The 53,571-nt window shown below is 72.3% G+C and carries 50 protein-coding genes (1 of these 50 only partly in view); 35 read left to right on the forward strand and 15 right to left on the reverse strand.

Annotation, left to right across the window (positions count from 1 at the left end; translation table 11 throughout):
- The 3 genes in view from ACFYP3_RS24870 to ACFYP3_RS24880 are tightly spaced (at most 55 nt apart) and all read right to left on the reverse strand, a layout consistent with a single transcriptional unit that may run on beyond the window.
- Positions 1-97: the 5' portion of a hypothetical protein gene (locus ACFYP3_RS24870; RefSeq protein WP_030706381.1), read on the reverse strand. Its footprint begins 413 nt before the window's first position; the window shows 97 of its 510 coding nt (coding positions 1-97); its start codon is at positions 95-97; the stop codon falls past the left edge of the window.
- A gap of 55 nt (positions 98-152) precedes the next feature.
- The gene (locus tag ACFYP3_RS24875; RefSeq protein WP_388836449.1) at positions 153-1,889 is read right to left on the reverse strand and encodes an FAD-dependent oxidoreductase; all 1,737 of its coding nucleotides are present in this window, start codon (positions 1,887-1,889) and stop codon (positions 153-155) included.
- The gene (locus ACFYP3_RS24880; protein ID WP_388836452.1) at positions 1,886-2,158 is read right to left on the reverse strand and encodes a UBP-type zinc finger domain-containing protein; all 273 of its coding nucleotides are present in this window, start codon (positions 2,156-2,158) and stop codon (positions 1,886-1,888) included. The genes ACFYP3_RS24875 and ACFYP3_RS24880 overlap by 4 nt, the downstream gene beginning before the upstream one ends.
- Positions 2,159-2,439: 281 nt before the next feature.
- Here ACFYP3_RS24880 and ACFYP3_RS24885 point away from each other — a divergent pair, with 281 nt between their 5' ends.
- From ACFYP3_RS24885 to ACFYP3_RS25025, 29 genes are all read left to right on the forward strand, one after another.
- A complete protein-coding gene (locus ACFYP3_RS24885; protein WP_388836455.1) occupies positions 2,440-3,264 on the forward strand; it encodes a type 1 glutamine amidotransferase domain-containing protein in 825 nt (274 codons plus the stop codon).
- A 53-nt stretch (positions 3,265-3,317) separates the two neighbouring features.
- A complete protein-coding gene (locus ACFYP3_RS24890; RefSeq protein ID WP_388836458.1) occupies positions 3,318-4,955 on the forward strand; it encodes a thiamine pyrophosphate-binding protein in 1,638 nt (545 codons plus the stop codon).
- Positions 4,956-5,005: 50 nt separating this feature from the next.
- Positions 5,006-5,440, forward strand: coding sequence for a nuclear transport factor 2 family protein (locus ACFYP3_RS24895; RefSeq protein WP_388836461.1), 435 nt, complete (start codon positions 5,006-5,008; stop codon positions 5,438-5,440).
- Positions 5,441-5,463: 23 nt separating this feature from the next.
- Positions 5,464-5,919 carry a nuclear transport factor 2 family protein gene (locus ACFYP3_RS24900; protein WP_351297091.1) on the forward strand — a complete coding sequence of 152 codons (456 nt, stop codon included), beginning with the start codon at positions 5,464-5,466 and terminating at the stop codon, positions 5,917-5,919.
- Between the two features lie 12 nt (positions 5,920-5,931).
- Positions 5,932-6,303 carry a nuclear transport factor 2 family protein gene (locus ACFYP3_RS24905; protein WP_388836464.1) on the forward strand — a complete coding sequence of 124 codons (372 nt, stop codon included), beginning with the start codon at positions 5,932-5,934 and terminating at the stop codon, positions 6,301-6,303.
- Between the two features lie 9 nt (positions 6,304-6,312).
- Positions 6,313-7,917 (forward strand): GMC family oxidoreductase, encoded by a 1,605-nt coding sequence (locus ACFYP3_RS24910; protein WP_388836467.1) that lies wholly within the window; start codon positions 6,313-6,315, stop codon positions 7,915-7,917.
- The gene (locus ACFYP3_RS24915) at positions 7,910-8,521 is read left to right on the forward strand and encodes a DJ-1/PfpI family protein (RefSeq protein WP_388836469.1); all 612 of its coding nucleotides are present in this window, start codon (positions 7,910-7,912) and stop codon (positions 8,519-8,521) included. Before ACFYP3_RS24910 ends, ACFYP3_RS24915 begins: the two co-directional genes overlap by 8 nt.
- The gene (locus ACFYP3_RS24920) at positions 8,521-8,976 is read left to right on the forward strand and encodes a VOC family protein (protein WP_388836472.1); all 456 of its coding nucleotides are present in this window, start codon (positions 8,521-8,523) and stop codon (positions 8,974-8,976) included. Before ACFYP3_RS24915 ends, ACFYP3_RS24920 begins: the two co-directional genes overlap by 1 nt.
- A 1-nt stretch (position 8,977) precedes the next feature.
- On the forward strand, positions 8,978-10,801 hold the full coding sequence (locus ACFYP3_RS24925) for an AGE family epimerase/isomerase (RefSeq protein WP_388836475.1): 1,824 nt from the start codon (positions 8,978-8,980) through the stop codon (positions 10,799-10,801).
- 37 nt (positions 10,802-10,838) lie between these two features.
- On the forward strand, positions 10,839-11,183 hold the full coding sequence (locus ACFYP3_RS24930; protein WP_319722283.1) for an STAS domain-containing protein: 345 nt from the start codon (positions 10,839-10,841) through the stop codon (positions 11,181-11,183).
- Positions 11,180-13,333 (forward strand): glycogen debranching protein GlgX, encoded by a 2,154-nt coding sequence (gene glgX / locus ACFYP3_RS24935; protein WP_388836478.1) that lies wholly within the window; start codon positions 11,180-11,182, stop codon positions 13,331-13,333. Before ACFYP3_RS24930 ends, glgX begins: the two co-directional genes overlap by 4 nt.
- A 16-nt stretch (positions 13,334-13,349) precedes the next feature.
- Entirely contained in the window at positions 13,350-13,661 is a 312-nt protein-coding gene (locus ACFYP3_RS24940) for an STAS domain-containing protein (RefSeq protein ID WP_351297106.1), read from the forward strand.
- Positions 13,658-14,131, forward strand: a complete 474-nt coding sequence (locus ACFYP3_RS24945) for an ATP-binding protein (RefSeq protein WP_388836481.1) — start codon at positions 13,658-13,660, stop codon at positions 14,129-14,131. The genes ACFYP3_RS24940 and ACFYP3_RS24945 overlap by 4 nt, the downstream gene beginning before the upstream one ends.
- Positions 14,113-15,372, forward strand: a complete 1,260-nt coding sequence (locus ACFYP3_RS24950; RefSeq protein WP_388836484.1) for a PP2C family protein-serine/threonine phosphatase — start codon at positions 14,113-14,115, stop codon at positions 15,370-15,372. The genes ACFYP3_RS24945 and ACFYP3_RS24950 overlap by 19 nt, the downstream gene beginning before the upstream one ends.
- The gene (locus tag ACFYP3_RS24955; RefSeq protein ID WP_388836487.1) at positions 15,373-16,116 is read left to right on the forward strand and encodes an AAA family ATPase; all 744 of its coding nucleotides are present in this window, start codon (positions 15,373-15,375) and stop codon (positions 16,114-16,116) included. It begins immediately after the preceding gene.
- Positions 16,117-16,185: 69 nt separating this feature from the next.
- Entirely contained in the window at positions 16,186-16,926 is a 741-nt protein-coding gene (locus ACFYP3_RS24960) for a type 1 glutamine amidotransferase domain-containing protein (protein ID WP_376618641.1), read from the forward strand.
- Between the two features lie 32 nt (positions 16,927-16,958).
- Positions 16,959-18,443, forward strand: coding sequence for an aldehyde dehydrogenase family protein (locus ACFYP3_RS24965; protein ID WP_388836490.1), 1,485 nt, complete (start codon positions 16,959-16,961; stop codon positions 18,441-18,443).
- 25 nt (positions 18,444-18,468) lie between these two features.
- Positions 18,469-19,083 (forward strand): NADPH-dependent F420 reductase, encoded by a 615-nt coding sequence (locus ACFYP3_RS24970; protein WP_388836493.1) that lies wholly within the window; start codon positions 18,469-18,471, stop codon positions 19,081-19,083.
- Entirely contained in the window at positions 19,080-19,610 is a 531-nt protein-coding gene (locus ACFYP3_RS24975; protein WP_388836560.1) for a (2Fe-2S)-binding protein, read from the forward strand. The genes ACFYP3_RS24970 and ACFYP3_RS24975 overlap by 4 nt, the downstream gene beginning before the upstream one ends.
- 5 nt (positions 19,611-19,615) lie before the next feature.
- Entirely contained in the window at positions 19,616-22,021 is a 2,406-nt protein-coding gene (locus tag ACFYP3_RS24980) for a xanthine dehydrogenase family protein molybdopterin-binding subunit (RefSeq protein ID WP_388836496.1), read from the forward strand.
- Positions 22,018-22,848 (forward strand): FAD binding domain-containing protein, encoded by an 831-nt coding sequence (locus ACFYP3_RS24985; protein ID WP_388836498.1) that lies wholly within the window; start codon positions 22,018-22,020, stop codon positions 22,846-22,848. The genes ACFYP3_RS24980 and ACFYP3_RS24985 overlap by 4 nt, the downstream gene beginning before the upstream one ends.
- Positions 22,849-22,902: 54 nt before the next feature.
- A complete protein-coding gene (locus tag ACFYP3_RS24990; protein ID WP_388836501.1) occupies positions 22,903-24,159 on the forward strand; it encodes an MFS transporter in 1,257 nt (418 codons plus the stop codon).
- A complete protein-coding gene (locus tag ACFYP3_RS24995) occupies positions 24,156-25,679 on the forward strand; it encodes an ATP-binding protein (RefSeq protein ID WP_388836504.1) in 1,524 nt (507 codons plus the stop codon). The genes ACFYP3_RS24990 and ACFYP3_RS24995 overlap by 4 nt, the downstream gene beginning before the upstream one ends.
- Positions 25,680-25,691: 12 nt before the next feature.
- Entirely contained in the window at positions 25,692-26,033 is a 342-nt protein-coding gene (locus ACFYP3_RS25000) for a nuclear transport factor 2 family protein (protein ID WP_030830361.1), read from the forward strand.
- A 113-nt stretch (positions 26,034-26,146) separates the two neighbouring features.
- Positions 26,147-26,794, forward strand: a complete 648-nt coding sequence (locus ACFYP3_RS25005; protein WP_388836507.1) for a TMEM175 family protein — start codon at positions 26,147-26,149, stop codon at positions 26,792-26,794.
- Between the two features lie 72 nt (positions 26,795-26,866).
- Entirely contained in the window at positions 26,867-28,189 is a 1,323-nt protein-coding gene (locus tag ACFYP3_RS25010; RefSeq protein ID WP_388836510.1) for an IS701 family transposase, read from the forward strand.
- Positions 28,189-29,346, forward strand: coding sequence for an XdhC family protein (locus ACFYP3_RS25015; RefSeq protein ID WP_388836513.1), 1,158 nt, complete (start codon positions 28,189-28,191; stop codon positions 29,344-29,346). Before ACFYP3_RS25010 ends, ACFYP3_RS25015 begins: the two co-directional genes overlap by 1 nt.
- A 115-nt stretch (positions 29,347-29,461) precedes the next feature.
- Positions 29,462-30,925, forward strand: coding sequence for a GuaB1 family IMP dehydrogenase-related protein (locus tag ACFYP3_RS25020; protein WP_388836563.1), 1,464 nt, complete (start codon positions 29,462-29,464; stop codon positions 30,923-30,925).
- 384 nt (positions 30,926-31,309) lie between these two features.
- Positions 31,310-31,846: a sigma-70 family RNA polymerase sigma factor gene (locus ACFYP3_RS25025; protein ID WP_388836516.1), complete on the forward strand. Its 537-nt coding sequence runs from the start codon at positions 31,310-31,312 to the stop codon at positions 31,844-31,846.
- Here the strand turns inward: ACFYP3_RS25025 and ACFYP3_RS25030 are convergent.
- From ACFYP3_RS25030 to ACFYP3_RS25060, 7 genes are all read right to left on the reverse strand, one after another.
- Positions 31,810-34,605, reverse strand: coding sequence for a LuxR C-terminal-related transcriptional regulator (locus tag ACFYP3_RS25030; RefSeq protein WP_388836519.1), 2,796 nt, complete (start codon positions 34,603-34,605; stop codon positions 31,810-31,812). The two genes, ACFYP3_RS25025 and ACFYP3_RS25030, sit on opposite strands and share 37 nt — an antisense overlap.
- An 85-nt stretch (positions 34,606-34,690) precedes the next feature.
- Entirely contained in the window at positions 34,691-35,926 is a 1,236-nt protein-coding gene (locus ACFYP3_RS25035) for a sensor histidine kinase (protein WP_388836566.1), read from the reverse strand.
- Between the two features lie 5 nt (positions 35,927-35,931).
- Positions 35,932-37,689, reverse strand: a complete 1,758-nt coding sequence (locus tag ACFYP3_RS25040) for a cation acetate symporter (protein WP_388836522.1) — start codon at positions 37,687-37,689, stop codon at positions 35,932-35,934.
- A gap of 189 nt (positions 37,690-37,878) precedes the next feature.
- A complete protein-coding gene (locus ACFYP3_RS25045) occupies positions 37,879-38,154 on the reverse strand; it encodes a hypothetical protein (protein WP_388836525.1) in 276 nt (91 codons plus the stop codon).
- Positions 38,155-38,350: 196 nt separating this feature from the next.
- On the reverse strand, positions 38,351-39,178 hold the full coding sequence (locus ACFYP3_RS25050; protein WP_388836528.1) for a LytR/AlgR family response regulator transcription factor: 828 nt from the start codon (positions 39,176-39,178) through the stop codon (positions 38,351-38,353).
- A gap of 166 nt (positions 39,179-39,344) precedes the next feature.
- Positions 39,345-40,298: an SCO0930 family lipoprotein gene (locus ACFYP3_RS25055; RefSeq protein ID WP_388836568.1), complete on the reverse strand. Its 954-nt coding sequence runs from the start codon at positions 40,296-40,298 to the stop codon at positions 39,345-39,347.
- A 118-nt stretch (positions 40,299-40,416) separates the two neighbouring features.
- Positions 40,417-41,436: a GDSL-type esterase/lipase family protein gene (locus ACFYP3_RS25060; protein ID WP_388836531.1), complete on the reverse strand. Its 1,020-nt coding sequence runs from the start codon at positions 41,434-41,436 to the stop codon at positions 40,417-40,419.
- 424 nt (positions 41,437-41,860) lie between these two features.
- Here ACFYP3_RS25060 and ACFYP3_RS25065 point away from each other — a divergent pair, with 424 nt between their 5' ends.
- Positions 41,861-43,342 (forward strand): amino acid permease, encoded by a 1,482-nt coding sequence (locus tag ACFYP3_RS25065; protein WP_388836534.1) that lies wholly within the window; start codon positions 41,861-41,863, stop codon positions 43,340-43,342.
- A 10-nt stretch (positions 43,343-43,352) separates the two neighbouring features.
- The gene (locus ACFYP3_RS25070; RefSeq protein WP_007262967.1) at positions 43,353-43,808 is read left to right on the forward strand and encodes an Lrp/AsnC family transcriptional regulator; all 456 of its coding nucleotides are present in this window, start codon (positions 43,353-43,355) and stop codon (positions 43,806-43,808) included.
- Between the two features lie 31 nt (positions 43,809-43,839).
- On the opposite strand, the gene ACFYP3_RS25075 is transcribed toward ACFYP3_RS25070, so the two are convergent.
- Together ACFYP3_RS25075 and ACFYP3_RS25080 are read right to left on the reverse strand one after the other, a co-directional pair.
- Positions 43,840-44,139 (reverse strand): WhiB family transcriptional regulator, encoded by a 300-nt coding sequence (locus ACFYP3_RS25075; protein ID WP_388836537.1) that lies wholly within the window; start codon positions 44,137-44,139, stop codon positions 43,840-43,842.
- Between the two features lie 80 nt (positions 44,140-44,219).
- Entirely contained in the window at positions 44,220-44,936 is a 717-nt protein-coding gene (locus tag ACFYP3_RS25080; RefSeq protein ID WP_388836540.1) for a GNAT family N-acetyltransferase, read from the reverse strand.
- 482 nt (positions 44,937-45,418) lie between these two features.
- Between ACFYP3_RS25080 and ACFYP3_RS25085 the strand changes: the two genes are divergently transcribed.
- The 3 genes from ACFYP3_RS25085 (at position 45,419) to ACFYP3_RS25095 (ending at position 48,575) form a co-directional block, all read left to right on the forward strand.
- Positions 45,419-45,838 (forward strand): hypothetical protein, encoded by a 420-nt coding sequence (locus ACFYP3_RS25085; protein WP_388836543.1) that lies wholly within the window; start codon positions 45,419-45,421, stop codon positions 45,836-45,838.
- Positions 45,839-46,036: 198 nt separating this feature from the next.
- A complete protein-coding gene (locus ACFYP3_RS25090) occupies positions 46,037-46,837 on the forward strand; it encodes a carbon-nitrogen hydrolase family protein (protein ID WP_388836546.1) in 801 nt (266 codons plus the stop codon).
- Between the two features lie 40 nt (positions 46,838-46,877).
- Positions 46,878-48,575: an NAD(P)/FAD-dependent oxidoreductase gene (locus ACFYP3_RS25095; RefSeq protein WP_030706416.1), complete on the forward strand. Its 1,698-nt coding sequence runs from the start codon at positions 46,878-46,880 to the stop codon at positions 48,573-48,575.
- A gap of 106 nt (positions 48,576-48,681) precedes the next feature.
- Here the strand turns inward: ACFYP3_RS25095 and ACFYP3_RS25100 are convergent, their stop codons facing one another.
- From ACFYP3_RS25100 to ACFYP3_RS25110, 3 genes are all read right to left on the reverse strand, one after another.
- Positions 48,682-49,356: a DUF5995 family protein gene (locus tag ACFYP3_RS25100; RefSeq protein WP_388836549.1), complete on the reverse strand. Its 675-nt coding sequence runs from the start codon at positions 49,354-49,356 to the stop codon at positions 48,682-48,684.
- A 76-nt stretch (positions 49,357-49,432) separates the two neighbouring features.
- On the reverse strand, positions 49,433-50,830 hold the full coding sequence (locus tag ACFYP3_RS25105; protein WP_388836552.1) for a uracil-xanthine permease family protein: 1,398 nt from the start codon (positions 50,828-50,830) through the stop codon (positions 49,433-49,435).
- Between the two features lie 94 nt (positions 50,831-50,924).
- The gene (locus ACFYP3_RS25110) at positions 50,925-52,163 is read right to left on the reverse strand and encodes an MFS transporter (RefSeq protein ID WP_388836554.1); all 1,239 of its coding nucleotides are present in this window, start codon (positions 52,161-52,163) and stop codon (positions 50,925-50,927) included.
- A 55-nt stretch (positions 52,164-52,218) separates the two neighbouring features.
- Between ACFYP3_RS25110 and ACFYP3_RS25115 the strand changes: the two genes are divergently transcribed.
- Entirely contained in the window at positions 52,219-53,370 is a 1,152-nt protein-coding gene (locus ACFYP3_RS25115; RefSeq protein ID WP_388836557.1) for an ROK family transcriptional regulator, read from the forward strand.
- The last annotated feature ends 201 nt before the right edge of the window (positions 53,371-53,571 follow it).

The raw sequence follows: 53,571 nt of genomic DNA on the forward strand, positions 1-53,571 counted from the left end.
GGTCGGCCGTGACCGAGAGGAGGGACTCGTAGACGTCCACCGGCAGGCGCTCGGCGAACCACGCGCGGAGCTGTTCGCTCTGTTCGGCTGTAATCATGTAATCAACGTTGCATCCGATACCTTCTTGATCGCAAGGACTCGGACGTTCGCTCTCAGCCCATAGAGCGGTAGCGGTGGATCAGGGAGACGGCCATCGCGCCCTCGCCCACGCCCGAGGCGACCCGCTTGACCGAGTGGGCGCGGACGTCGCCGGCCGCGAAGACGCCGGGGACGCTCGTCTCCAGCGGGTAGGGGGCCCGCTCCAGGCTCCACTCCGCCGGGAGTTCACCGCCGTTCGCGATCAGGTCCGAGCCGGTGAGGACGAAGCCGTACTCGTCCCGTTCGACGACGCCGGCGAGCCAGTCGGTGTGCGGGCGGGCGCCGATGAAGGTGAACATGAACCGGGCCGGGACCTCCTTGTCCTCGCCCGTGTCCGCGTCGTGGAGGGTCAGCCGCTCCAGGTGCTCGTCGCCGTCGAGGCGGACCACCGTCGTACGGACCCTCACCTCGATGTTCGGGGTGCGGTCGATCTCGTCGATGAGGTAGCGGGACATGCTCGCGTCCAGGGAGGCCGCGCGGACCAGGATGGTCACCCGGGCGGCGTACTTGGCGAAGTGCACCGCCGCCTGGCCCGCGGAGTTGGCCCCGCCCACGATGAACACGTGCTGCGAGATGCAGGCGGAGCTCTCGGTGGTGGCCGCGCCGTAGTACAGCCCGGCGCCCTCGAAGCGGTCCGCGCCCGGGGCCTCCAGGCGGTTGTACGAGACGCCGGTGGCCAGCAGCACCGTCTCCGCGCTGATCTCGGTGCCGTCCGCCAGGGTCAGGATCTTCGCCGGGTCGTCCCGGGTCAGCGAGACCACCTCCACCGGGTGCAGGATCTCGGCGCCGAACCGGGAGGCCTGGATCGTGGCCCGGCGGGTCAGGTCGCCGCCCGAGAGGCCCGACGGGAAGCCGAGGTAGTTCTCGATCAGGCTGGAGGTGCCGGCCTGCCCGCCCGGGGCGCGGGAGTCCAGCATCAGGGTGGAGAGGCCCTCGGAGGCCGAGTAGACCCCGGCCGCCAGGCCCGCCGGGCCCGCGCCGACGATGACGCACTCGTAGTGCGGGCGCGAGGCGGTCGTGGCCAGGCCCAGGCGCTGGGCGAGCTGGGTGTCGGTGGGGGCGGAGAGCACCGTGCCGTCCGGGAAGCGGACCAGGGGCAGCGCACCGTCGGGCTGGGCCGCGATCAGCGTCAGCGCCTCGGGATCCCGCTCGACGTTGAGGAAGCGGAACGGCTGGCCGTTGCGGGTGAAGAAGTCCCGGACGGCGTGGGTGCCGGGGGAGACCAGGTGGCCGGCGACGATGATGCCGTCGTACGCGGGGCGATAGGTGGCCAGCCAGTCGGACAGCAGGTCGTCCAGGACCGGGAAGAGCCGCTCGTGCGGCGGGTCCCACGGCTTGAGCAGGTAGTAGTCCAGCCGGACCCGGTTGATGGCGGTGATCGCCGCGTCGGTCTCCGCGTAGGCCGTCAGGAGCACGCGGCGGGCGTCCGGGAAGCGGCTGACCGCCTCCAGCAGGAACTCGACGCCGGTGACGTCGGGCATCCGCTGGTCCACGAGGAACAGCGCGGGGTCGTGGCCGCGCTCGTCGAGGGAATCCAGGATCTTCAGGGCGTCGGCCGCCGACGAGGCGCCGAGCACCCGGTAGCGGTCGCCGTAGGCGCTGCGCAGGTCGCGCCGGACGGCGCGCAGGACCTGCGGGTCGTCGTCCACGGCCAGGATGACCGGCTTCTTGTGCTCCGCGCGTTCGGCGGCGGCCGCCGAGGCCGCCGCGCTCACCGCCGGGGCGGCGGAGCTCTCCCGGGCCGCGCTCATGCCGGGTCCAGCATCAGCTTGTCGGCGTAGCACCAGGCCCAGGCCTCGCCGGGCTCGTGGGAGGCGGCTATGGCGTGCTCGGTGGTCCGGTAGTGCCGAGTGGCGTGACGGTTCTTCGACGAGTCGCAGCATCCGACGTGCCCGCAGCTGAGGCACATCCGCAGGTGCACCCAGGTGTCACCGGCGGCGAGGCACTCCTCGCAGCCGGCGGCAGTGGGTTCCACCGGACGTATCTGATCGATGTGTGTGCACAACAGGTCCATCGTCATCGTCCCCGTCCCTCTCTCGTGCTCGTTCACCAACACGGCCCGCGCGCCCGTGATTCACGGCGCGTCCAGACCATAGGGCGGGGACCCGGTAATGGTTCATCGAATCGGCCGAAGTCAGGTAGTCCTGAAGCTACTTCATGACGTCCGCGGATGACTTCCTGAGGTGCCGCCACGACCTGGCCCGCTACCTCACGAAGTCGCATACCAGCGCTTTGACGCACGCCCCGGGCGCGGCCAGTGTGGGGGACGCCAACGACAACAGGCGGCGCCTGGAGGAATTCGTGAGCAGAAAGATTCTGGTCATTGTCTCCGAACACGGTTACTGGGCCGAGGAACTGATAGGCCCCGTGTCGAAGTTCGACGAGCGGGGCTACGAGGTCGTATTCGCCACGCCGACCGGAAAGCGTGCACACGCTCTTCCGCCGAGCCTCGACGCGAACTACATCGACCCCCCGCTGGGACGCTCGGTCACCACCGAGGAGAACGCCCGGCTGGGGCGGGAGTTCGAGCAGTCGAGCCGACTGGACTCGCCGCTCGACATCGAGGCGTGGGTCCCCGAGCGCCCGTACACGAGCGACGAGGGCTACCTGCGCAAGCTGGAGCAGTACCACCGGGATCTGGACAAGCTCGACGCCGACATCGCGGACTACGACGCGATCCTCGTCGTCGGCGGCAGCGGCCCGATCGCGGACCTCGCCAACAACGAGCGCGTGCACGCCCTGATCCTGGCCTTCAAGAAGGCCGGCAAGGTCGTGGCCGCGGAGTGCTACGGGGTCGCCTGCCTGGCCTTCGCCCGCGACTGGAGCGACCGCAGGAGCATCATCTGGGGCAAGCACGTGACCGGCCACTGCAAGGAGTACGACTACAAGGACGGCACCGGATTCCTCGGTACCGATTTCAACATGGGGCCGCCGCCGTATCCGCTGGAGTACATCCTGCGCGACGCGACGGGACCGCGCGGCGCGTACCACGGGAACTTCGGCAAGCCGGTCTCGGTGATCGTCGACTTCCCCTTCGTCACCGGACGTTCCACCCCCGACTCCTATCTCACGGGGCAGAAGATCGTGGAAGTCCTGGAGGACGGTCTCACCCGATACGGCTGGTGATCCCGGAAGTCGCGGACCAGCCGCAGGGAAGTCGGAGAGCAGAGGGGGAATTCATGGAAGCCACTCCCGGACGGGAAAGGCTGATCGAGCAGTTCAAGGCCGACGGTCTGAATGTGATGTTCGGAAATCCGGGGACGGTGGAACAGGGATTCCTCGACGCGGTGGACGCGGCGGAGGACTTCACCTACATCCTCGCCCTCCAGGAAACCGTCGCCGCCGGCATCGCCGACGGGTACGCCCGGGCGACCGGCGGCGCGGCCCTGCTCCAACTGCACTCCGGAGTGGGGCTGGGCAACGGAATCGGGATGCTCTACCAGTCGCTGCGCGGCCACACCCCGCTCGTCGTGGTCGCCGGTGACGCCGGGGTGCGCTACGACGCCATGGACGCGCAGATGGCGTCCGACCTGGTGGCGATGGCCAAGCCGGTGACCAAGTACGCGACGCGGGTCACCGACCGGCACTCCGTGCTCCGCACCGTCCGGCGCGCCGTGAAGATCGCGCTCACCCCGCCCCGGGGGCCCGTGTTCGTGGCGCTGCCGATGGACGTGCTGGACGAGCTCAACTCCGAGCCGGTCCTGCCGGCCACGGTGCCCCTCACGGACGTGGCGCCCTCGCCGGCGTCGGTGGGACGGGCGGCCGAGCTGCTCGCCACGGCGCAGCGGCCGGTGGTCCTCGTCGGAGACGGGGTCTCGCTCTCCGGGGCGCAGAACGAGCTCGCCGCCGTCGCCGAGCTGCTGGGCGCCGACGTGTACGAGGTCGACTCGTCCGAGGTGAACATCGCGGCCTCGCACCCGCTGCGGCGCGGACAGACGGGTCACATGTTCGGTCCGCACAGCAAGGAGCTGGTCGGGGACGCGGACGGGGTGCTGATCGTCGGCACCTACGTCTTCCCGGAGGTGTTCCCCGAGCTGGAGAGCCCCTTCCGGGCCGGCGCCAAGGTCGTCCACATCGACCTCAACGCCTACGAGATCGCCAAGAACCATCCGGTGGACCTGGGCCTGGCCGCCGACCCCCGGCAGGCGCTGCGCGCGCTGGCCGGGGTACTGGACCGGTTGCTCACCCCGCAGCAGCGGGCGGCGGCGGCCTCCCGGCTCGACGTACGCACCCGGGAGCGGGCCCGCGAGGCGCAGGTGGCCACGGACGACGGATCGCCGATGGCCGTCTTCCTGAAGACCCTGGCCGAGCGCACCGGCGGGGACCTGATCGTCTTCGACGAGGCGCTGACGACCTCACCGCTGGTCACGCGGTTCCTGCCGGCGGAGCGCCCCGGCGACTACCACCTCACCCGGGGCGGTTCGCTCGGGGTGGGCTTCCCCGGAGCGGTCGGCGCCAAGCTGGCCCGCCCGGACCGGCTCGTCGTCGGCTTCGCGGGCGACGGCGGGTCGATGTACACCTACCAGGCGTTGTGGACGGCCGCCCGGCACGGCATCGACGCCAAGTTCGTGGTCTGCAACAACCGCAAGTACCGGCTGCTGGACGACAACATCGCCGAGTACTGGCGGGAGCGGGACATCCCGGCGCACGAGTACCCGGGCTCCTTCGACCTCTCGCACCCCGAGATCGACTTCGCCGGGCTGGCCCGGTCGCTCGGCGCCGGCGGGATGCGGGTGGAGAAGCCGGACGAGGCGGTCTCCGCCGTGGGCCGGATGCTGTCCCACCCCGGACCCTTCCTCGTCGACGTCCAGATCTGACAGCCGACAGCCATCCGACGCAAGTCCCAGCACGGACAGGAGGAGACCGCATGCCCGCCGAGCGGCAGCTGACCGAGGACGCGATCCGCAGTTTCGCCGAGAAGTGGTACGTGGCGCTGGACCGGCACGTGGGGGCGGCCGAGGTGCTCGCCCTGATCACCGAGGACCTGGAGTTCAAGGTCCCCGAGGACACCTTCCTCGGACACGAGGGCTTCGGACGCTGGTACGAGGCCGTCACCCACCGCTTCTTCGACGAGGTGCACACGGTCACGAAGGTGGAGCCCGTCATCGAGGGCGACCGGGCGGTCGTGCGGGTCCTCGTCAACTGGCAGGCCAAGATCTGGAACCCGCCGGCCGCCCGCAGCGAGTGGCTCGGCTTCGAAGCCGATCAGACGTGGACCGTGGTCGCCGGTCCGGACGGACCGCTGATCAAGCAGTACACCGTCAACGACCTGGCACCGATGCCCGGTTCCGGCTCGCTCTGACCGCCCGCGAAGGAGAAGCGACCATGACCGAAGTGACGCAGGAGCGGGTGCGGGCGGCCTACGCCGCCCTCGGCTCCGGCGACCGGGCGCGCATCCTGGAGTACTACTCCGAGGACCTGCGCTGGCTGGTGCCGGGCAACCACCCGCTGGCCGGCTGGTACGAGAGCCTGGACGCCTTCCTGGAGCTGATGGGGCAGACCCACAAGCTCACGGGCGGCACCTTCCGGATGGACCTGGAGGCGGTCCTCGTCGGCGAGGACTGTTCCGCGGACGTGTGCCGCAACGTCGCCCTGCGGGCCGGCGCGGCCGAGACGAGCGGGTCCCCGTACGAGCGGATGGACTACCCGGTCTTCCACTACATGCGCTGGCAGGACGGCCGGATCGTCGAGGGCCGCGACGGGCTCTTCGGGGACTCGGCAGCCGCCTTCAGCCAGTTCTGGGCGCCGTTCGCGCCGGACGGAACCCGCAGGGACCGATAGGGGATGAGCGCGATGGACGCACGACAGATCCTTCAGAAGTACTACGAGTACGCCAACGCCGGGGACTGGGACCGCTGGTGCGACCTGTTCGCCGACGACCAGGTCATGGACGAGCAGCTGGCCGGCCACATCGAGGGACTCGACGTCCTGCGCTCGATGATGAAGGGCATGGGCACGATGTACCGGGTCTTCCGCAACGAGCCCGTGCACTTCCTCGTCGACGGGGAGAAGGCCGCGGCCGTCTCGCACCTGACCGCGGTCAGCGCCTCGGGCGAGCCCATCGAGGCCGAGGTCATGAACTTCTTCCGGATCGTGGACGGAAAGATCGCCTACATGGCGAACTACCACGACACGGTTCCCTTCCAGGTGCTGAGCCAGGGCTGAGGGGGATCCGTGAGCGCGGAAGAGTACGACTACATCGTCGTGGGATCCGGCACCGCGGGCAGTGTCCTCGCGGCCCGGCTCTCCGAGGACCCGGACGTCTCCGTCCTCGTCCTGGAGGCGGGCGGCTCCAGGATCCCGCCCGAAGTGGACGACCCGTCCTCCTGGTACAAGCTCCTCGGCGGTCCCGTGGACTGGGGCTACACCAGCACTCCGCAGCCCGGCCTGGACGGCCGCCGCACGTACGAACCGCGCGGCAAGGCCCCGGGCGGCAGCAGCAACCTCTACATCATGATGCACATCCGGGGCCACGCCTCGGACTTCGACAACTGGGCCTACCAGGGCGCGGCCGGCTGGGCGTACGAGGACGTGCTCCCGTACTTCGCCCTGCTGGAGGGCCAGGAGGACGCCACCGCCGCCACCACCGGCACCCGGGGTCCGCAGCGGATCACCCACGCCGGGCGGCACGGCCCCAACCCGGTCTCCCGGGCCTTCATCGACGCCGCCGTCGAGCTGGGCCACGAGGAGATCGCCGACTTCAACACCGACGGGCCCCGGCGCGGCCTGTTCGGCACCGGATGGCACCACATCGACGTGGCCGACGGCCGCCGCCAGGGCGTGCTGGCCGCCTATCTGGAGCCCGCGCTCGGCCGGCCGAACCTGACCCTGCGCACCAACGCGCAGAGCACCCGGCTGCTCTTCGACGGGGACACCTGCACGGGCGTCGAGTACGCCCAGCTCCGGGCCCCCGCCGAGTTTCCCGGCCGGACCGTGGGCGACGGGCACAGCAGCGCCGCGGAACCCGGGCCGCACATCGTACGGGCCCGCCGCGAGGTGATCGTGGCGGCCGGGGCGATCGAGTCCCCGAAGCTGCTGCTGCTCTCCGGCATCGGCCACCCCGAGCAGCTGCGCGAGCACGGCATCGAGGTCACCGCGGCCCTGCCCGGGGTCGGCGAGAACTTCCACAACCACGTCCTGACCGGGCTGATGGCGGAGGTCACCCAGGAGCTCCCGCCGCCGGCGCAGAACCTCTCCGAGAGCGCTCTTTTCCTGTCCTCGCGCCCCGGACTGCCGGCCCCCGACCTGCAGATCGCCTTCGTCCACGTGCCCTTCGACGTGATCGTCGGCCAGGACCACCCGCACACGGTGTCCATCCTGCCCGGAGTCGTACGGCCGGTCTCGCGCGGCTGGATCAGGCTGGCGAGCGCCGACCCGCTGGCCCACCCGCTGATCAACCCCAACTACCTGGGTGACCGCTGGGACCTGGAGCGGATGGTCCAGGGGATCAAGCTGGCCCGGGAGATCTTCGCGACCTCGGCCTTCTCGCCCTGGTACAAGCAGGAGCTCCAGCCCGGCCCCGGCTACGCCTCCGACGAGGACCTGCGGACCTTCGCGAAGCAGAAGTCCGAGAGCTACCACCACCAGGCCGGCTCCTGCCGCATGGGCATCGACGACCTCTCCGTCGTCGACCCCGAGCTGCGGGTGCACGGCGTACGGAACCTGCGCGTCGTCGACGCCAGCGTGATGCCCGCGGTCCCGTCGGGCAACTGCCACACCGCCATCGCGATGATCGCCGAGCGCGCGGCGGACTTCCTGAGGGGGACCTCCCGTGCCTGATGCCGTCCTGCGCGAGGGCGCGCTGTCCGGGACCCGGATCGCGGTCCTGGTCGAGAGCGACTACTACGAGCCGGAGATCTTCTACTACCAGCACCGGTTCGCGGAGGAGGGCGCCGAGGTCGACTTCCTGACCCGGCTGTGGGGCAACGACTCCATCACCTTCTCCGGCCACGAGTACCGGGCGCCGTTCACCGCCGACAAGTCCCTGGAGGGGCTGAGCGACGAGGAGCTGCGCCGGTACGCGGCGATCATCGTGCCCTCGGGCATGGTGGCCGACCGGCTGCGCTACACCGAGGACGTGGACGTGCTGGCTCCGGCGACGGAGCTGCTGCGGCGGGCCTTCGAGGAGCCGACGGTCCTCAAGGGGATCATCTGCCACGGCATGTGGCTGGCCGCTTCGATCCCCGACAAGATCCAGGGCCGCAAGGTGGTCTGCCACAACAACCTCATCGGCGACGTCCGCAACATGGGCGCCGAGTACGTCAACGAGGACGTGGTGGTCGACGGGGACCTGGTCACCGGCCGCACCGGAGCCCACCACCACCTCTTCGCCCGCCGGATCATCGAGCTGATCGCGGCCGGGCGGGGCCGGGGGGCGGCCTGATGGCCGGCCCGGTCTGGTCGCACGTGGGCCTCAACTGCGTGGACCAGAAGACCACCGAGGAGTTCTACACCCGCTACTTCGGTTTCTCCCGGGCCCGGGTGGTCGACCTCGGGGAGTCGCAGATCGTGTTCCTGCGCAAGGGGGACGCGTACCTCGAACTCTTCGCGGCGGACACCGAGCCGGCCCGGCCCGCTCACGACGACGGGCCGCAGGCCCCGGGCCGGATGCGCCATCTGGCCTTCCAGACCGACAGCGTGGACGCGTTCCTGGCCGAGCTGGGCGACGCGGCCGAAGTGACCCTGGGGCCGCTGGACTTCGACGACTTCATCTGCGGCTGGCGGACCGTGTGGGTCCGCGATCCCGACGGGGTGATCGTCGAGGTCAGCCAGGGATATGAGGACGACCGCTCTCACGACCGCTCTCACGAGGGCTCTCACGACAAGGACGGTGCTTGACATGGCGGACGCCGTGAGCTTCTCCTTCTCCGACACCATCGCCGGCTACGTCGAACGCTTCGACTCCGGGTCGCGCGTGCTGCGTCTGAAGACCTCCGACGGGCGCGGGTTCGACGTCTCGCTCGCCGGCGACCCCAGCGCCGAGCTGGTCCGCAACCTGGACGAGCCCTACATCGACGCCTCCGGACACATCGACGAGATGCTCTCGCCGGGCCGGTTCCTCTTCGTCTACGGAATCCACTACCCGGAGCACGGCGGGCGGTTCGACGCCAAGCGGCTGGTCTTCCTGGGCCGCGGCGCCGAGGACTTCCGCTTCGAGGAGCCCAGCTGGTGGATCAAGCAGATCGAGTCGCTGGCCGACTTCTACAAGCGCGCCCAGTTCGGCGACGGGCCGGTGGACTTCACCGAGTACCGCACCGAGATCCGGCTCGGCGGCGACAAGACCGCCAGCCACGTGCAGGAGACGGACACGATCTCCCGCCTGGTCTACGGCATGGCCTCGGCCTACCTGCTGACCGGCAAGGACGAGTACCTGGAGGTCGCCGAGCGCGGCACCGAGTACCTGCGCAAGCACATGCGGGTCGTGGACAGCGAGGAGGACGTGGTCTTCTGGTACCACGGCATCAGCGTCGACGGGGACAGCGAGCGCAAGCTGTTCACCTCGGAGTTCTCCGACGACTACGACGCGATCCCGATGTACGAGCAGATCTACGCGCTGGCCGGCCCCATCCAGACGTACCGGGTCACCGGTGACGTCCGGATCAAGAACGACGCGGACGCCACCATCCGGCTGTTCGACAAGTTCTTCTTCGACCCGGAGCAGGGCGGCTACTACTCGCACATCGACCCGATCCTGTTCAGCGCCGACCACGAGTCCCTCGGCGAGAACGCCGAGCGCAAGAACTGGAACTCGGTCGGCGACCACGCGCCCGCCTACCTCATCAACCTGTACCTGGCGACGGGGGAGCAGAAGTACGCCGACTTCCTCGAGTACACCTTCGACACCATCGCGGACAAGTTCCCGGACTACAAGAACAGCCCCTTCGTCCAGGAGCGCTTCTTCCGCGACTGGTCGCACGACACCGCCCACAGCTGGCAGCAGAACCGCGCGGTGGTCGGCCACAACCTGAAGATCGCCTGGAACCTGATGCGGATGAACTCGCTGAAGGCCAAGCCGGCGTACGAGGACCTCGCCAAGAAGATCGGCGAGATCATGCCGGCGGTCGGCAGCGACCTGCAGCGCGGCGGCTGGTACGACGTCGTCGAGCGGATCAAGTCCGGGGACGAGGAGACGTATCGTTTCGCCTGGCACGACCGCAAGGCCTGGTGGCAGCAGGAGCAGGCGATCCTCGCCTACCTCATCCTGAACGGCACGGTCGGCGGCGAGGCGAACCTGCGCGAGGCCCGGCAGGCGCAGGCCTTCTACAACACCTTCTTCCTCGACCACGACGAGGGCGCCGTCTACTTCAACGTGCTCGCCAGCGGTACGCCGTACCTGCTCGGCACCGAGCGCCTCAAGGGCAGCCACTCGATGTCCATGTACCACTCGGCGGAGCTCTGCTACCTCTCCGCCGTCTACAACAACCTGCTCGTCAACGGCCGGGAGATGGACTTCCACTTCCAGCCCGACCCGACCAACCTACCCGACCGCGTCCTGCGGGTCTCGCCCGACCTGCTCCCGGCCGGCTCGGTGCGGATCGCGTCCGTGGAGATCGACGAGAAGCCGTACGAGGAGTTCGACGCGGACGAGCTGACCGTGCACCTCCCCGACGTCCAGGGCCGGGTGAAGGTCAAGGTCCGGCTGCGGCCGACGGCAAAGAAGTAGCGCTCAACGGGGGGCGCCCCAACCAGAGGGGAAGGCAATGACTCTCAACGTCAAGGAACGCCGGAACAAGACGGGCACCGTGCTCGTCGCCACCGGTGAGATCAACAGCGAGACGTCCGGTTCGCTGCTCCAGGCCCTGCTGCCGCTCGTCCGCGAGGGCAAGCCGCTGAAGATCGACCTCACGGCCGTCACCTACGTCTCCAGCGCGGGCCTGCGCACGCTGCTCGTCGTCTACCGCGAGGCGCAGCACGCCGGCGTCGCCGTCACCCTCTACGGGGTGAGTGAGGAAGTCCGGTTCGTCATGTCGGCCACCGGATTCCTCGACTTCTTCGAGACCGGCGAGGCCGTCGCGGCCGCCGCCAAGGCCAAGGCCGCGCGATGACCGAGACCCGGTCCGAGCAGGTCCTGCGCGTCGACGCGTACCCGACCCACGAGGTGGGCGGGTACCGCGTCCGCGCCGGCAAACCGTTCCCCTTCGGGGCCAACGTGGTCCCCGGCGGGGTCAGCTTCTCCGTCTTCTCCGACCAGGCCACCTCCATGACGCTGGTCATCTACAAGCGCGGAGAGCCCGAACCGATGGCCGAACTGGAGTTCCCGGAGGAATTCCGCACCGGCAGCGTGTTCGCCATGACCGTCTTCGGCCTCGACCACGAGAACATCGAGTACGGGTACCGGGCCGACGGCCCCTACGACCCGGTCACCGGCCACCGCTTCGACGCCCGGCAGGTCCTCTCCGACCCGTACGCCCGGCTGATCGCCGGCCGTGACGTGTGGGGCGTGGAGCCGGACTACAGCCGCGGCTACCAGTACCGCTCCCGCGTCTGCCTCCAGGACTTCGACTGGGGCGACGACACACCGCTGGGCATCCCCGCCGAGGACCTCGTCGTCTACGAGGCCCACGTGCGCGGCTTCACCCGGCACCCCAACTCGCAGGTCACCGCGCCCGGCACCTTCGCCGGGCTGCGCGAGAAGATCCCGTACCTCAAGGAACTCGGCGTCAACTGCATCGAGCTCCTGCCGGTGTTCGAGTTCGACGAGAGCGACAACCCGCGCACCAATCCCGAGACGGGCGAGCGGCTCTTCGACTACTGGGGCTACAACACCGTCTCCTTCTTCGCCCCCAAGGCCGGCTACGCGGCCACCGGGCGGTACGGGATGCAGGGCGACGAGTTCCGGACGCTGATCAAGGACCTGCACGCGGCCGGCATCGAGGTCATCCTCGACGTCGTCTTCAACCACACCGCCGAGGGCAACGAGCAGGGCCCGACGATCTCCTTCAAGGGGCTCGACAACGCCACGTACTACATGCTCACGCCCGAGGGGTACTACTTCAACTTCAGCGGCACCGGCAACACGGTCAACTGCAACCACCCCGTCGTGCGCAACTACGTGCTCGACTGCCTGCGCCACTGGGTCGCCGACTACCACGTCGACGGCTTCCGCTTCGACCTCGCGGCCATCCTCGGCCGGGCCCTGGACGGCACCCCGCTGCCCAACCCGCCGCTGCTGGAACTGCTCGCCTACGACCCCGTCCTGCGGCACACCAAGCTCATCGCCGAGGCCTGGGACGCCGGCGGCCTCTACGAGGTCGGCAACTTCCCGGCGTACGGCCGCTGGGCGGAGTGGAACGGGAAGTACCGCGACACCGTGCGCCGCTTCCTCAAGGGCGACGCCGGCGTCACCGGCGAACTGGCCACCCGCATCGCCGGCTCCCCGGACCTGTACTCCAGCCGCGGCACCGCGGCCTCGGTCAACTTCCTGACCGCGCACGACGGCTTCACCCTCGCCGACCTGGTGTCCTACAACGACAAGCACAACGACGCCAACGGCGAGAACAACAACGACGGCGCCAACGACAACAACAGCTGGAACTGCGGCGCCGAGGGGCCCACCGACGACCCCGGGATCAACGCGCTGCGGACGCGGCAGATGAAGAACGCCCTCGCCATCCTCTTCACCAGCCAGGGCATCCCGATGCTGCTGTCCGGCGACGAGGTCGCGCGCACCCAGCAGGGCAACAACAACACGTACTGCCAGGACAACGAACTCTCCTGGTTCGACTGGGACCAGGTCGACCAGAACGCCGAACTGCTCCGGTTCACGCGGGAGATGATCGCCTTCCGCAAGCACCACCGCGAGCTGCGTTCCACCGCGCACCCCACCGGACAGGTCCGCGAGCACCTGGGCCTGCCGGACATCAGCTGGCACGGGGAGCGGGCCTGGCAGCCCGACTGGTCGTCCGAGAGCCGGCTGATCGCCGTGGCCCGCTGCGGCACCGGGGACGACGACGTGGTGTACGTGGCCATGAACGCGCACTGGGAGTCGCACGACCTGGAACTGCCCGCCCTGCCGGGAGGCCGGAGCTGGCACCTGTTCGCCGACACCGGGGCCGAGGCACCGCACGACATCCGCACCCCCGGCGGCGAGCAGGAACTGGACAACGCCGGGAAGTACCTGATCGGCCCGCGCTCGGTCGTGATCCTGGTGGGCCGGACCAACACCCCGCTTTCCGAGACGACTGAGATGCTGTGACCGAAGGAGACCTGACATGCCGCTTTCCGTGTCCCTGAGCATCGAGGGCGACACCACCGTCATCGAGCTGACGGGCGAGCTGGACGCCAAGACCGCGCCGGACTTCCACCAGACCATCGAGAAGGCCGCCGGGCACGGCACCAGCACCGTCGAGATCAGGATGGCCGGCGTGGGCTACATGGCCAGCGCCGGACTGCGCTCCCTGGTCTTCGCCCAGCAGAAGGTCGCGAACGACGTCACCATCAAGGTGGTCGGTGCCATCGAGCCCGTGTCCCGGACCATCCGGACGGCCGGTCTCGACAGGAGCATCGTCCTCTCCGATGAGTGACCACCGTGACTGAGATGGCCGAACTGGCGCGGACGTCCTCCCTCCTGGAGGTGCCCGCGACGGTGGGGGCACTGGGCGAGATCGCCGCGTTCGTCCTGCGGCTGGCCGGCCGCGCGGGCCTGGACAAGAGGGCCACGTACCGGATCCGGCTGGCCGTGGACGAACTGGCCACGAACATCGTGATGCACGGGTACCGGGGCGGTGGCGGACGGATCACCGTCCGCGGCCGCTCCGGCCCGGGCCGGGTGCAGATCACCATCGAAGACGCCGCACCCGCCTTCGACCCCGTCGAAGGCCGTCTGCCGCCCGCCCCCGGGGTCCCCCCGGAGGACCGGCGGATCGGCGGCCTCGGCATCCACCTGGCGCTGACCAGTGTGGACGAGTTCAGCTACGCGCACCGGGACGGCCGCAACATCAGCACGCTGACTGTGAAGGCGGAGGAGACGGACCGATGCCCTCCACGACCGTGATCATCCTCGATGCGTACCCGTCACCGCCGCCCGAGCTCCTGCGGGCACTGCGGATCATGGACGCGGAACTCGTCCCCCGTACGCTGACGGAGCTGCTCGCAGGGCCGCTGGAACTGCTGCCCGTCGCGGACGTGCTGCTGGCTCCGGCCGAGTCCGACGGGGAGTCCGTCCGGACCGCCGTGCGCCGGCTGCGCCGCTGGGCCGGCGCGCCCATCGTGGTCGTCTGGACCGTGACGGAGTTCGCCGCCCTGGAGGCGCACGTCCGGATCGGGCACGACTACCTCGTACCACCCTTCCTGCCCGCCCTCGTCGGGGCCCGGCTGCACAGCTGCTCGGAGCGCGCCGGACTCGGCCGCACCCTGCGGGAGGCCGACGCCCGCGCCGAACTCATGGGCTACGAGAAGGAACTGGAGATCGGCCGGGAGATCCAGGCGGGCTTCCTGCCCGAATCGCTGCCCGTACCGGCGGGCTGGGAGATCGACGTGCGCTTCCGGCCCGCCCGCCAGGTCGCCGGTGACTTCTACGACGTCTTCGAGATATCCCGCGGCCGCCGGCTGGCGTTCGTCGTCGCCGACGTCTGCGACAAGGGGGTCGGCGCCGCGCTGTTCATGGCGCTCATCCGCTCCCTGCTCCGGCACACCGCGCAGAACAGCGGCCTCCAGCACCTGGTCGCCGCCGGACGCGCCGGAGGCAGCCGGCGCATCCCGGTCGTCGGCGCCACACCGCTGCTCAACGCGGTCACCGCCACCAACGGCTACCTCACCCGCAACCACCTGCGGCAGGGCTACTTCGCCACCCTGTTCTTCGGGGTGCTGGACCCGCTCACCGGCAGCCTCGTCTACATCAACGGCGGCCACAACCCGCCCCTGCTGCTGCCCGCAGACGGCAGCCCGCCCCGGGCCCTGGACGTCACCGGCCCGGCCGTCGGGGTCCTGCCCGAGGTCGTCTACACCCTCGGCTACGCCCAGCTGGACCCGGGCGACACCCTCTTCGCCTTCACCGACGGAGTGCCCGAGGCCCGCTGCCCGAACGGCAGTTTCCTCGGCGACGAACGCATGCTGGAACTGCTCGCGGGCCCGCCGGTGAGCGGCAAGGACGTGGTCGACAGGATGGACCTGGCGGTGCTGGAGCACACCGGCACCGCGGAACAGCACGACGACGTCACCATGCTGGCCCTGCACCGGCCACGCGCGGCGCGGGGGCCGCACGCGGACGGTACCGGTCACCGGGTGGTGGCCTAGATGGCCCGCACCATCGTGGTGCACTCGCACCGCGGTGGCACCGGGAAGTCCTCGGTACTGGCGAACCTCGCGCTGCTGATCGCGGCCGGGGGGCGCCGGGTGGGACTGGTGGACACCGACATCCAGTCACCCACCCTGGACCTGCTGTTCCGGCTCGGCCCCGGCGCCTCCCTGGCCGACTACCTCCTCGGCCGCTGCGAGATCGAGACCACCGCCCAGCAGGCGGGCGTGCCCGGGCTGTACGTCGTACCGGCCCGGACCGGGACGGCCGCCCTGCGCGAGATCATGACCAGCGGCTACGACGTGGGGCTGCTGCCGGAGGGCTTCGACAGGCTCGCCGAGCACTACGCGCTCGACGTGCTGCTGCTCGACACCCACGCCGGACTCAACAACGAGTCGGTGACCGCCATGGCGAGCGCCGACGTACTGATGATCATGGCCCGGGCGGACCGGATCGACCTGTCCGGGGTCGAGGAGACCATCGCCCTCGCCGGCCGGCTGACCTGCCGGCGGACCGTGGTGCTGAGCATGGCCCCCGAGGGCACGGACCGGGACCGGGCCCGGCGGCGCGCCGAGGAGGTCTACGGGGCGCCGCTGGCCGGAATCCTTCCGTACTCGCCGGAAATGGCGGCGCTGTACGGGGAACGCATATTCGCAGACGCCCACCCCGACCACCCCTTGGTCGGTGAATTCCGCACCATCATCTCGGCGTTGGACGCACGTGACGAAGTATCGCGTGCCTGACGTCACCCCCTTACGCCCCTTGCGGGGGGCGTGTTGAATCGGCAGCGAATCCAGAACAAGGAGAGAATCATGAAGATTCTCGTCGTCATGACGGCCAAGGCCACACTGCATCTGCTGGACGGCGAACAGCATCCCTCGGGATTCTGGGCCGAGGAATTCGTCGTGCCCTTCACGCTCTTCAAGGCGGCGGGCCACGACGTGGACGTGGCGACGATCGCGGGCCGCGCGCCCACGGTCGACCAGACGAGCATCGACCCGCAGTTCCTCCAGTGGGTCCGCCCCCAGGGTTCGCCGGACGAGGACGCGGCCAACGCCGCCGAGTACGTCCGCGTCATCGGGGAAACCCCCCAGCTGAGAGCGCCCCTCGCGCTGGAGGACCTCACCGAGAAGGACATCGCCGACTACGACGGCGTGTACGTCAGCGGCGGTCACGGAGCCATCGGCGACCTCCCCAAGTCCGACGAGCTCGCCCAGATCCTGCGCTGGGTCATCGCCCAGGACAAGCCGCTCGCCACCGTCTGCCACGGCCACACCTCGCTGCTCGCGCTGCGCGACGGCGAAGGCCGCTGGCCGTTCGAGGGCTACCGGATGACGGCCTTCTCGCACAGCGAGGAACTGGTCACCAACATGGCCGGCCGGCTCCCGCTGATCCTGGAGGTCGAGCTCACCCGGCTCGGCGCGCGCTACGAGAAGGCCGAAGCGATCTGGGACTCGCACGTGGTCGTGGACCGCAAGCTGACGACCGGCCAGAACCCCTACTCCTCCAAGGCCCTCGCCGAGACCTTCTTACGGCAGCTCGCGAAGGGCTAGAACCGCCCCGCACCCGACACCGGAAGGCAGCCATGACCAAGCGTGAGCTGAGCGGCCAGCCCCTCGCGAACCCCGGGAAACTGTTCATCGGCGGCAAATGGGTCCCGGCCCGGGACGACCGTACCGAACCGGACATCAGCCCCGTGGACGGGCAGGAGATCGTGCCGGTGGCCCAGGCCGCCGCCGCCGACGCGGACGCGGCCGTCGCCGCCGCCCGCACGGCGTACGAGGAAGGCCCGTGGAGCAGACTGTCCGCCCAGGAACGCGCGCTGCGCCTCAACCGGGTCGGTGAGCTCATCGAGCGCGACCTGGAGGAGATCGCCCTGCTGGAGACCGTGGACATGGGCAAGCCGTTCGCCTTCTCCAGCACGGTCGACGCCCCCATGGCCGCTCAGCTCATGCACTACTACGCCGGCGCCGTGACCCGGGTCGACGGCTCCTCCCGGGCCCCGGCCGGCGGCCAGCTCGCCTACACCCTGCGCGAACCGCTGGGCGTGGTCTGCGCCATCACCCCGTTCAACTTCCCGCTGCTGCTGTCCATGACGAAGATCGCGCCGGCCCTGGCGGCGGGCAACACGGTGGTCCACAAGCCCTCCCCGGCCACCCCGCTCACCGCCCTGAAGATCGCCGAGCTCTTCCAGGAGGCGGAGATCCCGGACGGCGTGCTGAACGTGATCACCGGTCCCGGCGTGGAACTGGGGGAGACCCTCACCGACCACCCGGACATCGACAAGATCGCCTTCACCGGCTCCACCGTGGTCGGCCAGTCGATCATCCGCAAGGCCGCCGGCACCCTGAAGAAGGTGACGATGGAGCTCGGCGGCAAGTCCGCCAACATCGTCTTCGCCGACGCCGACCTCGACGCCGCCGAGGAACTGGCCTTCTTCGGCATCTACTACAACAAGGGCGAGATCTGCACCGCCGGCTCCCGGCTGCTCCTGCACCGCCCCATCCACGACGAGATGGTCGAACGCCTCGTCCGCCGGGCCGCCGCCCTCAAGCCCGGCGACCCGCGCGACCCGGCCACCCTCTTCGGGCCGCTGGCCCACCGCGGCCAGTTCGACAAGGTCAGCTCCTACATCGAGGTGGGGGAGAAGGAAGGCGCCGTGCTGCGCACCGGCGGCACCGGCTGGACCCCCGAGGGCGCCTCCAGCCAGGGCCTGTACTTCCTGCCCACCGTCTTCACCGGCGTCGACAACGGCATGCGGATCGCCCAGGAGGAGATCTTCGGCCCGGTCCTGTCGATCATCCCCTTCGACACCGAGGAGGACGCCGTACGCATCGCCAACGACAGCGCGTACGGCCTCGCCGCCGGCGTCCACACCAAGGACCTCCGACGCGCCCACCGGGTCGCCTCGCAGATCAAGGCCGGCACGGTCTGGGTCAACTGCTACAACCAGTACGACCCCTCCGTGCCCTACGGCGGCTACAAGGCCTCCGGATACGGCCGCGAGTGCGGCCCCGAGTCCCTGGAGAGCTACACCCAGACCAAGTCGGTCTGGATCGGCATGGACTGAGACCCCCCTTCCCGAAGGAGCGGCAATGCGCACAGGCGTCATCGGCACCGGGCGGATCGGCTCCACCCTGGCCAGGATCCTGGTGGCGGCGGGCCACCAGGTCGTCCTCGCCAACGCCCGGGGCCCGCAGACCCTCGGCCCGCTCGTGGCCGAGCTGGGACGGGCGGCCTCGGCGGCGCACCCCGTCGAGGCCGCCGGCCAGGCCGAACTCCTGGTGCTGATGGTGCCCTTCGACAGCGTCCGGGGGCTGCTCCCGCCGCGCGTCGTGCAGGACAAGGTGCTGGTGGACGCCACCAACGCGTTCGGCGGCCCCGCCGCGCCCGCCGACCTCGGCGGGCGCGGCTCCAGCGACCTGGTCGCCGAGTGGTACCCCGGGGCCCAGGTCGTGAAATCCCTGAACACCATGCATTTCGAAACGCTCGCCGTCGCCGGGACCGCATCCGGAGAGCGCCTGGCGCATTACACGGCCGGCGACGACGTGAAAGCGAAGGAAATCGTCGCGGGAATCATCGCGGATCTGGGATTCGCGCCCGTGGACACCGGCCCGTTGCACTCCGGAGGAATTCTCCAGCAGCCCGGCGGGCCCCTCTTCAACCGGCCGCTCACGGAAGCGCAGGCGCTGGCATGGATATCACACTGAATGTGAACGGAAGACCGGAGCAGTTCTCGGCGGAGCCGAACGAACTGCTTGTGGAACGGCTCCGCGACGGCCTCGGACTGACCGGCACCAAAGTCGGCTGCGACACCGGGCAGTGCGGCTCGTGCGTCGTCCGGCTCGACGGCAGGTCCGTCAAGAGCTGCCTGGTCCTCACGGCCTCGGCCGCCGGCAGTGAGGTGGCCACCATCGAGGGCGTCACCACCCCCGGCGGTGAGCTGACCGGCCTCCAGGAGGCACTGCGCCAGGAGCACGGCACCCAGTGCGGCTTCTGCACCCCCGGCATGGTCATGGCGCTCGGCGAACTCGTCGACACCACCGCCGGCGGCGAGGCCCCCACCGAGCCCGAGATCCGCGAGTGGCTCACCGGGAACCTGTGCCGCTGCACCGGCTACCACAGCGTCGTACGGGGAGTGCAGCGCGCCTGCGCGGCCGCCCGCGCCGAAGAGCCCGGGGCCCTCTCCGCGGCCGGCGCCGCCGCCGCGCCCGCCGCTGCCGGACAGGAGGTGTGAGGGACATGACCGCAGTGACGGGGGACGCCCCTGCCGTGGGAGGCGGAGTGCTCGGGCAGCCGCTGGACAGCCGCGAGGACCCGCAGCTGCTGCGCGGCGAGGCGACGTACGTGGCGGACATCGACCTGCCGGGCACCGCCCACATGGCCATCCTGGGCAGCCCGGTCGCCCACGCGAGGATCCTCTCCATCGAGACGAAGGCCGCGGAACAGCTGCCCGGCGTGCTGAAGGTGGCCACCGCCGCCGACTTCACCGACGTGATGCCGCTGCCCTGCATCTGGATACCCGGCGGGGTGGAGAGCCACTTCCCGCCCCACCCCTACGGACTTCCCGGCGCCCGCCCGGTCCTCACCGGCGACGCCGTGCGGCACGTCGGCGACCCGATCGCCGTGGTCGTCGCCGAGACCCCGCGCCAGGCCGCCGCGGCGCTCGCCGCCATCGTCGTCGCGTACGAGCCGCTGCCCGTGGTCACCCGGGCCGACGAGGCGCTCGCCGAGGGCGCGCCCCAGCTGCACGAGGCGGTCCCCGGCAACCTGAACGCGTACTGGACCTGCGGCGACAAGGACCGCACCGACGCGGCCATCGCCGAGGCAGAGGTCACCGTCGAGCTCGACCTGGTCAACCAGCGCACCATCAACAGCCCCATCGAGCCCCGCGGCGCCGTCGGCGACTTCAACGCCGCCACCGGCGAGTACACGCTCTACGCCTCGACCCAGGGCCCGCACAACCACCGCTTCCTGCTCTCCGCGCTGGTCCTCGGCATCCCCTTCAACAAGCTCCGGGTGATCGCCCCGACCGTCGGCGGCAGCTTCGGCACCAAGGGCTACCTCTACCCCGACATGGCGCTGGTCCTGCTGCTCTCCAAGGCGCTGGGCCGCCCGGTGAAGTGGGTGGACACCCGCACCGGCCTGATGAACTCCACCGTCCAGGGCCGCGACCACCGCCAGCACGTCACCCTCGCTGGCACCCGTGACGGCCGCATCACCGCCGTGCGCGCCACCAGCTACGCCAACCTCGGCGCGTACCCCTCGACCATCGGCCCCGGTGTCGCCACCGCCCTGATGGGCCGCTCCATCAGCGGCATGTACGACATCGACGCCGCCTTCTGCGAGGTCTACGCCGCCTTCACCAACACCGTCCCGCTCGGCGCCCAGCGCGGCAGCGGGCGGGCCGAGGCCGCCTTCCTCATGGAGCGCCTGGTCGACCGGTACGCCGCCGAGATCGGCATGGACCCGGCGGCCGTACGGCGCAGGAACCTGGTGCCGAAGGAGAAGTTCCCGTACGACAACGGTCTGGGCTGGACCTACGACTCCGGGAACTACGAGCTGAACTTCGACCGGGCGATCGAGCTGTCCGGCTACGCCGACATGCCCGCCCGCAAGGCCGAGGCCCGCACCCGCGGCAAGCGCCTCGGCGTCGGCCTCGCCACCTACGTCGCGATCTGCGGGGTCGGCCCCTCCACCCGGATGTCCCAGGAGGGCATGCTCGGCGGCACCTGGGAGAGCGCGAACATCCGCGTCCACCCGACCGGCGAGGTCACCGTCACGGTGGGCTCCGCCTCCACCGGCCAGAGCCACGGCACCGTCTTCGCGATGGTCGCCGCCGACGAGCTCGGCATCGACCCGGACACGATCCAGGTCCTCGAGGGCGACACCCAGAAGGCCCCGTACGGGCAGGGCACCTACGGTTCGCGCTCCTACAGCATGGCCGCCCCCGCCGTCGCCCTCACCGCCCGCAAGATCAAGGCCAAGCTGGTGAAGGCCGGCGCCGTGTTCCTGAACGTCCCCGAGGAGAAGGTCGTCTACGAGGGCGGCAAGGTCCACGAGGAGGGCAACCCGGAGAACACCAAGACCTTCGCCGAGCTGGCCATGGCCATGTGGTACGGCTGGGGGCTGCCCCCGGAGATCGAGCCGGCCCTCGACGAGACCACCCACTTCGACCCGCCGGACTTCAACTACCCCTTCGGGACGCACGTCGCGGTCGTCGAGATCGACGAACTGACCGGCGAGACCGAGGTCGTGGCCTACACGGCCGTCGACGACGCCGGGAACATCGGCAACCCGAAGATCGTCCACGGGCAGATCGAGGGCAGCATCGTGCACGGCCTCGGCCAGGCCCTCATGGAGGCCGCCGAATACGACGAGAACGGGCTGCTCGTCAGCTCCGACCTCAACCACTACGCCCTGCCGCGCGCCGCCGACGTGCCGTTCTTCGCGCTCGACAAGACCGTCACGCCCAGCCCGCACAACCCGCTCGGCGCCAAGGGCGCCGGCGAGATCGCCACCGTCCCGCCCGCCGCGGCCGTCGTCAACGCCGTCGTCGACGCCCTCTCCGACCTGGGCGTCCGGCACATCGACATGCCGCTCACCCCCGAGAAGGTCTGGCGCCGCCTGAGAGGGGAATCCCAGTGATCCTCACCGATTTCGACTACGTCCGGCCCGCCGGCCTCGACGAGGCCCTGGCCCTGCTGACCGGGACGCGCGAAGCCCGGATCCTGGCCGGCGGACAGAGCCTCCTGCCCGACCTGCGCACGGGCGCCGACCACGCCCGCCTGCTGGTCGACATCAGGCGGCTCGCGGAACTGCGGGGCATCCGGCGCGAGCCCGAAGGGGGGCGGCTGCGGATCGGCGCCCTCACCACCCTCGCCGAACTCGCCGCGGACCCGCTGGTGCTCGCCGAGGCACCCGAACTGGCCGCCGCGGCCCGCGCCAACGGCGACCCCCAGGTCCGCAACCTCGGCACCGTCGGCGGCAACCTCGCCGCCTCCGGCCGGCCCACCGACCTGCCGGTCGCCGCGATCGCCGCGGACGCCGAGGTCGAACTGGCCGGTCCCGACGGGCGGTCGGTCCTGCCGGCTGAGGAGTTCGCGGCCGCCGGCGCACCCGCGTCCGCGGTGCTCACCGCCCTGCTGGTGCCCGCCGCCGGCCGGGCCGCCGCCTTCGAGAAGACCGCCGACCGGGCCACCCGCTACCCGGTGTGCGCCACGGCCGTACGAATCACTCCCGGCGGGCCGCGCGTCGCCGTCACCGGAGCCACCTCCCGCGCGCTGCGGCTGCGCGGGGTCGAAGACCGCCTGCGCGGGGGCCCGTACAGCACCGACGCCGTACTCGCGGCCTTCCGCGCCGAGCCCCGGGAGCTGTTCGTACCCGGGCGCGGCACCTCGGCCGAGTACCTCGGCCACATCGCGGGGGTACTGACGGCCCGAGCCTTGCAGAGGGCCGAGCAGGCACTCGCCTGATCGCCCATCACGGGGCCCGGGCAGGGCCCCATCACGGGGGAGTTGAGTGAAGCAGTGGCCGAATCATCGAAGACGACCACGGGGGTAACCGTGCACCCGGCCGCACCCGCGGCCGGTGCGCCCAGAGGCACCGGCTTCTGGGTGGTGGGAGCGGTCCTCGTCCTGCTGATGCTCTCCTCCTCCGTGCCCTCCGCCCTCTACGTGCTCTACCAGCAGGAGTGGGACCTGTCCTCCGGCACGATCACGGTGGTCTTCGCCCTGTACGCCGTCACCGTGCTCGCCGGGCTCCTGCTGTTCGGGTCCCTCTCCGACACCCTCGGCAGGCGCCCGGTCCTGGCCGCCGCGCTGGTCCTGGCGATCGTCTCCATGGTCCTGTTCGCCGGGGCCCGGGGGCTCGGGCTGCTCCTCGCCGCCCGCGCCGTCCAGGGCCTGGCCGTGGGCCTCGCCACCGGCGCGATGGGCGCGGCCCTGCTGGAACTGAGCCCCGCGTCGCGGCCCGCGCTCGGCGCCCAGGTCAACAGCGCGGGCCCGACCGTGGGCATCGGGCTCGGCGGGATCGGCGCCGGACTGCTCGTCCAGTACGCGCCCGCACCGACCGTGCTCAGCTACCTGCTGCTGGTCGGGGCCTTCGCCGTGACCCTGGTGGGGGTGTTCCGGATGCGCGAGAGCGCGCCGGGCGCCGGGGGCCGCTTCCGGGTGGTCCCGCACCGGATCCGCGTACCCGAGGGCGCCCGCGGCCGCTTCGCCGTCCTCGTGCTGACCATCGTCGCCGTCTGGTCGGTGGGCGGCTTCTACCTCTCGCTCGGCCCGCACCTGGCGCTGTCGCTGCTGGAGACCACCAACTACCTCGTCGGCGGCGCCACGGTGGCGCTGCTCGCCGGCGCCGCCACCGTCGCCCAGCTGATGCTCGGCGGTACCGCGGCGCTGCGCACCGCCGTACTGGGCCTGCTCGGCCTGCTCGCCGGGCTCGGCCTGGTGCTGCTCGCGCTGGGCCTCGGCTCGGCCGCGGTGTTCCTGGTGGCCACCGCGGTCCTCGGCAGCGGCTGGGGCGCCGCCTTCCTCGGCTCCTTCCGGGCGCTGAGCGCACTCGCCGAGCCGGCGCACCGCGGTGAACTGACCGCCGCCGTCTACGTCTTCGCGTACCTCGCGATGAGCGTCCCGGCCGTCCTCGCCGGGATGCTCACCAACATCCACGGCCTGCACCGCACCTCGGTCGGCTTCATGGCCGCCGTCGCCGGGGTGTGCGCGCTGGCCCTGCTGGCCACCCTGCGACTGGCCGCCCGCACCAGGGCAGAGGAGGGCACGGTATGAAACCGGCGGAACTGCGCTCCGCCCTGCGCTCGCTGGAGATCTTCGCAGGGCTGACCGAGGACCAGCTGGACTGGCTGGTCTCGGTGTCCGGACCCAGGATCCTCGGCGACGGGGAGGTGCTCTTCCGGGACGGCGAGGAGGCCGTCGGCTTCCACGTCCTGCTCTCGGGCGGGCTGGTCGTCACCAAGGTCGTCGACGGGCGGGAGGAGGTGCTCACCCGCCACTCCACGGAAGAAGAGAGCGCTTCCGCCGAGGAACACGACGGCAAACCGTCGGCCGCCCACCGGTTCACGGGGGAGCTGCCCCTGCTGACCGACGGTTCCTACGTGGCCACCGCGGCCGCGAGCGGGCCGTCGACCACCGTCGTGGCGTACCCCAAGGCGGTCTTCTTCGAGATGCTCACCCGCTGCCACGGGGTGGCCGCCGTCCTGATCCCGGTCCTCGCCTGGCGGATCAAGTCCTCCGAGGTGCAGGCCCGCAAGCGGGCCACCGTGGAGGCGCTCGGCACCCTCGCCGCCGGCCTCGCGCACGAGCTGAACAATCCGGCGGCCGCCGTGGCCCGGGCCGCGCAGGAACTGGCCCCGGCCCTGGACCGGCTCACCCGGACCGCCCAGGCCTGGGGCGCGGCCGCCACCGGCGCGGAGCGGGCCGTCTTCGACCGGCTCGCCGAGGAACTGGACAAGCTGCCGCCGCCCGTGACCACCGACCCCTTCGCCCAGGCCGACGCCGAGGAGGAGATCGCCGACTGGGCCGAGGAGGCGGGCACCGAACGGCCGGGCCTGCTCGGCTCCGGCATCTCCGACCTCGGACTGCAGCTGGGCTGGCTGCTGGAGCGGCTGGAAGGGGTCGGCGAGCAGGCCCTCGCCCGCGCCCTGGACCACCTGGCGGCGCTGCTGGAGATCCGCTCGCTCGCCGCGGAGCTGCGGGCGGCGGGCCCCAGGATCTCCCAACTCGTCTCCGCCACCCGGGATTACGCCAATCTCGACCGGGCGCCCGAACAGCGCTTCGCGGTGACCGAGGGCCTGGAGAACACGCTGGTCGTGCTGCGGGCCAAGCTCGGGGGCATCAGCATCGTGCGTGAGTACGAGCCCGGGCTGCCCGAACTGACGGGCTACCCGAGCGAGTTGAACCAGGTGTGGACCAACCTCGTCGACAACGCAGCCGAGGCCATGGAGGGCGCGGGCGTACTGACCCTGCGCGCCCGGGCCGAGGGCGACTGCATGGTCGTGGAGGTCTCCGACACCGGGCGCGGCATCCCCGCGCAATCCCTGCCGCGCATCTTCGAACCCTTCTACACCACCAAGGACGTGGGCAAGGGAACGGGCCTCGGGCTGCACCTGAGCTACCGCATCGTGACCCAGCGCCACCACGGCTCGCTCACGGCGCGCTCGCGCCCCGGCGAGACCCGGATGGTCGTCCGGCTGCCCTTCGCCGGCAGCGCCCAGTCCTGCGCCCCACCTGCTGCAACACCCGCTACGGCACCCGCTACGGCACCCATCGAGGGCGCCCCGCCCGGTTGAAACGGAGTCGACATGGCCACGTACGACATCTCCAAGCTGCACCCGGTGTTCGTCCGCCAGATGGAAGCGCTGGCGGCCCTGGACATCGAGGCGGTGATGAAGAACTACACCGACGACGCCGTACTGCTGCGCTTCGAGGGGGTCTCGGTCGGCATCGAAGCCGTTCGTGAGACGTTCACCGGCTATCTCACGGTGAAGCCCACCCTCGTCGAACTCCAGGAGTACATCGAGACCGAGGACACCATCTTCTACCGGGCGATCATGAACCTGAACGGCGAACCGGAGCACGCGTTCGGGACACTCGTCGTCCGCGATGGCCGGATCTGGCGGCAGACCGCCGGATTCGGCGGCTGACGGCCGAAATCTGGGTAGCGTGTGCGGGGAGGGCGGGAGAACGCCCTCCCCGTATGTATGCACCACGCGTTCGTGGACTGCGCATATATGCGAGTGGCGGCAAAGGGGAGGCAATGGAAAACGAAACCGGGCGGATCGAGGCGTTCAGTGACGGAGTATTCGCCGTCATCATCACCATCCTCGTTCTGGAATTGAAGGTTCCGGAGGAAACGGGATCCGAGTTCTGGCACGGCGTCCGGGAACAATGGCCCCATTACGCCGCCTACGTCGTGAGTTTCCTCATCATCGGCGTGATGTGGGTGAATCACCACACCATCTTCAGTCATCTGAAGAGGGTCGACCGCCCTTTGTTGTTCCTGAATCTCCTGGTGCTGATGGTGGTATCGGTGGTGCCCTACACCACCAACGTCCTCGCCGAGCACCTCATGGAGGAAGGCGGCTCCGCCAATGCCGCGGCCGTCCTCTACAGCGGCGTCACCGTGGCCTACGCCCTGGCGTTCCTGGCCTTCTGGTGGTACGTCACCCGGGTCGGCCACCTCTTCCACGAGAAGGTGGACCGCGAGGGTGCACGCGCCACACGAGTGCGTTTCGGCCTCGGCGCCATCGCCTACCCCCTCACCGTCGCCCTTGCCTTCTACTCGGCGACGCTCACACTCGTCGCACACTTCCTGATCGCGATCTACTATGCGGCGAACCAGATCCCCATCCCCCTCGTGGTAGAGGAAGAGCGGCTCGAAACTGCCAGCGACCTCAGGAAGTAGCCGCCGGGGCCTACGGCCGTTCTTCGCGGTCAAGTAGGGTATTGGATCTAGCTGGTCGCGGGGGAGGCCCAGATGGCTCGCGTAGTCCTGCCGGAGGATTCCACGAAGGAAATCTCCGAATTGATCGACGTCCTGATCTCTCTGCTCTTCGAGTCCTTACCCCGGCGGGACCAGCGAAACTGGGCCCGCGTTTATCTGAACGGATTGGTGCGGACCACCGGGAAGAAAACAATCCGTAACATAGCCGGAACAGGGGCCAGTTCCGTCGAGCAGAGCCTCCAGCAGTTCATCAGCAAGTCCCCCTGGGACTGGACCCCGGTCCGCCGCTCCCTCGCCCAGCACCTCGAACGCACCGCGCAGCGCCCCCTGGCCTGGGTGCTCCAGCCCATGGTCATAGAGAAGGCCGGCGACCGCTCGGTCGGCGTCGGCCGGCAGTTCGTCCCCCAGCTCGGCCGCACCGCCAACTGTCAGCAGGCCAGCGGGATCTGGCTCGCCTCCAGCGAAGCCAGCTTCCCGGTCGAGTGGACCCTCACCCTCCCCGGGCCCTGGACCAGCGAACTCCTGCGCCGCCGCCGGGCCGGCATCCCCGACACCGCCCGCTCCCTCACCCCCGCCCAGGACGCCGTACACGCCGTCCAGCGGATGGCCGCGACCTGGCAACTCCAGCGCCGGCCCGTGGTGATGGAGGTCGCCAACGGCGATCTGCCGCAGTGCATCGAGTCCTTCGCGCAGCAGGACATCCCCTTCGTCTTCAAGGTCGACGGCTCCCTGCCCGTCTCCTTCGGCGGCGCCGGCCGGCACAAACCCGGACCGCACACCGCCCCCGCCCGCGAACTCATCGACTCCCTGCGCTCCCAGCGCCGCGTCGTCGAATGGACCCGGCACGGCCGGGCCGAAGGCGCGGTGACCCTGCTGACCTCGGCCTCCATCCTCGCCACCCCCTGCGAGGACCGGCCCCTGCCCGCGCCGCCCACCCCGCTGCTGCTCGTCGGAGCCTGGACCGAAGCCGCCCTGCTGCCCTCCGAGTTCTGGATCACCAACATCGGCGACCGCCCGCTCGCCCAGCTCTTCCTGCTCGCCAAACTCACCGACCGGGTCTCCCTGGACTTCACCGAGACCTGCGAACCGGTGGGCATCCGCGACTTCGAGGGCCGCTCCTTCCGCGGCTGGCACCACCACGCCACCCTCGCGAGCGTGGCCCACGCGGCCAGACTGCTCGGCACCCGGCCCCAGCTGCCCGGCGGCTACCCCGCGCCCGCCCGACCCGTCGGCACCCGGCCGGCCGTCCCCACCCCCGCGGCCCGGCCCGCCCCGGCCCGGCCGGCGACCCCGGCCGTACTGCCGCCGCGCCCGTACGTCCCCGGCCAGACCCCGCGCCGCGAATACATCCGCTGATGCTCCACATAGCCGACGAGCTACGCGCGTGGTGTGCCGCGCGGCGGGAATTCGCGCTGGCCACCGTGGTGGCCGTCAGCGGGAGCGCCCCGCGCGGCCCCGGCGCCTCCCTCGCCGTCGACGACCGGGGCACCGCCCTCGGCTCGATCTCCGGGGGCTGCGTGGAATCCGCCGTGCACGAGCTGTGCCTCGACGCGATCACCTCCGGCGAAGGCGGCCTGCACCGCTTCGGCTACAGCGACGACGACGCCTTCGCAGTGGGCCTGACCTGCGGGGGAGTCCTGGACGTGCTGGTCACCCCGGTGCGCGGAGTCGACCCCGTGCGGTCCGTGCTCGGCTCCGTGCTCGACGCCGCCGCAGCGGGGGGCCGCGCCGCGCTCGCCCGGGTGGTCTCCGGTCCGCCCCGCCAGCTCGGCCGGGCGCTCGCCGTCCACGCCGACGGCACCTACGAGGGTGGGCTCGCCGGCGGCCCGGCCCTGGACCGGGCCGCCGCCGGACAGGTCCGGGCCCTGCTGCTGGCCGGGCGCACCGGCACCGCCGAACTCGGCACGGCCGGCGGACTCTGCGGGGAGCCGCTGACCCTGCTCGTCGAATCGGCCGCCGAACCGCCGCGGCTCCTCGTCTACGGCGCCATCGACTTCGCCGCCGCCCTCGCGCGGATCGGCGCCTTCCTCGGCCACCGGGTCACCGTGTGCGACGCCCGGCCCGTCTTCGCGACCCCGGAGCGCTTCCCCGCCGCAGACGAGGTCGTCGTCGACTGGCCACACCGGCACCTCGCCGCGGAATGGGAGGCCGGCCGCCTGGACTCCCGTACCGCCGTGTGCGTCCTCACCCACGACGCCAAGTTCGACGTACCGCTGCTGGAGCTCGCCCTGCGGCTGCCCGTGGGCTACGTGGGAGCCATGGGATCGCGGCGCACCCACGCCGAACGCGAGAGACGGCTGCGGGAGGAAGGGGTGAGCGACTGCGCGCTCACCCGGTTGCGCTCACCCATCGGGCTGGACCTCGGCGGCGCCACGCCCGAGGAGACGGCCCTGGCCATCGCCGCCGAGTTCACGGCGGTGCGGCACGGAGGATCGGTGCTCCCGCTGGCCCGGCGGCGGGGCCCGGTGCACCGCAGGGAGTCGGCCCGGCCCGCCGGGTCCAGGGTCCCGTAGGAAAGAACCAGGGAGCCCGGTATGTCCTGGACGATCGGCCCGGACCGTGTGAACGTCAGGTCGTGGGAGAATGAAGTACGTGCGTTTCCTCGGCTGACCCGTCGGGGTACCTCCGATCGACTGGGATGTTCAGCACGTGCGTTTCCTCAATGACTCGAAGCCGCCGTACGACCTGACGTACGACGATGTGTTCATGGTTCCGAGCCGCTCCGCGGTCGGTTCCCGCCAGGGCGTGGACCTCTCCTCGCCCGACGGCACCGGCACCACCATTCCGCTGGTCGTGGCGAACATGACCGCCATCGCGGGCCGCCGGATGGCCGAGACCGTCGCCCGCCGCGGCGGAATCGTCGTCATCCCGCAGGACATCCCGATCGAGATCGTCACCGACGTCATCTCCTGGGTGAAGACCCGCCACCACGTGCTCGACACCCCGATCACGCTGGCGCCCACCCAGACGGTCGCCGACGCGCTCTCCCTGCTGCCCAAGCGGGCCCACGGAGCCGGCGTCGTCGTCGACGGCGAGGGCCGCCCCGTCGGCGTCGTCACCGAGCACGACCTGAGCGGAGTCGACCGCTTCACCCAGCTCTCCGAGGTCATGTCCAAGGAGCTGCTGCTCCTCGACGCCGACATCGACCCCCGCGAGGCCTTCAACAAGCTCGACGCCGGCCACCGCAAGCTGGCCCCGGCCGTCGACAAGGACGGCAAGCTCGTCGGCATCCTCACCCGCAAGGGCGCCCTGCGCGCCACCCTGTACACCCCGGCGACCGACGCCGACGGCAAGCTGCGCATCGCCGCCGCCGTCGGCATCAACGGCGACTTCGTGCAGAAGGCCAAGCAGCTGCTCGACGCGGGCGTGGACACGCTCGTCATCGACACGGCGCACGGCCACCAGGAATCGATGATCAACGCGATCAAGGCCGTCCGCGCGCTGGACCCGCAGGTCCCGATCGTGGCCGGCAACATCGTCGCCGCCGAGGGCGTGCGCGACCTGATCGAGGCCGGCGCGGACATCATCAAGGTCGGTGTGGGCCCCGGCGCCATGTGCACCACCCGCATGATGACCGGCGTGGGCCGCCCGCAGTTCTCCGCGGTGCTGGAGTGCGCGGCCGAGGCGAAGAAGCACGGCAAGCACGTGTGGGCCGACGGCGGCGTCCGTCACCCGCGCGACGTGGCGATGGCGCTGGCCGCCGGTGCGTCCAACGTGATGATCGGCTCCTGGTTCGCCGGTACGTACGAGTCCCCGGGCGACCTCCAGCAGTCCGCCGACGGCCGCCTCTACAAGGAGTCGTTCGGCATGGCCTCGGCGCGTGCGGTGCAGAACCGCACGAGCGAGGAGTCGGCCTACGACCGTGCCCGCAAGGGCCTGTTCGAGGAGGGCATCTCCACCTCGCGGATGTTCCTCGACCCGGCGCGTCCGGGCGTCGAGGACCTGATCGACTCGATCATCGCCGGTGTCCGCTCCTCGTGCACGTACGCCGGCGCGGGCTCGCTGGCGGAGTTCGAGGAGAAGGCGGTCGTCGGCATCCAGTCCGCGGCCGGCTACGCCGAGGGCAAGCCGCTGCACGCCAGCTGGAGCTAGCCGACGCTTCCGTGGCCCCGGCCGTCCTTCCACGGACGCCGGGGCCACACCCGTTCCCGGGACCGGCCCGCGCCTCGAACGCCGGCGGGGCTGCAAGACCGGGGCTCGGCCCCGAACCCCGCGCCTCAATCGCCGGCGGGGCTGGATGGTCGGGGCTCGGCTCCGGTCCCCGCGTCTCGATCGCCGGCGGGGCTGGATGGTCGGGGCTCGGCCCCGGTCCCCGCGCCTCAAACGGCGGCTGGGCTGGATGGTCGGGGTGTGGGCGACCGTTCGGCGTGGGGGGTGACCGTTCGGCGCAGGGGGGCGGTGGATACGTCATGCGGCGGATAACTCCGGGGCGCCAGTCGGTCACGCTGAGGTGACCCGACCAGGAAGGGGCACCTCGTGGCCAGAACCGACCCGCACGCCCTCGCCCGGCTGCACAGCGAGCACGGCAAGGCGCTCCACGGCTTCCTCCTCGGCCTGACCCTCGGCGACCGGCACCGCGCCGAGGACCTCCTGCAAGAGACCCTCTTCCGGGCCTGGACGCACCCCGAGGCCCTGGAGAGCAGCCACGCCTCCATGCGGCCCTGGCTCTACACCGTCGCCCGGCGCCTCGCCATCGACGCCCGCCGGGCCCGCCTGGTGCGGCCCGCAGAGGTCGGCCCGGAGGCCCTCGCGCACGTCCCGGCCGCCGCCGACGACCGCACCGAGCAGGCCGTCGCCGCCCTCGACGTCCGCCGGGCCCTGCGCTTACTGAGCCCCGAGCACCGCGCCGTGCTCGTGCAGATCTACTACCGCGGGGCATCCGTCTGCGAGGCCGCCGAGGCGCTCGGCGTACCCGCGGGGACCGTCAAGTCCCGTACCCACTACGCCCTGCGGGCACTGCGCGCCGCCATGCCCGGCTACGGACCCGACACCCCCGTCGCCCCGGCCGCCTGAGCCGCCACCGCCGCCCGCGAGCGGACCTGCAGCTTGGCCAGGATGTGCGACACGTGCGTCTGCACGGTCCTCGGCGACAGGAACAGCACGCTCGCGATCTCCGGGTTCGAGCGGCCCTGCGCCACCAGCAGCGCCACCTTCAGCTCGGCCGGGGTCAGCGCCTCCCAGCCGTTCGCCGGCCTGCGCCGTGCCGATCGGCTGCCCCGGCGCACGCCCAGGCTGCGCAGCCGGGCGTCGGCCCGGGCGATGTCCCACCGGGCGCCCAGCTCCTCGTACGCCGCCGCCGCGCGCGTCAGCGCCGACCGCGCCCCGGCGAGATCGCCGTGCCAGGCCCGCGCCACCGCCAGGTCCTCCAGGGTGTGGCCCAGCACCAGCGGCCAGCCGCCGCGCTCGCCCCGCGCCACCGCCTGCGCCAGCAGCTCCGGATCCTGCGCGAACAGGCCCCGGCAGCGCAGCAGGGCCAGCGCCGGCCCCGGGTACTCGGCCAGGGTCCGCGCCGCCCGCCCGCAGCGCTCCACCGCCGCCCGGGCCGTGGCCGTCTCCCCGCATTCCAGGGCCAGCCGGACGATCTCCGACAGCACCCACGGGCGGTCGTACGCCACCGCCTCCTCGACCCCGTCCTCCAACGCCGGCGCCAGCGCCTCCAGGGCGTCCGCCGGGCGTCCGTCCCGCTCGGCCAGCAGCGCCCGGGCCAGCAGCACGTGGGAGGCGTAGCGGCGGGCCGTGGGCGTCGCGAAGGCATCGGCCGGCAGGGCCGCCAGCTCGGCGCCCGCCGCGTCCCGCTCGTCGCGGTGGCCCAGCACCAGCGCCCGCAGTCCGTGCACCACCACCGGCAGCCAGCCGTCCGACACGGGCAGCGCGCACGCGCGGGCCACCCCGGCGAGGGCCTCGTCCCAGTCGCCGAGCCGGTAGTGGAACTCGGCGAGCCGCGCCTCGGTCACCACCAGCCGTCCCGTCGAACGGGTCGCCGCCGCCAGCCCGCGCGCCTCCCGCAGCGCCGCCGCCACCGTCCCCGGCTCGTCGAACCGCATGTGGCCCTCCGCCTGGTTGGCCAGCAGCAGCAACCGCATGTCGTTGGCGTCGGGGCTGCGCCGGGCGCAGGTGATCCCCTCCGCGACGTGGCGCAGCGAGTCCCGGCCGCGGCCCAGGTGGAACAGCGCGTAGGAGGCGGCGTGGTGGGCCTCCGCTCCGCACAGCGGATCGCGCAGCCGGCGCGCCCGCGCCACCACCGCCTCGGCCAGCGCGTACGCCTCGGCGGCCCGGTGCAGATCGGCCAGGGCCAGCACCCGGCAGGCCTCCAGGCGCAACCGCAGGACGTCGGAGGGGAACTCCTCCGCCAGCGCCCGCTCGGTGACCGCCAGGGAGCGGGCCATGTCGCCCTGGATCATCAGCGCGGAGACCAGTTTGAAGTCCACGGAGGCCCGCCGGTCGGGGTCCGTGGTCCGGGCGCGCAGCGTGCCGATGAGGTCCACCGACTCGGGGCGGCGCAGCATCAGCGCCGCGTCCGCCAGCCGTTCCTCCAGCGCGTCGCGGGTCTCCCGCTCCCGCGGGTCGCCCTGTGCGATGGCCCGCTCCAGCAGTTCGGCCGCCGCGCCCGGCGCCCCGGCGATCAGCGCCGGCGCCGAGTCCGCCAGCCAGCGCACCGCCCAAGGGGCCAGCCGGCCGCCGCGCACCAGCTGTCCTGCGGTCCGGGCCGGGTCCAGGCCCGCGTCGGCGAAGGCCCGCGCGGCGTCCTGGTGCAGGGCGGCGCGCAGCGCCTCGGGGGTCTCGGCGTACAGCGCGAGCCGCAGCGCCGGCTGGCGAAAGCGCAGGGAGCCGCCGGTGTCCGTCAGCAGTCCGGCCGCCAGCGGCTCCGCCAGCTCCGCGAGCAGCTCGCGGGCCGGCCCGCCGCGTACGAGGGCCAGTTCGCGCGCGGTGAAGGCCGGGCCCAGCAGCGCCGCGTACCGCATGAGGGTGCGCGCCGGTGCGGAGAGCCGGTCCGGTTCGCGGGTCAGTGAGGCGGGCGGTGGCGGCAACTCGGCCTCCGGGACGCGGAGTTCCGCGCGGTCGGCGTCGACGTGCACGAGCCCGGACCAGTGCGCGAGCAGCTCCCGCAGCAGCCGCGGATTGCCGCCCGCCTGCGCGGCGGCCTCCCGCAGCCGGGGACCGGGCTCCGCGCCCAGCAGGTCCCGGACCAGCCCGGCGGCCTCGGTCCCGGACAGCGGTTCCAGCCGGAGCGCGCGGCCGCCCGGGGTCGCGCAGAGTTCCTCCAGCTCCGGCCGCGTGGGCAGCGGCCGCCGGGCCGCCGCCAGCAGCAGCGGCAGCCGGCCCGTCACCGCCCGGTCGGCCAGCCGCCGCCACAGCAGCAGGCTGGCCGCGTCCGCCCACTGGGCGTCGTCCAGTGCCAGCAGCAGCGGCCGCTGCGCGCACCACTCCTCGACCGCGGCCGTCAGCAGGTCCATGGCGGCCAGCAGGGCCCCGCCCGGCCGAGCCGCCTCCCGCGCCTCCCGCAGCAGGGCGACCACCGCCGCCCGGTCGGGGCCGCGGGGGTGCAGGCAGTCCAGTGCCGCCTGCAGCGGCAGTTCCGTCCCGGGGGCGGCTGCCGCCGCGTACCGCACGCGGCAGCCCAGGGCCGCCGCCCGCGTCAAAGCCTCCCGTACGAAGTCGGTCCGGCCCGCGCCGGGCTCGCCCTCCACGACCAGGAAGCCCCCTCCGCCCTCGGCGCCTCCCCGCACCCATTGCCACAACTCGTCACGAAGCCGCTCTCGCCCGACCCGCACGTCGGCGATCCCTTCCGCAGTCACCGCGGGGGATACCCCCGCCGGTCACGTCGCGCCCCTCCCAGGATGACACGCCATCGGTCGCTCAGGGGCGCGGTGGCTGGTGTCCCGACGGTGAACTGTGGACGCCCGCACGGTATTTGGGAATGCGGATGGTGACCTTCATGCCCGCCCCGACGCCCGTCTCGATCACCGGCCCGTACGCGTCCCCGTACACCTGCCGGATCCGCTCGTCGACATTGGGCAGCCCTATGCCGGAGGAGGAACCGCCGCGCTCCCCGGCCAGGATCCGGCGCAGCAGGGCCGGGTCCATCCCCACCCCGTTGTCCTCGACGGTGATCACCGCCTCCGCGCCCGCGTCCTGCGCGGTGATGGTGATCAGGCACTCCTCGGTGGAATCCTCCAGACCGTGCTTGACGGCGTTCTCCACCAGGGGCTGCAGGCACAGGAACGGCAGCGCCACCGGCAGCACCTCCGGCGCCACCTGCAACGTCACCTTCAGCCGGTCACCGAACCGGGCGCCCGCCAACGCCAGGTACTGCTGGATGGAGCGCAACTCCTCGGCCAGCGTGGTGAAGTCGCCGTGCCGCCGGAAGGAGTACCGGGTGAAGTCCGCGAACTCCAGCAGCAGCTCCCGGGCGTGCTCCGGATCGGTCCGTACGAACGAGGCGATCGCGGCGAGCGAGTTGAAGATGAAGTGCGGGGATATCTGCGCCCGCAGCGCCTTGATCTCCGCCTCCATCAGCCGGGTCCGCGAACGGTCCAGCTCGGACAGCTCCAGCTGTACGGACACCCACCGCGCGACCTCCGTGGCGGCCCGCACCAGCACCGCCGACTCCCGCGACCCGTACGCCACCAGCGCGCCCAGCATCCCGTCCTCACCGGTGAGCGGGGCCACCACCGCCCACTTCAGCGGACAGTCGGGCCGCTGGCACTCGGTGCGCACGCTCTGGCTGCGCCCCGACTCCAGCAGCACCGCCACCCGGGCCATCGCCCGCCGCTCGTGGTGGTCGGCGCCCGGCCCGTCCCAGGCCAGCACCGACTCCCGGTCCGTGAGGCACAGCGCCTCCGTGCCCAGCAGCGAGCGCAGCCGCCGGGCGGCCTTGCGGGCGGCGTCCTCGGTCAGCCCGGCGCGCAGCGGGGGAGCGGCCAGCGAAGCCGTGTGCAAGGTGTGGAAGGTGGCCCGCTCCACCGGCGTCCCGAGGTCCAGCCCGGCCGCCCGTTCGCCGCGCCGGGCCTGCCAGTGGCCGGCCGCCCAGCCCGCGCCCAGCAGCAGGGCCGCACCCGCCAGCGCCAGCACCGCCAGCAGGGCCGGAGACACCGCCGTCACCGCGGCCCCTTCCCCTCGCTCGACCGGGGGGAGGCCCACGCCCGGTCCACGGCCACGTTCTCCGGCAGGTGCAGCCGGGCCAGGGTGGCCGCCGTCCCGGCCGGGATCCGCGAGCGGGTGGCCAGCGACACCGCGACCATCGTCAGGAACCCGAGCGGCACCGACCACGCCGCCGGCCACGCCAGCAGCGTGTGCGTCCAGCCCGCCGGGGCCAGCCCCGTCCGGGTCGCCAGCACCGCGCTCAGGGCCGCCCCGCCGCCGGTGACCAGCCCGGCCACCGCCCCGGGCGGGGTCAGCCCGCGCCACCAGATGCCCAGCACCAGCAGCGGACAGAACGAGGAGGCCGACACGGCGAAGGCCAGCCCCACCGCGTCCGCCACCGGGACGTCGGTGGCCGCGACGCTCCCGCCCAGCGGCACCAGGATCGCCACGAGCACCGCCGAACGGAAGTGGCGCACCCCGCGCGCCGGCAGCACGTCCTGGTGCAGCACCCCGGCCACCGCCATCGTCAGCCCCGAAGCCGTCGACAGGAACGCCGCGAAGGCACCCCCGGCCAGCAGCGCCCCCAGCAGCTCGCCGAGCAGTCCGCCGAGCATCCGCTCGGGCAGCACCAGCACCGCAGCGTCCGCGTCACCGGTCAGGGCGAGTTCGGGGGCGTAGATCCGGCCCAGCGCCCCGTACACCGGCGGCAGCAGGTAGAAGGCGCCGACCAGCCCGAGCACGACCAGCGTGGTGCGCCGGGCGGCCCGCCCGTTGGGGCTGGTGTAGAAGCGCACCGCCACGTGGGGCAGGCCCATCGTGCCGAGGAAGGTGGCCAGGATCAGCCCGTAGGTGGCGTACAGCCGGTGCTCCGGACGGCCCCCGGACAGCGGCTCCGACCAGCTGGACCCCCGGAGGCCGGCGTCCGCGCGGGTGTCCGGGACGGGCGTGTGCGGGGCGAACTCCAGCCGCGCGTGCGCCCGTACGGAATGTCCGCCGGGGGCCAGGGTCAGCGGGACCGCCACGTATCCGCGTCCGTCCACCTGCCCGGTCACCGTGACCGTCAGCGGCTCGTCCAGGGACAGCCGCACGTCCTCCGCGAGGGTCACCGAGGTGTGCTCCCGGAAGACCGCCGGCGCGTCGAAGGTGGCCCGCGGCGCCCCGTCCCCGGCCCAGGCGGCCACCAGGAAGAAGGCCGGGACCAGCAGCGCGGTGAGCTTGAGCCAGTACTGGAAGGCCTGGACGAAGGTGATGCTGCGCATCCCGCCGGCGGCCACCGCCGCGCTCACCACGCAGGCCACGACCAGCCCGCCGACCCAGTGCGGCGCCCCCGTCAGGATCTCCAGCGTCAGCCCGGCGCCCTGCAACTGCGGCAGCAGGTACAGCCAGCCCACGCCGACGACGAACAGCACCGCGATCCGGCGCACCGCCTGCGACTCCAGCCGGCCCTCGGCGAAGTCGGGCAGCGTGTACGCGCCGGAGCGCCGCAGCGGGGCCGCGACCAGCGCGAGCAGCACCACGTATCCGGCCGTGTAGCCCACCGGGTACCAGAGCATCGCGGGCCCCTGGAGCAGCACCAGCCCGGCCACCCCGAGGAACGACGCGGCGGAGAGGTACTCCCCGCTGATGGCCGCCGCGTTGAGCCGGGGCCCCACCGTGCGCGAGGCCACGTAGAAGTCGGAGGTGGTCCGGGATATGCGCAGGCCCAGCGCGCCGACCAGGACGGTGACCACCACGACGACGGCGACCGCGGTCAGCGCGTACGTCTGGTTCACCGGGCGGTCCTTCGGCGCAGGGGGGTGGAGACCCGGAGTCTATGCACGAGCCCGGACCGGGCAACAGGCACGATCCGGCCCGCCGCGGCGCTGCCGCAGGCTCCGGTAGAAAGCCTGCCCGGCGCTCCGGCCGGGGCTCGGCCCGCTGCGGCGCCGGGGGCTCCGCCGGGATCCCGCGCCGCCGGTGGATCAGAGCGCCGGGTCGCGGTGCTCGGCGCAGTCCCGCAGGGCGATCTCCAGCTCCACGTACGACTCCTCCGCGCGCCGGAAGGCCAGCGTCAGGGCGGCCTCCGCCCGCGGCGGCACCTGCTCGCGGACGCCCTCGCGGGCCTCGTAGAGGACGTCGGCCCAGCGGGCGGCCGCACTGCGCAGCCGGGCCAGCAGCGCCTCCGCGTCGGCGGGCCCGGCGGGCGGGGTGCGGGGCAGTCCGCTCAGGGCGTCGACCAGCGCCTGGATCTCGGACATCTCGCTCCTCCCGCGCCGGAAGATCCACGATACGCAGGGGCGATGACGGTGGCGTGCCGTTCACGCCGGCGGTGCGGCCGACGGCTCCGGCGGATCGCCGTACGTCCTTCCCCGCGCGACGAACGGCGCCCGCGCGCGCCGGACGGTCGCCGGCCGGGGGACGGGCGCGCCGGACGGCCCGCGGCGCCGGCCGGTTTCAGCCAGTGGCGTGCCGCATCAGGAGGTCCCGCAGCTCCCGCGCGTGCCGGCGGCTGACCTGGAGCTCCGCCGAACCGACCCGGACGCTGGTCGTGCCCGCGTCCAGCCTGATCTCGTCGATCCGGGACAGCGCCACCAGATGGCGGCGGTGGATCCGGACGAACCCGCGCGCCGCCCAGCGCTCCTCCAGCGTGGACACGGGGATCCGGACCAGGTGACTGCCCTCGTCGGTGTGCAGGCGGGCGTAGTCGCCCTGCGCCTCGACGTAGGCGATGTCGGCGATCGCCACGAAGCGGGTGACCCCGCCCAGTTCGACCGCGATCTGCTCCGGTGCGCGGTCGGCGGGCGTGACCTCGGGGGCGGGGCGGTGCGGTGGCACCGGGGCCGACGGGCCCGCCGCCGGCTCGGCGGCGGCCGGCGGTGCCTCCTCGGCGCGGCCCAGCTGCGCGCAGGCCCGCCGGACGGCCTCGGCCAGCCGCTGCGGGCGCACCGGCTTGAGCACGTAGTCCACGGCCTTCAGGTCGAAGGCCTGTACGGCGAAACCCTCGTGGGCGGTGACGAACACGATCAACGGCGGCTGCGCGAACCCGGCCAGCAGCCGGGCGATGTCCAGACCGGTCAGCCCGGCCATGTGGATGTCGAGGAACACCACGTCGATGGCGTCGGCCCCGTCCGGTCCGGACTCCAGTGCCCGGGTGACCCGGCGCAGGGCCTCGGTGGCGTCCGAGGCGCCCTCCGCGCTGAGCACTCGGGGGTCCGAGCGCAGCAGGTAGAGGAGTTCCTCCAGGAGCGGCTTCTCGTCGTCGACGGCAAGTACGCGCAGCATGCCGCCGAGTCTAGGTACGGGCGCGCCGCGGCGGAACGGGGCGCGGCCCCCGCCCCGGGGGAGGGAGGCAGGGGCCGCGCGACCGTGGTGGGGGGCTGGAGGGGGCTCGGAGGTGTCGCCGGACCCGCCGGCCCGGAACCACCGTCCCCGGGCCGCTGTGCCGGGACTACTGGACGGTGATGAGCTTGCCGTCGGGGGCGACGGCGTACCAGGTGCCGCCCACGCCCTGGCCGTTGATGTCGCCGGGCTTCTTGTCGCCGGTGAAGGTGTAGACGGGCCAGCAGTTGACGGTCTGCTGCTTCTTGCCGTCCGGGCGGTCGAGGACCAGGTAGTTCTTCTCGATGATGCCCTTGGCGTTGCCCTGCGCCACCGGGGGGACGACCGGCCACTTGGCCAGGCAGTCGCCGACGCACTTGGAGACCATCGGCCACGCGGTGTCCGGCTTGAACCGGTAGACGGTCATGCCCTTGCCGTCGACGATGTGGTCGCCCAGCTTGGGGTCCTTCGCCACGGTGAGCGCCGCGTCCGCCTCGGCCGCACCGGCCTCGGCGCCGCCGCCGGCCGCGGGCGGCGCCGCCTTCGCGGCCTTCTTGCCGTCGGGGGCGAACGCGAACCACACCCCGCCGACGCCCTGGCCGTTGAAGTCGCCCGCCTTCGTGTCCTTGTTGAAGCGGTACGCGGGCCAGCCGGCCACCGTCAGCTGCTTGCTGCCGTCGCTGCGCACGACCTCGCCGAGGAGCGAGGGGTCCATGCCCGCCGTGGCGGTGGCGTCGCCCGCGGCGACCACCGGCCAGGTCTTCTCGCAGTCCCCGTCGCAGTTCGACTTCGGCGGCTTGGCGGTGTCCTTGTCGAAGCGGTAGAGGGTGAGGCCGGCGCTGTCGGTGAGGACCGCGCCCAGCTGGTCGCTGTTGGCGATCGCCAGCTGCCCGGCGGTCTTGGCGCCCGCTCCCGCGTCCGCGGCGGGGGCTCCGTACCCCCCGTCCGCGGCGGGGGCCTGGGCGGCGGCACCGGCCGGCTGCGCGTTGTCGGCCGCCTTGTCGTCCGACGGACCGCATGCGGTCGCCGCGAGGACGACCGCCAGCGCGACGGTTGCAAGGGTGGTTCCGCGCTTGATGCCCATCTTGATCTCTCCCACGTGTGGTGTCTGTCGTGCCGTCGCCCCCGGCGGCGGCAACTGTGCTCAGGACACGCCCTCGTGGCAGGGATCTGTTCAAGGGAGCCCGTGTGGGCTGTTTCACTCACTCCGGGTCGAACCCGGCGCGCCGCAGGGCCGTGGCCACAGCGAGGCCGAGGACCTGGTGTCCGCTGTCGTTGGGGTGCAGGCCGTCCTCCAGGTGTTCGGGACCGAGCAGGTCCCGGCCCGGAAGGACGGCGAGCCGGTCGTCCCCGGCGGCGATCCGGTCCCGGGTCGCGCGCTCCATCGCGTCGCGCAGCGCGCCCAGGGTGGCGCCGAGCTTGTTCGGGGTGCGCTCCGCGTCGGGCCGCAGCACCGGTGAGACCAGCAGCAGCGGTGTCCGCGGGTGACCTTGGCGGACCAGGTCGAGGAAGGCGCGCGTGGTCTCGTACAGCAGGGGTGCGGAGAAGGGCACCCGGGACCAGCAGTTGGTGCCGAAGGCGAGCGTGAGGACGTCGGCGGGCAGGCCCGCGAGCTGCTCGGCGGTGGCGAGTTCGCCGCGCGCCGCTCCCGCGTAGCCGAGGTTGACGGTGTCCCAGCCGAGCGCCCGGCCGGCGACGGCGGGCCAGCCGTGCGCGGGACGGGTGGACCACCAGCCCTCCGTGATGGAGTCGCCGTGCACCACCCAGCGCGGGGCGGTCGGCGCCGGGGCGAGCGGGCCGCCGATCCCGCGCAGGCCGAGGACCAGCGGCGACTGGGTCTCGGGCGGGTGGATGGTGAACGGGCCGGTGCCGCCCCCCAGGCCGATCCGTACGACCGCCTCCGCGGCCGGTTCGGTGAACACCTCGGTGACCACTCCGTGCCGGTCCCAGAGCGCGAAGCCGTGCGCGAGGTCGTGCAGGGCGTCGGTGGGCCCGGGCAGCGTCGCCCGGTAGTGGACCTCCACCGCGTGCGCGGTCTCGGTGGTGAACTCCAGCCGGACCCCGATGGGCAGGGTGGACCGCTCGCCGGTGTCCCAGGGCAGCCGCATGGTGTCCGCCGGGTCGGCCCGCACCGGTCGCCCCTTGTCCAGCCAGGCGACACCGCGCAGGAAGGGCTGCGGATCCTGCCACGGCCACTGCTGGTCAGCGCCCGGTCTGCTCACGCTCCGCCTCCGATCGTGTGTGCATGGTCTCGGCGACCCGTACCCCGCCCCTGCCCGGATCCACCGCCTCCGCTCGCACCAATGCCGCCGGATGCCGCCGGACGGCACGCTGCGACACATCTGACGAAGTGTCAAGAAAGGGGGTCCGGAGAGGCCTGCGCAGCGATCGATCATCCGTACGCAACAAAGGGCCATCCCGGACAGATCCGCGCAACGATCGTGCGCCAATGTGCAAGGATGGTGCATTACGGGCGGTATCACTCAGCTCGTAGGCTCACTCGCTGTACGTGGAGTGGCGGATCGCCAGCTCGGCGGTCCTCCCATGCTCAGGCCCTTCCCCCGTCGGGCCCTGTCCTGCTCCGGATCGTCGCGGTCGACGCCTCATCCCCGACCTCCCCGATCCGCAGTGACAAGGAGTCCCCTCGTGCTCGACCACGGCCAGGCGCCACCGCTCGCCACGAAGCCCGTCAACCCGCTGCTCCGCCGCAAGCCGGTGGAGCAGCTGGTCTCCGAGGGCGGCCAGGGTGAGGGCGGCGCGCTCAAGCGCTCGCTCACCATGTGGCAGCTGACCATGATCAGCATCGGCGCCACCCTGGGCACCGGCATCTTCGTCGTCCTCGGCGAGGCCACCCCGATCGCCGGCCCGGCCGTCTTCATCGCGTTCATCGTCGCGGGCCTGACCGCGCTCTTCTCGGCGCTCTCCTACGCCGAGCTCGCGGGCTCCATCCCCGTCTCGGGCTCCTCGTACTCCTACGCCTACGCCACCATGGGCGAGCTCATAGCCTGGGTCTGCGGCTGGTGCCTCGTCCTGGAGTACGGCGTCTCGGTCGCGGCCGTCGCCGTCGGCTGGGGCCAGTACCTCAACGAGCTGCTCGACGGCACCCTCGGCTTCACCATCCCCGAGGGCTTCTCCGCCCCGCTGGGCGAGGGCGGCTACATCAACCTGCCCGCCCTGGTCGTGGTCCTGCTCTGCATGGTCTTCCTGCTGCGCGGGGCCAAGGAGAGCGCCCGGATCAACACGATCATGGTCGCCGTCAAGATCGTGACGCTGGTGCTCTTCTGCGTCATCGGCTTCATGGGCATCAAGGCCGGCAACTACACCCCGCTGGCCCCGCTCGGCGTCACCGCCATCAGCACCGCCGCCTCCATGCTGTTCTTCTCGTACATCGGCTTCGACGCCGCCTCCACCGCCGGTGAGGAAGCCAAGAACCCGAAGAAGGACCTGCCGCGCGCGATCATGCTCTCGCTCGCCATCGTCACCGCGATCTACTGCCTCGTCGCCCTGGTCGCCGTCGGCGCCATGCCGTGGCAGGAGTTCGAGGGCAGCGAGGCCGCCCTGGCCCAGATCATGGAGAACGTCACCGGACACTCCTTCTGGAGCGTCATCCTGGCCGCGGGCGCCGTCGTCGCCATCGCCAGCGTCGTCTTCGCCGTCCTCTACGGTCAGACCCGCATCCTCTTCGCGATGTCCCGCGACGGCCTGATGCCCAAGGTCTTCGCCAAGGTCGACCCGAAGTCCGGCACCCCCCGCGTCAACACGATCATCGTCTGCCTCTTCTGCGGACTGCTCGCCGCCTTCATCCCGCTCGGTGAGCTGGCGAACGCCACCAGCATCGGCACGCTCTTCGCGTTCGCCCTGGTCAACGTCGCCGTCATCATCCTGCGCAAGACCCGCCCGGAGATGAACCGCACCTTCAAGGTCGCGCTCTTCCCGGTCACCCCGATCGTGGGCTTCCTGCTCTGCGCCTACCTGATGACGGAGCTGCCCGGAATCACCTGGCTGGTCTTCGGTGGCTGGATGGCCGCCGGGCTCGTGATCTACTTCTTCTACGGCATGCGCCGCTCCAGCCTGGCCACTGTGGCCGCCCCGGCCGTCCCGGCCGAGGAGGCCGCTGAACAGAAGTGATTCACCCCCCGTGCGACTGAACGATCTCGACGAACGCATCGTGCACGCCCTCGCCGAGGACGCCCGCCGCTCCTACGCGGACATCGGCTCCGAGGTCGGGCTCTCCGCGCCCGCCGTGAAGCGGCGCGTGGACCGGCTGCGCGCCGAAGGCGCCATCACCGGCTTCACCGTCCGCGTGGATCCGGCCGCCATGGGCTGGGAGACCGAGGGCTTCATCGAGATCTACTGTCGGCACAACACCTCGCCGGACGACATCCGGCGAGGACTGGAGCGCTACCCCGAGGTGGTGTCCGCGTCGACCGTCACCGGTGACGCGGACGCCCTCGTCCAGGTCTTCGCCTCCGACATGCGGCACTTCGAACGGGTCCTGGAACGCATCGCCGGCGAGCCCTTCGTGGAACGCACCAAATCGGTCCTCGTGCTCTCCCCGTTGCTGCGCCGCTTCACCTCCGGCGCACCCGCGTAGTCCCCGTCGGGGCCGGACCGGCCCGGGCGGCTCAGGCCCGCGCGGACACGGCCATCCCGGCCCGGCCCAGGAGCGCGTGACGCTCCTCCTCCGTCAGACCGCCCCAGACGCCGAACGGCTCGCGGGTGCGCAGGGCGTGGTCCAGGCAGGCCGTCCGGACCGGGCAGGCCGCGCAGACCCGCTTCGCGGCGGCGTCCCGCTCCTCGCGGTCCTCGCCCCGCTCACCGGCGGGGTGGAAGAACCGACCGGACCCCAGGTCCCGGCAGGCCGCCCGGGACTGCCACTGCCAGAAGTGGTGCGCGGAGCCGGGCAGGCGTGAGACGTCGGTCATGGCAGTTCCTCTCCGTGGGTTGTCCCGCGTGTGACCGCTCGCACCGCCCTGAAACCCGGCCGTCGCCGACGGCTTCCGGATCAGGCGCCCGCGGCCGGTGTGCGCAGCCCCAGGAAGACCGGGCGGCGGCGCACCGTGAAGCCCATCGACTCGTAGAGCCGGACGGCGTCGGTGTTCGCCGCCGCCGCGTGCAGGAACGGGCTGTCCCCGCGCTCGCGGACCGCCGCCGCGACCGCACGGGTCAGCCGGCCGGCCAGGCCCCGGCCCCGGTGGTCCGGGTGGGTGCACACCGCGCTGATCTCCGACCAGCCCGCCGGCCGCATCCGCTCCCCGGCCATCGCGACGAGCCGGCCCTCGTGGCGGATCCCGAGGTACGTGCCCAGCTCGACGGTCCGGTCCAGGAACGGGCCCGGCCGGGTCAGCCCGACCAGCTCCAGCATCTCCGGTACGTCGCCGCGCCCCAGCGGCACCGCCTCCGGCGCGGCCTCGGCCCGTACCGCCCGGCCGTCCAGCTGCACGCCCGGCACCGTCATCAGCGTCTCCCAGTCCGGCGGCGGGGTCGGCAGCCCGGTCACCCAGACCTCCCGACCGGGTCCCACCAGCGCGGCCAGGTCCGCCCACGCCCCGGGATCCTCCGGGTCGCGGAGCGCCGCGAAGGGGGACGTGTCGCGGGCGTAGCGGCCGGCCCGACCCGCCGGTCCCAGCTCGGCGAAGGCGCGGTGGGTGCCGGTCAGCGCCGCCCAGACCGGGTTGTCGAGCACAGCGCTGTCGGACAGGGTTCCGGTCTCGGGGGACATGGGTGCGGGACTCCTTCCGTGGGGCGGCGACGATCGTCCGCGGCCGCCTTCTTGACGGCCTCGGGCGCCGCCACGAAACTGCGGGGGACGGCCGCGACGAACGTGCCCGTCGTGGGAAGCCTAGCCACCGCGACGTGGGCCGCCGGGGCCGGGACGGTCCGAGGGCGGGCCCGGGACGGGCCGAGGACGGGACGGGGGTGGAGCACCGGTGGACACGGCCTGGACGGCGGAACCGGGAGCCCCGACCCTGCGGCGCTGGTGGCTGACCCGGCGCCTGCACATCGACCTCCTGCGCGTGTGCAGCGCATTCGGCCCGCGCGGCTGACCCTCGCAGACGAGTGACCCGGACCGGGCGTGCGCGACGGCGCCCGGAGCGCCGGCCTGCGCAGCGCCGCCCCGCCCGGGGCGCGCGCCGCCCGGGCCACCACCGTGACCTGGCCGCCGTGCGCCCAGGCCGCCGCCCGCGCCATCCCAGGAGAGCCATGTCCCACACCGTCCTGCCCCGCACCGGCCCGGCCCCCGCCGCGCGCGGCCGCATCGGGGCCGGGTTCTCGCCCGTCCCGCACCGCTACCGCCTGTACCTGCGCGCCGACTGTCCCCGCTCCCGGCAGGTGGCCGCGGCCCTGGCCCTGCTGGGCCTGGAGGACTCCGTCGCCACCACGGTCCTCGGCACGACCACGACCACGACCACGGGCACGGGCGCCGGCTCCGCCGGCGAATCGGCCGGGTACACCGCGCTGCGGCTCGCGTACGAGGCCGCCGGCCACCACTTCGACGCCACCGGGACCGCCCCGGCCCTCGTCGACACCTGGAGCGGCCGCGTCGTCTCCGACCACACCCCCGACATCCTCGACGACCTGCACTTCCTGGCGGGCCACCCGGCCTTCCGCAAGGCCGCGTAGCAGGGGCCGACGCAGGGGGCCGCGAGGCTCCGCCGGGGTCCCCGGGGAGCCTGCGCGGGCCCCGCGCAACGAATCGCCGCGCCCGTCGGGGAACACGCAACGAATCGATGCGCGCAGCGCAACGGTCACGGCTTGTCCGGGTGGAGCGCGCGAACGTACCGTCGTATGACCCCACCCCTCCTGCCACAGAGGTAGTCCATGCCTGCGCTGCGCACCGCCCTCCTCCAGAGCTCCGGAGTTCTCGGCGACACCGCCCAGAACCTCAAGGCGCTCGACGAGGCGGCGGCGCGCGCCGCGCAGCGCGGGGCCGGGCTCCTCGTCACCTCGGAGATGTTCCTGACCGGCTACGCGCTGGACCTCCAGGACATCCCCGGGCTCGCCGAAGCGGCCGACGGCCCGTCCGCCGTCGCCATCGGCGAGATCGCCCGCCGCCACGGCGTCGCCGTCCTGTACGGCTACCCGGAGCGGGGGGACGGCGCCGTCTTCAACGCGGCGCAGCTCATCGGCCCCGACGGGGTGCGTCTGGCGAACTACCGCAAGACCCACCTCTTCGGCTGCTTCGAACAGGACGCCTTCACCCCCGGCGACACCCCCGTCGTCCAGGCCGACCTCGGCGGCCTCCGCATCGGCATCATGATCTGCTACGACGTGGAGTTCCCCGAGAACGTCCGGGCGCACGCGCTCGCCGGCACCGACCTCCTCCTGGTGCCGACCGCGCAGATGCACCCGTTCCAGTTCGTCGCCGAACAGCTCGTCCCCGTACGGGCCTTCGAGAACCAGATGTACATCGCGTACGTCAACCGCACCGGCCCGGAAGGCGAGTTCGAGTTCGTCGGACTCAGCTGCCTGGCGAGCCCCGACGGGGTCACCCGGACCCGGGCCGGACGCGGCGAGGAGCTGGTGTTCGGCGAGGCCGACCCCGAGCTGCTGGCGGCATCCCGCGAGACCAACCCCTACCTGCGGGACCGCCGCCCCGGGCTCTACGCCTCCCTCGTCTAAGACCTCTTCCCCCAGCCCTGCCGCAAGGAGACGTACCCCCATGACGTCCACGGTGCCCACCACCGCCGTCCCGCACAGCGACGGACAGCCGCCGATCACCATGTTCGGCCCGGACTTCCCGTACGCGTACGACGACTTCCTCGCCCACCCGGCGGGTCTCGGTCAGATACCCGCGACCGAGCTCGGCACCGAGGTGGCCGTCATCGGCGGCGGCCTGTCCGGCATCATCTCGGCGTACGAGCTGATGAAGATGGGCCTCAAGCCCGTCGTCTACGAGGCCGACCAGATCGGCGGCCGGCTGCGCACCGTCGGCTTCGAGGGCGCCGGCACCGAGGAACTGACCGCGGAGATGGGCGCCATGCGCTTCCCGCCGTCCTCCACGGCCCTGCAGCACTACATCGACCTCGTCGGCCTGGTGACGGAGCCCTTCCCGAACCCGCTCGCCGAGTCCACCCCCTCGACGGTCGTCGACCTCAAGGGCGAGACGCACTACGCCGAGACGATCGCGGACCTGCCGCAGATCTACCGCGACGTGTCCGCCGCGTGGAACGCCTGCCTCGACGAGGGCGCCGACTTCTCCGACATGAACACCGCGATGCGCGAGCGGGACGTCCCGCGCATCCGCGAGATCTGGGCCAAGCTCGTCGAGAAGCTCGACGACGAGACCTTCTACGGCTTCCTCTGCAAGTCGGAGGCCTTCAAGTCCTTCCGCAAGCGCGAGATCTTCGGCCAGGTCGGCTTCGGCACGGGCGGCTGGGACACCGACTTCCCGAACTCCATCCTGGAGATCCTGCGCGTCGTCTACACCGAGGCCGACGACCACCACCGCGGCATCGTCGGCGGCTCCCAGCAGCTGCCGCTGCGCCTGTGGGAGCGCGAGCCCGAGAAGATCGTGCACTGGGCCCAGGGCACCTCGCTGTCCTCCCTGCACGACGGCACCCCGCGCCCGGCGGTCACCCGCCTGCACCGCACGGCCGGCAACCGCATCACGGTCACCGACTCCTCCGGCGACATCCGCACGTACCGCGCCGCGATCTTCACGGCTCAGTCGTGGATGCTGCTGTCGCAGATCGAGTGCGACGACACGCTGTTCCCGATCGACCACTGGACGGCGATCGAGCGCACCCACTACATGGAGTCGTCGAAGCTGTTCGTCCCCGTCGACCGGCCGTTCTGGCTGGACAAGGACGAGGAGACGGGCCGCGACGTCATGTCGATGACCCTCACCGACCGCATGACCCGCGGCACCTACCTGCTGGACAACGGCCCGGACAAGCCCGCCGTCATCTGCCTCTCGTACACCTGGTGCGACGACAGCCTGAAGTGGCTGCCGCTGTCCGCGAACGAGCGGATGGAGGTCATGCTGAAGTCCCTCGGCGAGATCTACCCCAAGGTCGACATCCGCCGCCACATCATCGGCAACCCGGTCACCGTGTCCTGGGAGAACGAGCCCTACTTCATGGGCGCGTTCAAGGCCAACCTCCCGGGCCACTACCGCTACCAGCGCCGCCTGTTCACCCACTTCATGCAGGACCGCCTCCCCGAGGACAAGCGCGGCATCTTCCTCGCGGGCGACGACATCTCCTGGACGGCCGGCTGGGCCGAGGGCGCGGTCCAGACCGCCCTCAACGCCGTCTGGGGCGTCATGCACCACCTCGGCGGCTCCACGGACGCCACCAACCCGGGCCCGGGCGACGTCTACGACGAGATCGCCCCGGTCGAACTCCCGGAGGACTGACCCTCCCGGCCCCTGATCACGGGCCGCCGCCCCGCGAACGTCAGCACGCGGGCCGGCGGCCCGTTCTCATGCCCGCCGCCTTCGTCCGACCGTACGGGCCCCCGGGTCAGAGGCGGCTCGGCAGACCGTGGTGCGCGCCCGCCGCGACGGGGGTCAGCAGGCAGCGGCCCACCAGGCCCACGCCCGCGTCGAGGGAGGCCGTGAACTCCGCGGCCAGTTCGGGGGAGCGGCGCAGGGTCCACAGCAGGCGGGCCGTCGCCCAGGCGCCGGCCCGGGCGCGCTCCAGGCTCCACGAGCCGAGCAGGTGCGTCAGCGGGTCGGCGACCTCCAGCAGGTCGGGGCCCGGCATCAGGTCCTCCCGGATGTGTTCCTCCAGCGAGACCAGCGTGTCGCCGACCCGGTCGAAGTCCGCCTCCAGGGCCCGCGGTTCGCAGCCCAGCTCACCGCACGTGGCCACCACGGCGAGCGCCAGGTCGTGCCCGATGTGCGCGTTGATCCCGGCCAGCGCGTGCTGGAGCGGGCGGATCCCGGGGTGGCGCCGGTACTGGAGGAGCGGGCGCCAGCAGGCCGGGGCCCGGTCCGCCTCCACCGCCGTCAGGTACCGCTCGGCGAACCGCACGCTGAGAGTCGCCGCCCGCCGGGGCGCCGGGAAACACCCGTGCTCGATCCGGTGGTGGAGGGTCTCCGTCACCGTCAGGTAGACCCGGTTGAAGACGGCGACACCGTCCTGCGGCGGCAGCCGCTCGTCCAGGGCGCGCATCCGCGCCAGCACCGCTTCCATGGGAGGCAGGGTCGCAGGCGCCGACGCGGAACCGGGGAACTTGGCCGTACGCTTCCCCGGTTCGGGCGAAACCCCGTCAACGGGGCTTGCCCTGCGCCTCCCCGCCGTCGTCGTACGCGGAGGTGCCCGCGTCGAGCAGGGGCTCCTGCGGCTTCAGGTGCGCGGGAGCCAGGCAGCGCAGTGCGTGATAGCCCCCGATCACCACGATCGTGCCCAGCGCGATGCCGCCCAGCTCGAAGGTGTCGGTGATCTGGAGCTTCACCCCGCCGACGCCGATGATGATGCCCGCCGCGGCCGGCACCAGGTTCAGCGGATTGCGCAGGTCCACCCCGCCGTTGATCCAGATCTGGGCGCCGAGCAGGCCGATCATCCCGTAGAGGATCACGGTGATGCCGCCGAGCACGCCGCCGGGGATCGCGGCGACGACCGCGCCGAACTTGGGGCACAGGCCGAAGAGCAGCGCGAATGCGGCCGCAGCCCAGTAGGCGGCCGTGGAGTAGACGCGGGTGGCCGCCATGACGCCGATGTTCTCGCTGTACGTGGTGTTCGGCGGGCCGCCGACCGCCGTGGACAGCATCGACGCGGCGCCGTCCGCCGCGATGGCCGTGCCCAGCTCGTCGTCGAGCGGGTCGCCGGTCATCTCGCCCACGGCCTTGATGTGACCGGCGTTCTCGGCGATCAGCGCGATCACCACGGGCAGCGCGATCAGGATCGCCGACCACTCGAAGGACGGCCCGTGGAAGGACGGCAGGCCGACCCAGTCGGCCTTCGCGACCGCGGAGAGGTCAAGGCGCCAGTGGTCCACGGCCGCCTCCCCGCCCACCGTCGAGTGGATCTTCCCGAAGAGCAGGTCGGAGAGCCAGGAGAGCGCGTACCCGAAGACCAGCCCCAGGAAGATCGCGATGCGCGACCAGAAGCCGCGCAGGCAGACCACCGCGAACCCGGTGAACAGCATGGTCAGCAGCGCCGTCCACTGGTCCTGCGGCCAGTACGTCGATGCCGTCACCGGAGCCAGGTTGAAGCCGATCAGCATCACCACCGCACCCGTCACGATGGGCGGCATCGCCGTGTGGATGACGCGCGCCCCGAAGCGCCGGACGGCCAGCCCGGCCAGGAACAGCGCCACGCCGACGACGAACACGGCGCCCGTGACGACCGCGCTGTCCCCGCCCGACGCCCGGATCGCCGCCGCGACACCCACGAAGGACAGCGAGCAGCCCAGGTAGGAGGGGACCCGGCCGCGCGTCGCGAGGAGGAAGATCACCGTCGCGACGCCGGACATCATGATGGCGAGGTTCGGATCCAGCCCCATCAGGACCGGTGCGACGAAACTCGCGCCGAACATCGCCACGACGTGCTGGGCGCCCAGCCCGGCGGTCCGCGGCCACGACAGCCGCTCCTCCGGCCGGACCACCGCGCCGGGGGCGGGCGTCCGCCCGTCTCCGTGCAGGGTCCAGCCCACGCCGAGGCCCATGTTCCACTCCTCTTCCCCGGACGCTCCCCAGCGCCGGCCGCCGACACGTCGAGGCCGCAGCGCACGGGAAGTGCCGCTGCGGCCAGTCGACATATTACGGCCGGATATCGATGGGTTCGTCCCGATCGGCCGGACCGGCCTTCTCGCCGGTCCCGCCCCCAGCCTGCCCCACCGGCGGCCGCGGGCGCAGTACCGCGGCGCCCACGACCAGCGCGAAGGCCAGCAGCGTGACCAGTCCGAAGGACACCACCAGCGAACTCGCGTCGGCCACCGCGCCGATCGCCGACGGCGCGATCAGCCCCGAGGTGTACGTGATCGTCGCGACGCCCGCGATGGCCTGCGCCGGGGCGGGCCCGCTGCGCCCTGCCGCCGCGAACGCCAGCGGGACCACCACCGCGATCCCGAGCCCGATCATCCCGAAGCCGGCCAGGGCCGCCCCCGGGTGCCGCGCCAGGACCACGAGCAGCCCGCCCGCGGTGGCCAGGACGCCGCCCGCCCGGACGGTACGCACCGGCCCGAACCGGTCCACCACCCGGTCCCCGGCCAGCCGGGCCACGGCCATGGTGAGGGCGAAGGCGGTGGTGGAGGCGGCCGCGAGCCCGGCGTCCGTGTGCAGCACGTCCCGCAGGTACACCGCCGACCAGTCCAGGCTCGCGCCCTCGGCGAAGACGGCGCAGAACCCGATGGCCCCGATGAACAGCGCGGACTTCGGGGGCAGCGCGAAGTGCGGCGGTGCCTGCGCCTCCGCGTCGCCGCGCAGGTCCAGTACGCCCCGTACGGCGATCAGCCCGGCCGCGGTGAGGACGAGCGCGGCGACCAGGTGGTGCAGCCGGGCGTCGGCCCCGGTGTGCGCGGCGACCGTGCCGGCTGCCGATCCGAGCAGCGCGCCCACGCTCCACATGCCGTGCAGCGAGGACATGATCGAGCGGCCCAGCCGGTTCTCGGTCTCCACGCCCAGCGCGTTCATCGCCACGTCCGACATGCCCGCGGTGGCCCCGTAGACGAGCAGGGCCAGACACAGGACGGGCAGGTTCGGGGCGAGGCTCGGCAGGATCAGGGAGAGGGTCCACATCGCCAGCAGCCCCCGCAGCGCGGTGCGCGCGCCGAACCGGTGGTTGATCCGCCCGGCGAGCGGCATCGCGAGCGCCGCACCGAGGGCGGGGAAGGCGAGGGCGAGGCCCAGGGTGCCCGCGCTGAGCTGGGCGTGGTCCTGGATCCAGGGGATGCGGGTGGCGAAGGAGCCGGTGACGGCGCCGTGGGCGCAGAAGACGGCCGCGATGGCGGAACGGGCATGGCGCAGGCGCGCCGGGCTGAGGTCGTGGTCCCCGGTCATGGGAAATAAACTATCAGGGACCCTGCCTGATAGATAACGGCCCGCACTCCCTAGGATGGGCGCCGTGACTTCCGCCCCCGCCCCGGTACCGTCCCCCGCCTCGCCCAGCACGGCCCGGGCCCTCAACGACCGCCTCGCCCTGCGGCTCCTCCAGGAGTCCGGACCGCTGACGGCCGCCCAGCTCAAGTCCAAGACCGGCCTCTCCCGCCCCTCGGTCGCCGACCTCGTCGACCGCCTCACCGGAGCCGGGCTGATCGAGGTCGTCGGCGAGTCCGGCGCACAGCGGCGCGGCCCCAACGCCAAGCTGTACGGGATCGTCGCCGACCGCGCCCACCTGGCCGCCCTGGACGTCCGCACCGACCGGGTCACCGCCGTCGTCACCGACCTCCTCGGCCGGCCCCTGGCGGAGGCCGCCCTGCCCGTCGGCGCACCCGAGGACGCGGTCGCGGCCCTGCTGCGCACCGCGCACGAGGCCGGGGCGACCGCCCTCCACACCGTCGTCATCGGAGCCCCCGGCCTCGTCACCCCGGCCACCGGCGAACTCCGCTACACCATCGGCCTGCCGGCCTGGCACCGCGACCTGGTGGCCGCCCTGCAACGGACCCTGCCCGCCGTCGTGGTGGTCGAGAACGAGACCAATCTGGCCGCCCTCGCGGAACAGCGCCTGGGCGTCGCCCGCGACCTGGACTCCTTCGTGCTCCTGTGGCTCGGCGCGGGCGTGGGCGCGGCGGTGGTCCTGGACGGCCGGCTGCGCCGGGGCGCCTCCGGCGGGGCGGGCGAGATCGGCTTCCTCCCGGTACCGGGCACCGGCACCCTGCCGTCGGCCACCGAATGCGGGGGCGGCTTCCACGCCTTGGCGGGCCGGGAGGCGGTGGCGGCGCTCGCGGCGGAACACGGCTTCCGGGGGCCGGTGGAGGAGGCGGTGGCCGGGGCGGGCGGGGAGGTGTTCCTGGAGGCGCTGGCCGAGCGGCTCGCGCTCGGCGCCGCGGCGGTGGCGGCGCTGCTCGACCCGGGCTGCATCGTCCTCGGCGGTGAGCTCGGCCGGGCGGGGGGCGACGCGCTGGCCGCCCGCGTCGCCGCCCGCCTCGCCACCCTCTCCCCGGTCCCGACCGCGGTCCGCGCCACCGCGCTCGGCGACCGCGCGGTCCTCACGGGCGCCCGCCTGGCCGCCCGCGAGGCGGCGCAGGAGGTGCTGTTCGGGGGGTAGCACGGTCTGGCCCTTTGGCTGCGGGTGGCTGCGCCGCTTGGGCGGGGTCGGCGGGGTGGGGGCCGGTTGGGGTGGGGGCGGGCGCGCTTTGGCTGCGCCGCTTGGGCCGGTTGGGGTGGGGGTGGGCGCGCGCCGGGGCGTCTCCTCGGGCGCCGAACGTGTCGGGAGGTCGGATATCTCCGCCGCACTGCGGTAGGCACC

The sequence above is a fragment of the Streptomyces sp. NPDC005533 genome (assembly GCF_042871845.1).
GTDB lineage: Bacteria > Actinomycetota > Actinomycetes > Streptomycetales > Streptomycetaceae > Streptomyces.

Coding starts and splice junctions, on each gene's coding strand:
- ACFYP3_RS24880 (WP_388836452.1), bottom strand. CDS start 2,158: ATGACGATGGACCTGTTGTGCACACACATCGATCAGATACGTCCGGTG.
- ACFYP3_RS24920 (WP_388836472.1), top strand. CDS start 8,521: ATGGCCGGCCCGGTCTGGTCGCACGTGGGCCTCAACTGCGTGGACCAG.
- ACFYP3_RS25110 (WP_388836554.1), bottom strand. CDS start 52,163: ATGACCGGGGACCACGACCTCAGCCCGGCGCGCCTGCGCCATGCCCGT.
- ACFYP3_RS25095 (WP_030706416.1), top strand. CDS start 46,878: ATGACGTCCACGGTGCCCACCACCGCCGTCCCGCACAGCGACGGACAG.
- ACFYP3_RS25000 (WP_030830361.1), top strand. CDS start 25,692: ATGGCCACGTACGACATCTCCAAGCTGCACCCGGTGTTCGTCCGCCAG.
- ACFYP3_RS24875 (WP_388836449.1), bottom strand. CDS start 1,889: ATGAGCGCGGCCCGGGAGAGCTCCGCCGCCCCGGCGGTGAGCGCGGCG.
- ACFYP3_RS25105 (WP_388836552.1), bottom strand. CDS start 50,830: ATGGGCCTCGGCGTGGGCTGGACCCTGCACGGAGACGGGCGGACGCCC.
- ACFYP3_RS24980 (WP_388836496.1), top strand. CDS start 19,616: ATGACCGCAGTGACGGGGGACGCCCCTGCCGTGGGAGGCGGAGTGCTC.
- ACFYP3_RS25050 (WP_388836528.1), bottom strand. CDS start 39,178: ATGCTGCGCGTACTTGCCGTCGACGACGAGAAGCCGCTCCTGGAGGAA.
- ACFYP3_RS24970 (WP_388836493.1), top strand. CDS start 18,469: ATGCGCACAGGCGTCATCGGCACCGGGCGGATCGGCTCCACCCTGGCC.
- ACFYP3_RS24895 (WP_388836461.1), top strand. CDS start 5,006: ATGCCCGCCGAGCGGCAGCTGACCGAGGACGCGATCCGCAGTTTCGCC.
- ACFYP3_RS24940 (WP_351297106.1), top strand. CDS start 13,350: ATGCCGCTTTCCGTGTCCCTGAGCATCGAGGGCGACACCACCGTCATC.
- ACFYP3_RS24960 (WP_376618641.1), top strand. CDS start 16,186: ATGAAGATTCTCGTCGTCATGACGGCCAAGGCCACACTGCATCTGCTG.
- ACFYP3_RS24950 (WP_388836484.1), top strand. CDS start 14,113: ATGCCCTCCACGACCGTGATCATCCTCGATGCGTACCCGTCACCGCCG.
- ACFYP3_RS24930 (WP_319722283.1), top strand. CDS start 10,839: ATGACTCTCAACGTCAAGGAACGCCGGAACAAGACGGGCACCGTGCTC.
- ACFYP3_RS24925 (WP_388836475.1), top strand. CDS start 8,978: ATGGCGGACGCCGTGAGCTTCTCCTTCTCCGACACCATCGCCGGCTAC.
- ACFYP3_RS24955 (WP_388836487.1), top strand. CDS start 15,373: ATGGCCCGCACCATCGTGGTGCACTCGCACCGCGGTGGCACCGGGAAG.
- ACFYP3_RS25015 (WP_388836513.1), top strand. CDS start 28,189: ATGCTCCACATAGCCGACGAGCTACGCGCGTGGTGTGCCGCGCGGCGG.
- ACFYP3_RS25010 (WP_388836510.1), top strand. CDS start 26,867: ATGGCTCGCGTAGTCCTGCCGGAGGATTCCACGAAGGAAATCTCCGAA.
- ACFYP3_RS24905 (WP_388836464.1), top strand. CDS start 5,932: ATGGACGCACGACAGATCCTTCAGAAGTACTACGAGTACGCCAACGCC.
- ACFYP3_RS24965 (WP_388836490.1), top strand. CDS start 16,959: ATGACCAAGCGTGAGCTGAGCGGCCAGCCCCTCGCGAACCCCGGGAAA.
- ACFYP3_RS24900 (WP_351297091.1), top strand. CDS start 5,464: ATGACCGAAGTGACGCAGGAGCGGGTGCGGGCGGCCTACGCCGCCCTC.
- ACFYP3_RS25100 (WP_388836549.1), bottom strand. CDS start 49,356: ATGGAAGCGGTGCTGGCGCGGATGCGCGCCCTGGACGAGCGGCTGCCG.
- ACFYP3_RS25080 (WP_388836540.1), bottom strand. CDS start 44,936: ATGTCCCCCGAGACCGGAACCCTGTCCGACAGCGCTGTGCTCGACAAC.
- ACFYP3_RS25085 (WP_388836543.1), top strand. CDS start 45,419: ATGTCCCACACCGTCCTGCCCCGCACCGGCCCGGCCCCCGCCGCGCGC.
- ACFYP3_RS25055 (WP_388836568.1), bottom strand. CDS start 40,298: ATGGGCATCAAGCGCGGAACCACCCTTGCAACCGTCGCGCTGGCGGTC.
- glgX (WP_388836478.1), top strand. CDS start 11,180: ATGACCGAGACCCGGTCCGAGCAGGTCCTGCGCGTCGACGCGTACCCG.
- ACFYP3_RS24890 (WP_388836458.1), top strand. CDS start 3,318: ATGGAAGCCACTCCCGGACGGGAAAGGCTGATCGAGCAGTTCAAGGCC.
- ACFYP3_RS25115 (WP_388836557.1), top strand. CDS start 52,219: ATGGGCGCCGTGACTTCCGCCCCCGCCCCGGTACCGTCCCCCGCCTCG.
- ACFYP3_RS24995 (WP_388836504.1), top strand. CDS start 24,156: ATGAAACCGGCGGAACTGCGCTCCGCCCTGCGCTCGCTGGAGATCTTC.
- ACFYP3_RS25075 (WP_388836537.1), bottom strand. CDS start 44,139: ATGACCGACGTCTCACGCCTGCCCGGCTCCGCGCACCACTTCTGGCAG.
- ACFYP3_RS25090 (WP_388836546.1), top strand. CDS start 46,037: ATGCCTGCGCTGCGCACCGCCCTCCTCCAGAGCTCCGGAGTTCTCGGC.
- ACFYP3_RS25045 (WP_388836525.1), bottom strand. CDS start 38,154: ATGTCCGAGATCCAGGCGCTGGTCGACGCCCTGAGCGGACTGCCCCGC.
- ACFYP3_RS25005 (WP_388836507.1), top strand. CDS start 26,147: ATGGAAAACGAAACCGGGCGGATCGAGGCGTTCAGTGACGGAGTATTC.